The organism is Streptomyces sp. NPDC048255 (assembly GCF_040652415.1).
In the GTDB taxonomy this organism is placed as follows: domain Bacteria; phylum Actinomycetota; class Actinomycetes; order Streptomycetales; family Streptomycetaceae; genus Streptomyces.
The window spans coordinates 1-42689 of record NZ_JBEZMA010000060.1; the positions used below are offsets into that span (position 1 = coordinate 1).

The following is a 42689-nucleotide window of genomic DNA, read 5'->3' on the forward strand; positions in this document are numbered from 1 at the left end:
GCCGACGCTCCGCGTCGACTCCCTCCTCCGCCTTGCAATCCACGGCACCAGCCGACCCGGGCTCTCCGACCCTGATCCACCGGACACCCCCTAGTGCTGTGGCCGGTACATGGACACGCCCTAGCCCTGGGCGGCGCGTTCGTACAGGGTGCGGATCGGGTCGCCGAAGTGGACGCTGTACGAGGTCTCGTCGTCGCCTCCCCCGTCGCGGCCGCCGATCACCCCGATCAGGATGTGGCCGTCGGTCAGCACCGGGCCGCCGCTGGTGCCGTTGGGTACGTCCGCGCAGTCCAGGCGCAGCTGCGTCGGTCCGGCCGCGCGGGCGGTGGTCCGGCACTCCAGCGGCAGCTCGTCGGAGTTGGGGTAGCCCACGAGGCGGGCGGGCGCCGGGAGTTCGGTCCGGAAGCGGATCGTCAGGGAGCCGGTGACGTCCTCCAGCCGCTGACCGGGATGGCCGGGCCGGCGCAACCGGAGGAAGGCCACGTCGTGGTCGGGGTCCTGGTTTTCGGCCCAGCGGGGGTCCACGTCGATGCGGGTGGGCACCCAGACCCCGTACGGTGCGACTCCGTCGCGGTAGCCGGGGGCGAAGGCGAGGTTGGTGCGGAAGCCGCCCTGGTACACGCAGTGGGCGGCGGTGACGATGAGATCGCCGGCGGGGGAGTGGACCACGCCGGCCGAGCAGTGGTGGTCGCCGTCGCCGTCGGTGCCGGGGGAGAACAGGGCGCCGATCGAGGGCTCGGCGGTCGCGGTCCGGGCCTCCAGCGGTTCGGAGGGCTGCCATCCGGCGGTCCGCCAGTCCACCGGGGCGTCGCCGCCGAAGGCCTGGTCGTCGGTGGGCGGTTCCGGGTCCTCCCGGACCAGCCCGTCGAGCACGGCCGACGCCGTCCGGTCGGCGCGCTCCGGGTCCTGCTGGTAGGTGCCCTGCGCGGGATCCCCGTCGGCGAGGTGGGCGGTGATGCCGTGCAGCTCCCAGGCGAAGCGGATGCCCGCGAAGAGCAGCGCGCCGAGGACGCCGACGAGCAGGGTGACCCGTACGGTCCTCCCGCGAACCTTGCTGAACATGTGGTACTCCCACCCCGCTGACGCATCCGACTCCTCGTTCGATGGGCGAGCGGCGGCATGGGTTGCGCTGGGGGAACGTGTCTGTTCTCACAGCCGTCCGCCTGTCATCCGCCGGCCTTCCCCGCGTCACTCAACCCCCTTACTCTCCAGGCGACTTGAGCTGCGCTGGATCGACGGGAGCCGGACGAATGACACTGCGGAACCGGATGCGGAACCGGATGGCGGGCGCGGTGGCCGCGGGGCTGACCGCCCTCGCCCTCGCCCTCGCGCTGGGCACGGCACCGGCGGGCGCCGCCACGGGGGCTCCGGCCGGTCTCCCGTTCGCCGGATCGACCGGAGTCGGCGTGCACAACGCCTACGAGAAGGCCAAGTACCCGTACTTCGCGGACGCGCTCGACTCCGGCGCGGCCATGCTCGAACTCGACGTGTGGACCAATTTCTTCGGCAGCTCGTGGCGGGTCTCCCACAACAACCCCTTCGGCAACGACAACAACTGCGAGAACGCCGCCGGCGCCGCCCAACTGCGCACCAAGTCCCGCAACCAGAACCTCGCGGGCTGCCTCTCCGACATCCGCAGCTGGCACGACGCCCACCCCGGCCACCGGCCCGTCGTCCTCAAGCTGGAACTCAAGGACGGCTTCGCCGCCAACCTCGGGCGCGGGCCCGCCGAACTCGACGCGCTGCTGACCGCGAAGCTCGGTGACGCCGTCTACCGGCCCGGCCAGCTGGCCGCCGGCCACCCCGACCTCGACACCGCCGCGCGGGCCGGCGCCTGGCCCAGCCGGGCGGACATGGCCGGGAAGTTCCTCGTGGAGCTGATCCCCGGCACCCTGGAGGAGGGCAATTCCTCCGACACCCTGTGGACCGACCGCGAGTACGCCACCCACCTGCGCTCCCTCGCCGCCCAGGGCAGGCTCGGCCAGGCCGCCGCCTTCCCCGCCGTGCACCGGGCGGAAGCCGGCGACCCGCGCGGGCGGTACGCCGACGCCTCGCTCCGCCCCTGGTTCGTGGTCTTCGACGGGGATGCGAGCGCCTACGCCTCAGGCTCCGTCGACACGGGCTGGTACGACCGCAACCACTACCTGCTGATCGCCACCGACGCCCACAACGTCGCCCCCGCCATCGACTCCACCCGGCCGACCGAGGTCCAGGCCCGCGACCGCCTCGCGCTGCTCGCCGGACGCCACGCCTCCATCGTCTCGGCCGACTGGTACCCGCTCCCCCAGGTCCTCGCCACCGTGGTGCCGCGCGGCTAGTGCCGTCGACAGGCCGTCAGGACGCGCCGTACGACCCCGGTACCCTTATTGCGAAAAGGTCGCAATAAGGGTTGAGGGTGCTGTGGTGGGGTCTCCGGTGGTTCTCGGGATCGAGTCTTCCTGCGACGAGACCGGCGCGGGCATCGTCCGCGACGGAAAACTCCTCGCGCACGTCGTCGCGTCGAGCATGGACGAGCACGCCCGCTTCGGCGGAGTGGTCCCGGAGATCGCGGCCCGCGCCCACCTCCAGGCCTTCAACCCGGTCGTCCGCCAGGCCCTCGACCAGGCCGGGCTGCGCCCCTCCCAGCTCGACGCGGTCGCCGTCACCACCGGCCCCGGCCTCGCCGGCGCCCTCCAGGTCGGCCTGGCCGGAGCCAAGACCCTCGCCTACTCCCTCGGCCTGCCCCTGTACGGGGTCCACCACCTGGCCGGCCACGTCGCCGCCGACACCCTGGAGCACGGGCCGCTGCCCGAACCCTGCATGGTGCTGATCGTCTCCGGCGGCCACACCTCGCTGCTGCTCGTACGGGACCTCGTACGCGAGCCGATCCTGCACCTCGGGGACACCCTGGACGACGCGGCGGGGGAGTGCTTCGACAAGGTCGCCCGGGTGCTCGGCCTGCCGTACCCCGGAGGGCCCGCCATCGACCGGGCCGCCCGGGACGGCGACCCGAAGGCCGTCTCCTTCCCCCGCCCGCTGGCCGGCGGGCGGGGCGCCGACGACCCGCACGCCTACTCCTTCTCCTTCTCGGGGCTGAAGACGGCCGCCGCCCGCTGGGCCGAGGGGTACCGGCTGCGCGGGCAGGAGCCGCCGGTCGCCGACGGCGCGGCCGCGCTCCAGGAGGCGGTGGCCGACGTACTGACCCGCAAGGCGGTCGCGGCGTGCACCGCCCACGGCGTGCGGACGCTGGTGGTGGTCGGCGGCGTGGCGGCCAACTCCAGGGTGCGGACCCTGGCCGAGCGGCGGTGCGCCTCGGCCGGGATCGCACTGCGGGTGCCGCCGATGACCCTGTGCACCGACAACGGCGCCATGATCGCGGCCATCGGCGACCTGCTGGTCCACGCGGGCGCCGAGCCGGCGCCCCTGGACGTGACGATCGACCCGTCCGCACCGCTGGAGTACGCAGCGCTCACCCCCAGGGCGGCCGGCGTCGCACTGTCGGGCTGACGCGCAGATCAGGCTGCCGCGCCCATCGGGGTGTCGAGCGGATCAGGGTGCCGCGCCGGTCAGGGTGACGGGCTGACCTGGACCGTGGCCAGCGCGCCGCCCGAGGCCTCCTTCACCACCTGGATCCGGGTCCCGGTGTCCGGGACCTTCACCCCGAGCTGGGGCAGCTCCGCGTTCCAGTAGGAGTGCTTCCGGTCGTCGAAGACCGCAACGCCCGGCCGCGCCGGGACCACCACCGGGGCCCCCGCCTTGTGCAGGACGATCCGCTCGCTCGCCCTCAGGGAGAAGGGCGCGTCGAAGGTCTGGACGCGGGCGCCGAGCAGCGTCCCGTCCGCGTGTCGCAGCGGATCCGGACGGGCGTCGACGGGCAGCAGCAGGCCGCCGCCCGGGTGCGCCTTGGTGGTGTTGTCGCTGTACGCGGTGTCCCACAGCCAGATCAGCACGCCCTGCTGGTAGGGGAAGAACTCCACCTTGTCGCCCGTGAAACCGAAGTGGTACGGCCCCGTCCGCAGCAGGCTGCCGTAACCGGTGTGGCGCCGGTTCTCGACGAAGTAGGCCCGCGGGTGCTCCGCGGTGCCCGTACGGCCCTCCGTACGGGACCACTTGACGGCCGTCCAGCCGTTGGCGCCCTGTTCGGCCCCGTCGCGTAGCAACTGGCTGCCGTCGCCTGCCGTGATCCGCAGGTCGTCGAAGGCGGCGCCGCGGCCGTGGGTGTTGCTGTCCGAGGTGACGCGCAGCCGCAGCTGGACGCTCCGGCCCGCGAACCGGTCCAGCCCGACGGCCAGTTCGCTCCACCCGGCCGAGGCACCGGAGATCCCCTTGGCCGGGACGGGCGCGCCGTCCACGGTGCCGGGCAGCGCCTCCCAGGCGGTCCCGCCGTCGGTGGAGGCCTCCACCGTCAGGAAGTCGAAGTCCTGCTCGGTGTCGTACCAGACGCGGGCGTCCAGCCGGGCGCTCCCGGGCGGCAGCTCCACCGTCCGGGTCAGGGTGTTGTCCATGAAGTCGCCGGTGCCGCTCCACCACTGGCTGGCGCCCTCGTACGGGTCGGTCAGCTCGGTGCGCGTCACCGAGGGCGGCAGGTGCACCAGCAGGGCTTGCGGATCCTCGGTGTTGTAGCCGGACACGCCGAGCACCGCGCGCGTCCTGCGCCCCGCGTCGGCCTCCGTGTACTCCAGCCAGCCCAGCTGGAGCTTGCTCCAGGGGTCGAGGTCCCCGGGGAACTCGCCCGTGCTGTTCGCCCCCTTGCCGAGGTAGGAGGCCGAGGACATCAGGGACCAGAAGTTGACGCTGTTGTCCCCGTCCGAGCTGTACAGGTCCGGCAGTCCCAGGTCGTGGCCGAACTCGTGGGCGAACAGTCCCGCGCCGCTGTTCTCGCCGCCGGTCAGGTAGTCACCGGCCCAGATGCCGCTGTCGCCGACCGGGGTGCCGCCCGCCTTGTTCCCCTCGGGGCCCGCGCTGCCGGCCTGGTTCCAGTAGGCGAACCAGCGGTGGGCCCAGACGGCGTCCTTGCCCTGCGCGCCGCCGCCCCAGGTCTGGTCCTTGCCCGCGTGGACGACGACGAGGTGGTCGAGGTAGCCGTCCGGCTCGTCGAAGTTCCCGTCGTGGTCGGCGTCGTAGCGGTCCCACACGTCGTACTCGGCGAGCTGCGCCTTGATCTGCTCCGGGGTACGGCCCTTCGCGCGCTCGGCCCGGTACCAGGCGTCGGTGGCGTCCCGGATCATGTCCCAGTTGGTGCGGCACTGGCCGGGCTCGGAGCAGTTGTCGGTGCCGTAACGCGCCTCGTTCCAGGGCAGCTTGACCCAGTCGGAGACGGTGCCGTCCATGTCGTAGCGGCCCGAGGACTGGAGCCGGTAGTAGGCGCGCAGGGAGGCCGATTCGGGTGCGGTGGAGAAGAACTGCCGCTCGTAGTAGGCCCGGTCGAAGTCCTTGCGCCACAGGGTGTGGTTGTCGTCGCGGGCGGGCTTGCCGATCGTGTTGTGGCGGGGGCCGGGGGCGCCGCCGAAGCGCGGCTTGCCCTCGAACTCGGTGGTGGTGTCCACCTGGTCGCCGAACTCGGCGAGGATCACGAAGACCTTGTCCTTGCGCTCCTGGGCGAGTTCGACGTACCGCTTGCCGACCTTGGCCTGCCGGGGGAGGGTGCCGTCCGCCTCGGCCCGCAGGCCTTCCCGGCCGCCCGCCGCGACGCTTTCGAGCGCCTGTCGGCGCAGGGCCTGGCGCTGGAGCTCCAGAGGGGCGGGCGGCGGGGCGGCGGCGTGCTCGGCGTACTGACCGGCCGCGGGGGAGGACGGCGGCGGGGCAGGGGGCGGGGCGGTGGAGGCGAACGCGGGGGCGGTGAGGAGGGCGAGGGATATCGCCGCTCCCACCGCAGCGAGTCTGCGCAACGTGGGCGACCTTCCGGTGAGTTGGGTCGAAGCGCAGGTAATATTTCACATGTGACAGGTGATGGATAGAGGTCGCGTCTCCTGGAGCGCGACCGCCCCGCAATGACCGTCCGGAACCCGTACGTCCGTCAGGGTCCACCCCGGCAGCCGGGCCGGCGCCGGGCCCGAACCCACGTAATCCGCCGCCGGATCCTCCGAGAGCCCGACCCCGAGCCCCTTCAGGTACGCCTCCTTGCGCGTCCACACCCGGGTGAAGGCGACGGGCCGCTCACCGGCCGGCAGCAGCGCCAGCTCGGCCGCCTCACGCGGATGCAGCACATCGGCCGTCTCCGCGATGGTCTGCGGCAGCACGATCTCCTCCACGTCCACCCCGACCGGGGCCGTCGCGAACGCCAGCAGGCTGATCCCGGTGCAGTGCGACAGGGAGAAGTGCAGCGCGCCGCCCGGCAGGACGGGCCGCCCGTGCGGCTCCTCGCAGTGCGCGCAAGGAGCCCGCTCCACGATCACCTCGCGCGGTGACGTACCCAGGTACGCGCCCAGCAGCCGGCGCAGCGCCACGTGCGCGCAGACGTACGCGTCACGGTCGGCCGCCCGGACGAACTCGGCGGCCCGGGCCAGCTCTTGGGCGTCCAGGGTGCCCGGGGCGTGCCGCGCCGCGTGCGCCCGGTAGTCGGTGGTGTCCACGAGCCACAGCTGCGGGCTCGCGGCCACCAGTACGGCACCGGCCGGCCCCCGCTCCGACAGCCGTTCCGGGAGAAGGAGCGGTCGGGCGGCCGTGGCTGGTGTGGTGGTGAGCGTCATCGGGGCCTCCTCACACGCTTGCCGGTACGGGCAGCTCCGCCGGCGACGCCTGCTCCTGCGCCTTCGCGGGATGGCGCAGCGCCATGACGGCCGCCAGCGGGGAGACGAAGGCGATGGCGCCGCACAGCAGCCAGGTGGTCTGAATGCCGAGGGCCAGGGACAGCGAACTGAAGACGGCGATGGAGACCGGCGCGGTGCCGATGCCCGCGAGGGCGAGCGTGGACATGGCCGCGCCCATCCGGTCCTCGGGCGCCGACTGCTGGTACAGGGTGACGATGGCCGGCCCGTTGAGCCCGGACAGCAGGCCGACCCCGGCGGCGACGGCGGTGAGGGAGACCACGGAGGGCATCAGGGCCATCACCAGGATGCCGGCGGCCAGGCCCGCCCCGGTCACCACGAGCCGTACGAACATGGGGATCCGGTGGGCCATCGCCGCGCCCACCGCGCTGGAGCCGAGCGCGCCCACGCTGAACGCGGCCAGCACCACGCCCACCGCGCTGACCCCCCAGCCGCGTTCGGAGACCAGCAGCGGCAGCGCGACCTCGGCGGGCCAGCTGAAGGCCATGTCCAGGCACAGGGCGGCCACGAACATCCAGCGCAGCCGGGGGTGCCCGGCCAGCAGGCGGAAGCCGTCACCGGACCGCTTGACCAGCGAGACCCCCGGCTCGGGCTTCGGCCGGACGAAGCCGTGCGTGACGTGGAGCAGGCAGCCGAGCCAGATCGCACCGGTGACCGCCCCGACCAGCATGGCCAGCCACAGCTCCCCGACGGTGATCAGGAAGGCTCCGGCGGGGGCGCCGAGGATGGGCGCGACGCGGAGCACCATCGCGTACAGGGAGTTGGCGCGGGCCAGCTGGTCGCCGCGGGCGAACATCGGGAGCAGGACCCCGGAGGCCGGGCCGGCCAGACCGAGCAGGATCCCCTCGACCAGCGCGATCACCACCAGCGGCCAGAGCTGCTGGGTGGTGGCCGTGACCACGGCCCCGCCGGCGAGCAGGACGACCCGGGCGGCGGTGGTGCGCAACAGGACGAAGCGCGGCCCGAGGGTGTCGGCCACCGCCCCGCCGAAGATCAGCATCAGGGCGCGGGGCACCGTGGCGGCGAGCATCAGGAGGGTCACCGCGCCGGTGCCGCCGAGCTGGACGGCGGTCCAGTTCATGGCGATGAGCAGCGCGAAGCTGCCGAGCTGGACGGCGGCCTGGCCTCCGACGAGGGAACTGACGCGGCCCCACTGGACCTGTTCCGGTGCCGGTGCGAGGGGTTCGGTGGCGGCGGATGGCTGGGGGGTGTCCATGAGGCACCTGGTCTCTGTGAGTCGGGGAGGGGAGGGAAGCGCGGCAAGGGGAGTCAGCGAAGAGGAGGGAGCGAAGGGGAAGGAAGGGAGCGCAGAGGAGGAAGCGAAGGGAGGGCAGGGAGCGCAGGGGAGGGAGCGAAGGGGGGCGGGTCAGGAGGAGGGGGCGGGCGGGGTGCCCGTGCCTCAGCCCCCGTACGCGTCGCCCGGGCGGGGCCGGGCCGCCAGCGCGGCGGCCACCGCCCGCCGGGCGGCGCGTACGAGGTCCCGGCTCCGGGGCGCCGGGCCGTACGCGTCCAGGCGGAGGTGCCCGCCGAGGTGGCCGAGCCCGGCCTGTACGAGGGTCCGGTGCGCGGCGGCCGAGGCGGGGCCGGTACCGCGCGCCGGGGTCACGGTGACGCCCGGGGCCTCGGCGAGCCGGAACCGCGCCCGCACCGGGCGGGAACCGGGGCCCGGGCGGCGGCCGGGGCCACGGTCCCGCCCGCCCTGCCCGGGCGGCGGTCCCGGTCGCGGCGCGGGCCTGAGCCGCAGCCCCGGCCCCGGCCCATGCCCCGGCCCCGGCCCACGCCCCGGCCCATGCCCCGGCCCTTGCCCCGGCCTCGGTCCTTGCCTCGGCCCCGGCCCCGGCCCCGGCCCCGGCCCCGGCCCCGGCCCCGGCCCTGGCCCCGGCCCTGGCCCTGGCCCTGGCCCCGGCCCCGGCCCTGGCCCCGGCCCTGGCCTTTGCCCATGCCCCGGCCTTTGCCCCGGCTCCGGGCCTGGCCCCGGGCCTTGCCCCGGGCCTTGCCCCGGCCTCGGTCCTTGCCTCGGCCCCGGTCCTGGTCCTTGCCCTAGCCCCGGCCCCGGCCCATGCCCCGGCCCATGCCCCGGCCCCGGCCCTGGCCCTGGCCTTTGCCCATGCTCCGGCCTTTGCCCCGGCTCCGGGCCTGGCCCCGGGCCTTGCCCCGGCTTCGGCCCCGGCCTCGGTCCTTGCCTCGGCCCCGGTCCGGGCCGCACCCTCCGGCCCGGCTCCGGGGAACCGGGCAGGCCGGGCCCGTCGGGGCGGGGCTCGCGGGGTGTCACGAGTGCCCGCCGACCGGGAGGGCGGGTGAGCCCGCCGGAGTGTCCGGGGACCACACGTCCTCGGGATCCAGGTCCGCCGTGCGGTACTTGCCCAGCGCGCTGACCAGCAGCCTGGTCTCCAGCGCCAGGGCCTCCACCAGCCGGACCAGCCCGGCCCGCGGATCCTCGTCCACGGCGAGCAGCGCGGCCCGCCCCAGGCCCACCGCCGTGGCGCCGAGGGCCAGGGCCCGTACGGCCCGCCCGCCCTCCCAGATCCGGCCCGCGGCGAGGAGGTCCCCGCCCGGGCGGCCGATCCGGCGCAGGCACTCCCCGAGCGGGAGTCCCACCTGGTCCAGGAAGACCCGCGGGGCCCAGCCGGTGCCGCCCTCCGCGCCGTCCACGGTGACGGCGTCGGCGCCCGCCGCCCAGGCCGTCGCGGCGGCGTGCGCGATGTCCCGCCCGGGGTGGAACTTCACCCAGGTCCGGGCCAGCGGGAAGTTGTTCCGCATGAACCGCAGCTGCTGCCGCACGATCTCCTCGGTGAAGGTGCCGGGCGTCGCGCACCGCAGCCGCCGGCCGGGGTCGCCCAGTAGGTCCCGTACGGTGAACTGCCCGGCGAGCCGCTCGGCTTCGGCCGCGCCCACCACCGTCATCCCGCCGAGTCCGGGCTTGGCGCCCTGTCCCACCTTCAGCTCGAAGCCGAGCCGCCCGGAGTCCCGCAGGGGGCGGGTGCCGGGGTCGCTGTAGAGCAGGTTCCACACCTCCGAGTCGGCGTCCTCGGTGGACTGCTGCACCACGACGCCGCCGACCCCGTCCGCGACGGTCTCCGCGTACGCCGCCACCCGCGCCAGGAGCGCCGAACGGGTGCCGTCGTGGTCGCCGTCGCCGCGCCGGTAGCCGTGCACCGGCACCATGTTCTCGCCGATCACCATCGGGATGCCGAGCCGCGCCGCCTGCCGCCCGGCGGCCACGCCGAGGTCGCCGCTGCCCGCCCGGGTGGATCCGAACGCCGAGAGGTAGAGCGGGAGTTCGGCCGGGAATCCGCCCACCGTGGTGCGCAGGTCCACGTCCTCGTACGAGGGCTCGCGGCCCAGCTCGATCAGCTTCTCCAGGCGGCGCGGCATGAACACGGGCGGGGCGACCCGCAGCCCGTCCAGCCCGTCCGGCCCGTCCGGCCCGTTCAGCCCGTCCAGCCCGTCCAGCCTGCCGAGGCCGGCCGGGCCGTCAGGCCCCTCCCGCCCCGCCCCGGGCGCCCCCGCGCCGTACAGCTCGGTCCCGTAGGTGTCGGCCGCCGGGAACACCTCGGCCGTCCCCGCCCGCGCCCGGGCCCGTACGGCCCGTTCCGGGAATCCCGCCGCCCGCAGCCCGCTCACGGCGCGATCACCCCCGGCAGCTTCGGGTACGCGCTGACCTGCCACAGCGCGTCCAGCCCGGTCAGGAACCGGACGAGGCGCTGCAGGCCCATGCCGAAGCCGGCGCTGGGCTCGATGCCCTCGCGGGCGAGGTCCAGGTACCAGGCGTACTTGGCGGGGTTCTCCCCGCTCTCCCGCATCCGGGTGACGATCGTCGCGTAGTCGGACTCGCGCTCGCTGCCGCTGACCAGTTCCCCGTAGCCGCCGTGCGCGATCAGGTCGAAGTTGCGCAGCACGCCCGGGCGTTCGGGATCCTCGCGGTCGTAGAACCCGCGCGAGCCCTTGGGGTAGTCGTTGATGAAGAACGGCCGGCCGGACTCCAGGGAGAGCGCCTCCTCGCCCGCCCAGTCGATCTCGGCGTCCGGGCTCTGCGGGTGGCCCCGCCCCAGCAGGCGGGCCACCGCCTCCTCGTGGGTGCAGGCGTCGAACTTCCCGGACCGCAGCTCCGCGAAGTCCAGCTCGTCCCGGCCCAGTTCGCGCAGGACCTCCGGCACCGCCGTCCACACGTGTTCCACCACGTGCGTCAGCAGTCCGGCGGCGATCTCCTGGACGTCCTGCCGGGTCCCGCCCGCCAGCTCCACGTCGATCTGGTGGAACTCCACCAGGTGCCGGCCCGTGGCAGCCGTCTCCGGCGGTTCGACGCGGACGTTCGGCGCGATGTAGAAGAGCCGCGGAAAGCCCTTCAGCGAGGCCTGCTTGTAGAGGATGGCGCTCGTCATCAGCTTGTACGGCTGCCCGTAGTAGTCGACGTCCAGCGCCTTCGCGCCGCGCCCACCCGGGTCCGTGACCGGCCCGACCAGCGGCGGCAGCAGTTCCACGAAGCCCTTGCCGCGCAGGAACTCCCGTGCGCCGTACAGGACTTCCTGCTGCACCAGCATCGCGGACCGCAGCTGCGGCGAGCGCAGGTGGGTGCCCAGTGGGGGAGGGGTCTGTATCTCCATGTCGGCTCCTGTCGGTGTCGTCGTGTGGTCAAAGCTCTGTGCAGGGCCGGGGCCGGGGCCGTACCCGCTCACGCGTCGGCCCCCGGGCCGTCGTAGCGCCGGGCCACCCCGTGCACGGCCGCGAGCAGCCCGTCGGAGGTCATCGGCCGCCGCACGCCCGCGGCGAGGTGCGCGGTCACCGGCATCGCGCCGACCTCCGACCAGCGCAGCCGTCCGCCCGGGTCCACGAAGCTGCGGGAGCGGCCGGCGTTGTCCGGGTGCAGGCAGTACGGGACGTCCAGCACCCCCCGCGCGAAGGCGGTGCGCAGGGCCCGCCCGAGGTCGTCCCCGAGGTCCAGTACGGCCTCCACGAAGGCCCGGGCCTCCCGGTACACCTCGCTGTCGGCCGGGTCCGGCGGTTCGGGGAGCCGCTCGGCCAGCGCGGCGGTGGCCGCGGCCGTCTCCAGGGCCCGTACGTTCTCCAGTACGGTCGGGATCCGGTGCGCCTCCGCGGCCGTCTTCACGATCAGCCGCTGCGCCCCGGCGCCCACCGCCAGCCGCGCCGAGGCCTCCAGCAGCCGGGTCGCCCCGCGCGCGGTGTACGGGAAGACCCCCATGTACGTGTAGAGGACGACGTGCCGGTCCACCGCGGCCGGCAGGAACTCCCCGGCCAGCCGCCGCAGCGCCCGTACCGCCTCGGTGTCCTGCGCCGGGTCGGTCTGCTGGGCGTAGCTGAGGGAGACGCTGCGGATGCCGTGCTGCGCGAAGAACATCCCCTCCAGCAGACTGAGCGCGACCAGCAGCCCGGGCGGGCAGAGCTGGCCGAGCATGCAGCCCCCGAAGCTCTCCAGGTGCGGCACCCGGGGCGGCGGGGCCAGCGCTGCCAGCAGCTCGCAGCAGCGGGCCCAGTTGTCGACGGACTCGGCGAGCGGGGTGCGGCCGTAGGGCAGGCAGTACGAGACCGGTCCCCCTTCGGTGGCGTCCAGCCCGGCGGTGGTGAGCGCCCGGACGATCGCCTCCGGCCGGGAGGAGCCGTGCCGGACCTGTACGGGGAAACCGGCGTCCAGGACCCCGTCGAGCAGGCGCCGGGTGCGGGCGGCGGGGTGGGTGGCGATCGGGTAGCCGTTGAGCGGGGTGCCCTCGTCGAGGGCGGCGCGGGCGGCGGCGAGGGCGCCGACCCGCGTGTAGCTGTCGATGGTGAGGGTGCCGACGGTGGTGGCGACGGCGGACTTGGTGCGCTCCAGCCCCGCCCGCATCCGGCGCGGGTCGCTGAAGCCCATGCGGGGCTGGACGACGAGCTGCCCGGCCGCCGCCGCCCGGGCGACGAAACCGCCGAACGAGGGGGCGGTGGGGACGGCGCCGTCCCGCGCCGCGTCGGCGGCCCGCGCGCGGAGCGCGGTGGTGGTCATGCGACGGCCCGCGCGTCGGCCGCGGGGAGCGAACCCAGGTAGGTGCGGAAGGAGTTCACGTCCCCGTCGTCGAAGACGGCGTCGCAGCCGGCGTCGAGGAGGCGGCCGCGCTGCTCCGGGTCGGCCGCGCCCGCGACGCCCAGCTTGCCGCCGATGACGACGGGGCCGGTGAAGCCCGCCCGGCGCAGGGCGCGGACCGCGTTCAGCCCGTCCCGGTAGCCGTGCCCGTTGACACTGCTGATGAGCACGAGACCGGGCTCGTCCGCCGCACAGGCGGCGGTCAGCAGCTCGTCCGTCACACAGGGGCCCAGGTTGTGGACCCGGTGCCCGAGCTCCTCCAGCAGGAGCTGGAGGTAGACGAGATTCCAGGTGTGGGAATCCGATTCCGTGCCGGTGAGCAGGATGTTCACATTCCGTCGTCGCATACGGTGAATATAGAAAACGCCGAAGCCGCCGAGGGGAAGTTCGGGCGGCAGTATGGAGGAATTCGGCGGGCCCGGACCGCGAAATGGAGAAGCCGTGCCCCGCGGTTGCGGGGCACGGCTCCAAGGTGGTGCAGCGGGAATTCAGGCGTACTGGGCGATGAGGCTCTTGGGGCGGATGTCCGTCCAGTTCTGCTCCACGTAGGCCAGCGCGTCCGCCCGGCTGCCGGCCCCCCACACCACGTCCCAGCCTGCGGGAACAGCGGCGAACACGGGCCACAGGGCGTGCTGTCCCTCCTCGTTCACCACGACGTGGAAGGTGCCCTCGGTGTCGTCGAAAGGATTGGTCATGACAGACTCCTCAATTTCTCGGAAAGGATGCGGCCGATCAGTGCGAGGGGTTCCGGCTCACCCATTCTGGTGTGCGGGACCCCGATGACATGGTTCTCCACGCGGCCCTCGACATAGGGAATCCAGTGCTGCGCGAGTGTGTTCTCCGTCTCCCCGTCCTCGATGGCCGCCAGGAACACCATGTCGGTGGCGACGGGGCGCGGGGCGTACAGGTTCATGATTTCGGCGTGGTTGATGGAGGCGCCGATGACGGACCGGATCTCCTCGTCCGAGAAGGCCCCGAGGACGGGGTCCTTCAGCCGGACCAGCCCGATGAGCGCGTCCACGTCGAAGGGCGCGTCCTCCGGTGCCTCGGAGGCGTCCCCGACCAGCATGTCCCGCTTCTGCGCGGGGGTCATCCGGCGCCGCTCAGGCTCCGTCGGCAGCAGGTGGACGTCCATCATCGCCAGCAGGTCGGTGCGTTCGCCGAGTTCGGCCAGCCGGACGGCCAGGGCGTGCGCGACCGTGCCGCCGAAGGACCAGCCGAGGAAGCGGTACGGGCCGTGCGGCTGGACCTCGCGGATCAGCGGCAGGTAGTCCGCCACCATCTCCTCGACCGTCTCCGGGGAGTGGCCGAGCTCGCTCAGGGCCCGCGCCTGGATCGCGTACAGCGGCTGGTCCGGCCCGAGGTGCTGGGCGAGCCCGGCGTACGGCCAGCCCACGCCGGTGCCGGGGTGGATGCAGAACAACGGCTGCCGCGCGCCCCGGGTGTTGAGGGGGAGCAGCACCCCCATCGGGTCGAAGCCGCTGGGCTCGTCGCCCAGCAGCCCCGCCACCGTCGGGGTGCGGAACAGGTCCCGTACGCCGCGCTCCAGCCCCAGGACGGTCCGCATCCGGCTCACCAGGCGCACCCCGAGCAGCGAATGCCCGCCCAGCGCGAAGAAGTTGTCGTCGATGCCGACCCCCTCCACCCCCAGGACCTCGGCGAACAGGCCGCACAGGACCTCCTCGCGCGGGGTGCGCGCCGGGCGCCCCGCCGCCCGTACGGCCGGGGCGGGCGCGGGCAGCGCCGCCCGGTCGGGTTTGCCGTTGACGGTCAGGGGGATGCCGTCGAGCAGGACGAGGGCCGAGGGCACCATGTGCTCGGGGAGTTCGTCCGCCGCCCACCGCAGCAGCGCGGCCTCGTCGAGGGTGTGGCCGGCGCGCGGGACGGCGTACGCCACGAGCCGCTTGCCGCCCGGGCGGTCCTCGAAGACCACCACGGCGGCCTGGCCCACGCCCGGATGGCGGGCGAGGGTCTCCTCGATCTCGCCGGGCTCGATGCGGAAGCCGCGGAGCTTGATCTGCCCGTCGGCCCGCCCCAGGAACCGCAGGTCACCCGCCGGGGTCCAGTGCACCAGGTCGCCGGTGCGGTACATCCGGCCGCCGTCCGCGCCGAACGGGTCGGCGACGAACCGCTCCGCCGTCAGCCCGGGCCGGCCGAGGTAGCCGCGGGCCACCTGCGTACCGGCGATGTACATCTCGCCGGCGACCCCGGCCGGGACCGGGCGCAGCCGCTCGTCCAGGACGTGGACGCGCGTGTTGTCGAGGGCCGCGCCCAGGTAGACGCCCTGGACGACCCGCCGGTCGAGCGGGAAGCGCTGCTGGTGCGAGGCGAAGGTGGTCTCGGTGGGGCCGTACGAGTGCACGAGCACCGTGTCGGGGCAGTGGTCCAGGACCCGCTGGAGGGCGCTCGGCGAGGCCACGTCGCCGCCGGTCCACACCTCGTCGAGGAGTTTGAGGGTGTCCAGGCCCTCGTCAGCCATGATGTGGAACAGGCCCATGGTGAAGTAGGCGGCGGTGACGTCGTAGGTGCGGATGGTGTGGTCGAGTTCGGCGACGTCCGTGCCGTCGCCCGGGGCGATGACCAGCTGTCCGCCGTTCAGCAGCGGCACCCACAGCTCGTAGGTGGAGGCGTCGAAGCCGATCGCCGAATGGACCAGCATCCGGCGGTGGTTGGTCAGGTCCCAGCAGCGGTCGGTGACGAGCTCCACCACGTTGCGGTGGGTGACCCCGACGCCCTTGGGACGGCCGGTCGAGCCGGAGGTGAACATGACGTACATCAGCTCGTCCTCGCCGACGGCCACGCCGGGATCGGTCCCCGGGTAGCCCGCCACGGGCGTGTCCACGGACAGCACCCGGGCGCCTGCGTCGAGCTGGCGGCGCACGGGCGCCGAGCCGGCGTGCGCCTCCTGCGTGAGCAGGACCCGGGCGCCCACGTCCGCCATGACCACGGCCACCCGGGCGTCCGGCAGCCGCGGGTCCAGCGGTACGTACGCGGCCCCGCACTTGAGCACCGCCAGCGCGGCCACCAGCAGGTGCGGGCTGCGGTCCAGCAGCAGCCCCACCGCACCGCCCCGGCCCACCCCGGCCTCGATCAGCCGGTGCGCGAGGGCGTTGGCCCGGGCGTCCAGCGCGGCGTAGCTGAGGGTCTCCTCCCCGTACGACAGCGCGGTCCGGTGCGGGGTGCGGCGGGCCTGCGCCGTGAACCGCTCGTGCACCAGCCCGCAGGCGGCCTGCGGCACCGCCGTGTCGTTGTACCGCGTGACCAGCCGGTCCTCGTCCTCGGGCGAGAGCAGCGGCAGGTCACCGATCCGCCGGTGCGGGTCCTCGGCCACCGCCCGCAGGATGCGCGCCAGATGCCCGGCGAGCACCGCCGCCGTCGCCCCGTCGTACAGGTCCGTCGCGTATTCGAGTACGCCGGCCAGCCCGCCCGGGGTCCCGTCCGCACCGCGCGCCTCGCGCAGGGACACGGTCAGGTCGAACTTGGTGAACCCGGAGGCCGCACCGAGCGGGGTGCCGGCCAGGGCCCCGTCCGCCGGGGCCGGCGGCTCGGCCGGCTCGACCTGGACGACCGCCTGGACCAGGGGATGGTGGGCGGTGGAGCGCACCGGGTTCAGCTGTTCGACGACCAGGTCGAAGGGGAGGTCCTGGTGGGCGTAGGCGGCGAGGTCGGTGTCCCGGACCCGGCCGAGCAGCTCGGTGAAGAGCGGGTCGCCGGAGGTGTCGCAGCGCAGCACGAGGGTGTTGACGAAGAAGCCGACCAGGTCGTCGAGGGCCTCGTCGTCGCGGCCCGCGACCACCGTGCCGAGCGGCAGGTCGGTGCCCGCGCCGTGCCGGGTGAGGGCGGCGGCGAACGCGGCCTGGACCACCATGAACAGGGTGGCCCCGTGCTCCAGCGCCAGCGCCTCCAGGCGGGCGTGCGTGGCGGCGTCCAGCTCCAGCGGGGTCGTGTCGCCGCGGTGCGAGGCCTCGGCGGGCCGGGTACGGGCGCCGGTCAGCTCCAGCGCGGGCGGCGCGTCCGCCAGGGAGTCCTTCCAGTAGGCGATGTGCGCGGCGGCCGCCTCCCCCTCCAGGACCTCGCGCTCCCACAGGGTGTAGTCGGTGTACTGCACCGGCAGCGGTTGCCGGGCGGGCGCCGATCCCGCCAGCCGGGCCTCGTAGGCGGCCGCCAGATCGCGGATCAGCGGTCCGGTGGACCAGCCGTCGGCGGCGATGTGGTGCACGAGCAGCACCAATACCTGTACCTCGCCGCCGCCCCCGTCGGTGGTGTCGATCAGCGAGGCCCGCAGCGGCAGTTCGTCCGCGAGGTCGAAGACGTGCCCGGCGGCCGCGTCGATCGCCGCCTCCAGCCCGTCCGGGGCCGCGGTGACCCGCTCCAGTACCGGCCGCGCCGCCTCCACGACGCGCTGGTACGGCTGCCCGTCCACCGCCGGGTACACCGTCCGCAGCACCTCGTGCCGGCCGGCCACGTCCGCCAGGGCCTCGGCCAGCACGGCCGGGTCCAGCGGCCGCTTCAGCCGCAGCGCGAAGGGGATGGTGTAGGAACGGCTCGGCCCCTCCAGCTGGTCCACGAACCACAGCCTGCGCTGCGCGTACGACAGCGGGATCCGCTCCGGCCGCGCCTCCTGCGGTACGCGGACCAGCGCGGGCCGCCCGGCCGGGGCGCTGTCCCGGACCAGCCGCAGCGCCAGTTCGGCGGGGGTCGGGGCCAGGAACAGGTCCCGGATCCGCGCCTCGACGCCGAGCACGGCCCGGATCCGGTTGACGAGCCGCACCCCCGTCATCGAGTGCCCGCCGACCGAGAAGAAGTTCTCGTGCGGCTCCACCCGGTCGAGCCCGATCACCTCCGCGAACAGCCGGCACAGCTCCTCCTGGGCCGGGGAGTGCCCGGCGGGCGCGGCAGCCGCGGCGGCCTGCCGGGCCTGGCGCTGCTCTTCCCGGGCCGTCGCGAGCCCGGCCCGCAGCCGCGCCACCTCGTGGCCCTCCTCCTCGGTGAGCAGCGGCAGTTCACCGCAGGGCGCGTACGGATCGGCCGCCGCGCGGTCCAGCGCCCGGACGAACAGGTCCAGCAGCAGCCGCGCGGTGTCCGCGTCGAACAGGTCCACCGCGTACTGCCACCACACCTCCAGCCCGCCGCCGGGGAGCTCCACGCAGGAGACGCTGAGGTCGAACTTGGCGGCCTCCAGGCCCGGTTCCGTGAACCGGCCGGTCAGTGCGCCGCCGCCCAGCGAGAAGGAGGACTCTCCCTGCTCCTGCGCGGTCAGCATCACCTGGAAGAACGGGTTGACGGCGAGGGCGCGTTCGGGGGCCAGGTGCTCCACCAGCAGGTCGAAGGGGAGTTCCTGGTGGGCGTAGGCGGCGAGGTCCGTGTCGCGGGCCCGGTCCACCAGCTCCGCGTAGGGCGCGTCGCCGGAGACATCGGTGCGCAGGACCAGGGTGTTGACGAAGATGCCGACCAGGGCGTCCAGGGCCTCGTCCCCGCGCCCCGCGACCGGGGTGCCGATCGCCACGTCTGAGCCGGTGCCGACGGCGGCCAGCGCCAGGGCCAGCGCGGGCTGGAGCACCATCAGCAGGCTCGCGCCGCGCTCCGCGCCGAGGGCGCCGAGCCTGCGGTGGACGTCCTCGCCGAGTCGGGCGACGAGCGTCGCGCCCTCGCCGGTCGGCTCCGCGGGCCGCGGCCGGTCGGCCGGCAGGTCGAGCACGGCCGGCATCCCGTCGAGGGCTGTCCGCCAGTGGGCGAGCAGACCCGACGGATCGGCGAGGAGCTCCTGCTGCCACAGCGTGTAGTCGGCGTACTGCACCGGCAGCGGCTCCCACCCGGGTGCGCCGCCAGCCAGCCGGGCCGCGTACGCCTCCCCGAGGTCGCGGAGCAGGGGGGTGACGGACCAGCCGTCGGTGGCGATGTGGTGGGTCAGCAGGGCGAGGGTGGCGGAGCCGTCCCCGGGCAGGAAGAGCCGGGCGCGGACGGGCAGTTGGGTGGCGAGGTCGAAGGCGGCTCCGGTGAAGGCGGCCACCAGGGCCGCCACCTCCCGCGACGCGCACTCCTGTACCTCCAGCGGTACGGGCGGCGCTTCGAGGACGTGCTGGTACGGCTCGGAGTCCACGGCCGGGTACACGGTCCGCAGCACCTCGTGCCGCTCCACCACGTCGGCGAGCGCGGCCTCCAGGGCGGCCGTGTCGGGCACCTCGTCCAGCCGCACCACCACCGGCAGGTTGTAGGTGGCCGACGGCCCCTCCAGCCCGGCCAGGAACCACAGCCGCCGCTGAGCGAAGGACAGCGGAACCCGGTCCTCGGCGGGCAGCACCGGCCCGGCGAAGACGGCGTAGGCGGCGTGGGCGTCCTGCGCGCTCTGACCGGAGGCGTCCCGCAGGGACTTCCGGTCGATCTTCCCCGAGGAGGTCCGGGGCAGCGGGCCCGCCATCAGCGTCAGCGTGCCGGGTACGGCCGCCGCGGGCAGCTCCGCCCGCAGCAGCTCCCGGAGTTCCCCGGTGGACACCCCCTCGTCGGCGAACACGAAGGCGACCAGCCGCTTGCCGCCGTCCGGGCTCTCCCTGGGCACGACGGCCGCCTCGCGCACCCAGGGGTGCGAGGTCAGCACCGACTCCACGGAGGCGGGGTCCACCCGGTGCCCGTTGATCTTCACCTCGTCGTCGGCCCGCCCCTGGAAGCCGAGCTGCCCGTCCGGCCGTACGGTCACCAGGTCGCCGGTGCGGTACGCGCGCTCCCCGCCCAGGGCGGCGAAGCGGCGCCCGGTCAGCTCGGGCCGGCCCAGGTAGCCGTGCGCCAACGCCCCGCCCAGCAGCCACAGTTCCCCGTCGACCACAGCGGCCCGGACGCCCGGCAGGGGCTCCCCGATGGGCACCGGCCCGCCCTCGTACCCGGAGAGGTCGGCCACCGTGGCCACGACGGTCGCCTCGGTGGGACCGTACGTGTTGAGCAGGCGCACCCGCTCGCCGTCCACGGCCCGGCACCACTGCGCCACCCGCTCGGGCAGCGCGGCCTCCCCGCCGATGACCACCGTGCGGAGGGTGGGCGGGAGGGTGGCGATCCCGGCGGCGAGGGCGTGCGCCAGCTCGTGCCAGTAGGCGGTGGGCAGGTCCAGCACGGTGATGCCGTGCTCCTCGCACCCGGCCAGCAGCCCCGGCACGTCCAGCATCTCCTCGTCGCGCAGCACGAGCCGGGCGCCGGAGCCGAGGCTCAGGAAGATCTCCTCGACGCTGGCGTCGAAGTGCAGCGGCGCGAACTGGAGCACCCGGTCCTCGGCGGTGATCCCGTACCGCTCGCCCGCACCGGTGACGAACTGGGCCAGGGCCCCGTGTCCGACGACGACCCCGTTCGGCGTGCCGGTGGAACCGGAGGTGTAGATGACGTAGGCGGCGTCCTCGGGAACCCCGCCCCCGGGGAGCACGGACTCCCCCTCGGCGGGGGCGACTTCCGACCCGGTGCAGTCGGCGAGGATCGAGGCGTTCCGGGCGGGCGGCGCCGCGGGGTCCAGCGGCAGGTAGGCGGCGCCGGTCCGCAGGGCGGCGAGCAGGCCCACGACGGCGTCGGTCCCGCGCGGCCTGCTGACCGCGACCAGCCGCCCGGGCCCGGCCCCCTCCCGCGCCAGCTCGTCGGCGCGCAGGGCCACCGCGAGGGCCAGCTGCCCGTAGGTCATCCGGCGCTCTCCGTGCACCAGCGCGATCCGCTCGGCGCCCGCGGCGACCTGGGCGTCGAACCGGTCGAGCACGCGCGGCGCCGGGCTGATCGCCGGGCCGCCGTCCAGGACGGCGGCGGCGGTGGGGGCGGTCGAGGGCATCGCGGGGCCTCCAGGCGAGGGGACGGGGGTGCGGAGCGGACTCCGTGGCCCCCACGCTAAGTACGCTCCGCGCCCCCGGCGGGCAGTCGCCCCGGCAGCTCCCGGCCGCCGTCCTGCCGCCGCCGACTGCCGCCCCGTCGCGTCTCCTACGGGCGTACGCGCGTGCCCGCGTGGGTGCGGCGCCGGAGGGCGGGGGCGGGGGCCGGGGCCGGGGCGGTGGGGGCGGACATGAGCAGGGCCGCCAGTTTGGCCGGGGTCGGGTGACGGAAGACCTCGCGGAGGGTGAGCTCGCGGCCCAGTTCCGCCCGGACCCGGTTGACCAGGCGCACCGCCAGCAGTGAATGGCCCCCGGACTTGAAGAAGTTGTCGTCCGGGCCGAGCCCGCCGCTGTCCAGGACCTCCGCGAACAGCCGCAGCACGGTTGCCGCCAGACCGTCCTCCCGGTTCTCCCGGTCCTCCCCGGCCGTCGTGGCCGCGGGGGCCGCCGGGGCCGCCTGGGGGAGGCGTACCGCCGAGGGGACGGCGTACTCCGGCAGGCGTTCGGCGGCCCAGGCCTGCAGCTCCGCCTCCGTGACCGAGCCCTCCGCGTGCGCGGTCAGCCGGCCCTCGGAGACCTGCGCCCGCGCCCGGACCACCGCCGGATGCGAGGCCAGCACCGCCGAGACGTGCGCCAGGTCGATCCGGTAGCCGCCGACCAGCGGCCGCCCGGGCCTGGTGTCGGCCGGCGCGGGCAGCTCCGAGAGGCGGCGCGCCGGGTCGGCCGAGAACAGCTCCAGGGCCGCCACCAGCAGCGCGGCCAGCCGCTCGGCGCCCGCGGGCCCGTACAGGTCCGTGGCGTACTCCAGCACCCCGGTCAGTCCGCCGCCCGGCACCTCGCTCAGGGCGAAGGTCAGGTCCGACTTGGCGGTCCGCGACCCGTACGGGAGCTCCGTACCGGCCAGCGGCCAGTCCCGGTCGGCGGCCGGCGGCTCCGGGTTGACCTGGAGCATCACCTGGACCAGCGGGTGGTGGGCGGAGGAGCGGTGCGGGTTGAGGTGTTCCACGAGCCGGTCGAAGGGGAGGTCCTGGTGCGCGTACGCGGCCAGGTCCGCCTCCCGTACCCGGTCGAGCAACTCCCCGAAGGCCGGGTCGCCGGCCGTGTCCGTACGCAGCACCAGGGTGTTGACGAAGAAGCCGACCAGTGGGGACAGTGCGTCGTCGGAGCGGCCCGCGACCGTGGTGCCCAGCGCCAGGTCGGTGCCCGCGCCCAGCCGGGTCAGGGCGGCGGCCAGGGCCGCCTGGACCACCATGAAGAGGGTGGCCCCGTGCGCGTGCGCGACACGGGTCAGCCGACGGCGGGTGGCGGCGTCCACCGCGAAGCCGGTGACCGCGCCCCGCCCCGAGGGCTCCGCGGGCCGGTGCAGGTCCGTCGGAAGGTCGGTCAGCGGCGCCAGTCCCGCCAACGCCTGCTGCCAGTGGTCGAGTTCGGCGTCCGAGTCGGCGAGCAGCTCCCGTTGCCACAGGGTGTGGTCGGCGTACTGCACGGACAGCGGCGACCACCCCGGCTCCCGCCCCGCGAGCCGCGCCCCGTACGCCGCCGCCAGGTCCGCGAGCAGCGGGCCCGTGGACCAGCCGTCCGCCGCGATGTGGTGGACGAGGACCACCAAGGTCTGCGGGCCCTCGCCGTCCGGCAGGAACAGCCAGGCCCGGAAGGGCAGGTCCCGGGCCAGGTCGAAGACGTGCCCCGCGGCCTCGTCCACGGCCGCAGCCACGTCCGCGGGCCGGGCGAGTTCCAGCTGCGGCCGGGCCCCGGAGAGCACCCGCTGGTACGGCTCCCCGCCCTCGGCCCCGTACACCGTCCGCAGCACCTCGTGCCGCTCGGCCACGTCCGCGAGCGCCGCGGCCAGCGCGGCCGGGTCCAGCGGCCGCTCCAGCCGCCGCACCAGCGCGATGTTGTACGCGGGGGACGGCCCCTCCAACTGGTCCACGAACCACAGCGCCCGCTGCGCGGCGGACAGCGGGATCCGCTCCGGCCGCGCCCGCGGCGGTACGGCCACCAGTGCGGGCCGGGCCGTGGCCGCGCCGCCGAGTTCGGTCAGACGCCGGTGCAGGGCGGCCGGGGTGGGTGCCAGGAACAGGTCGCGGATGCCCGCCTCGACGCCCAGTACGGCCCGGATCCGGTTGACGAGCTTGCTGGCGAGCAGCGAATGGCCGCCGCTGCGGAAGAAGTTGGCGTCGGCGGGCACGCTCTCGCGGCCCAGCAGCTCGGCGAACAGCCCGCAGAGGATCTCCTCCCGCGGGGAGAGGGACACCGGGGCCGCGGTCCCCGCCGCCCGGCCCCCGCCGGCGGCGCGTTCCCGCTCCGCCGCCCGCTCCCGCTCCTGCTCCGCCGCCTCGTCGAGAGCGGCCCGCTTGAGCGCCAGGAGGCCCTCCTCCTCGGCGCGGACCAGTGCCAGCCCGCCGAGCCGGGCGTCCGGGGAGGCCGCGAACGCCTCCAGCGCCCGCACGTACACCTCCAGCAGCAGCCGGGCCGTGTCCGCGTCGAACAGGTCCGCCGCGTACTGCACGTGCACGTCCAGCCCGGCCGGGGCGCCGTCCTCGGCCCGGCGTTCCACGCAGTGGAAAGCGAGGTCGAACTTGGCGGCGCCCAGGTCCGTGCTCCCGGCCCGGCCCGCGATGCCGCCGAGGCGGAACCGTTCCTGGCCGGCCTCCTGCCAGGTCTCCTGTGCGGCTTCCTGCACGGTCAGCATCACCTGGAAGAAGGGGTGCTCGCCCAGGGCCCGCCCGGGCTCCGCGAGCCGCTCCACCAGCAGGCCGAAGGGGAGGTCCTGGTGGTCGAAGGCGGCCAGGTCCGCGTCCCGGACCCGGTCGACCAGCTCCCCGACGGCCGGATCGCCCGACAGATCGGTGCGCAGCACCAGGGAGTTGACGAAGCAGCCGACGAGCTCGTGCAGGTCCTGGTCCGGGCGGCCCGCCACGGGCGTCCCGATCGCCAGGTCCGTCCCCGCGCCGGTCGCCGACAGGGCCGCCGCCAGCGCGGACCGGGCCACCATGAAGAAACTGGCCCGCCGGGTGCGGGCCAGCGCCACCAGCGCCCGGTGCGCCCCCGCGCCGAGCCGCGCGCGGTGCGCGCCGGCCCGGCCCGAGGGCTCGGCGGGACGCGGCCGGTCGAAGGGCAGCGCCGTCCTGGCCGGCATCCCCTCCAGCGCCGACTTCCAGTGGTCGAGCAGCCCGGCCGGGTCGGCCAGCAGCTCGCGCTGCCACAGGGCGTAGTCGGCGTACTGCACCGGCAGCGCCCGCCGGCGCGGAGCCCGGCCCGCGCACCGGGCCGCGTACGCCTCGCCGAGGTCGCGCAGCAGCGGCGCCAGCGACCAGCCGTCCGTGGCGATGTGGTGGATCAGCAGGACCAGCACCGAGGTGCCGTCGCCCGGCAGCAGCAGCCGGGCCCGGAACGGTGGCTGCGCGGCCAGGTCGAAGGTCTCCCGCCCCAGGCCCGCGATCCGGGCCTCCAGCGCGGCCGGGGCGCACCCGGCCACCTCCAGCAGTTCCCCGGGCACCGGTACGACCCGCTGGTACGGCTCCCCGCCCTCGGCCCCGTACACCGTCCGCAGCACCTCGTGCCGCTCCAGGAGGTCGGCCAGCGCCGCCGCCAGCGCCGCCCGGTCGGGGACCTCGTCCAGGCGCAGCACCAGCGGCGCGTTGTACGCGGCCGACGGCCCGTCGATGCGGCCCACCAGCCACAGCGCCCGCTGCGCGGCGGACAGCGGGATCCGCTCCGGCCGGGCGGCGGGAGGTACGGCCACCAGTGCGGGCCGGGCCGTGGCCGCGCCGCCGAGTTCGCTCAGGCGCCGGTGCAGGGCGGCCGGGGTGGGCGCCAGGAACAGGTCCCGGATGCCCAGCTCCAGGCCGAGGGACCCCCGGATCCGGTTGACGAGTTTGCTGGCGAGCAGCGAATGGCCGCCGCTGCGGAAGAAGTTGGCGTCGGCGCCCACGGCCTCGCGGCCCAGCACCTCCGCGAACAGCCCGCACAGGATCTCCTCCCGCGGCGACAGGACGTCCCGCCGCACGGGCCCGGCAGCCGCCGGTTGCCGCGCGGTGGCGGCTTCGAGCCGCTGCCGACGCCCGGCCAGCGCCTTCTCCTCCTCGGCGGTCAGCAGGGCCAGTTCCCCGATCCGCCGCGCGGGGTCCTGCGCGAAGGCCGCGAGAGCGCGTACGTACACCTCCAGCAGCAGTCGGGCCGTCTCCTCGTCGAAGAGGTCCACCGCGTACTGGAGCGCGATCTCCATGCCGTCCGGCCGCCCGTCCGCCGCGTGCCGCTGCGCGCAGTACCAGGTCAGGTCGAACTTCGCGGAGTCCAGGTCGACTTCGCCGAGCCGCCCGCCGACGCCGCCGCCCAGCGACACCGGTCCGGTCGCATCGCTCCCCGCGTCCACGGTCAGCATCACCTGGAAGAACGGGTGGTGGCCGAGCGCCCGTTCCGGGCTGAGGTGCTCCACGAGCAGGTCGAAGGGGAGCTCCGCGTGCTCGTAGGCCGCCAGGTCCGCCTCCCGGACCCGCCGCAGCAGCTCCCCGACGGCCGGATCTCCCGACAGGTCGGTACGCAGGGCAAGGGAGTTGACGAAGAAGCCGACGAGCTCGTACAGGTCCTCGTCGGGGCGTCCGGCGACCGGCGCGCCGAGCACCACGTCCTCGCCCGCCCCGACGGCGGACAGGGCCGCCGCCAGCGCCGCTCGGGCCACCATCGTCAGGCTCGCCCGGTGGGTGCGGGCCAGCGCGAGCAGGCCGCCGTGCGCCGCCGCGTCCAGCCGGGCGCTCACCGTGGCCCCGCGCCCCGAGGGCTCCGCCGGGCGCGGCCGGTCGGCCGGCAGCGGGATCACCGCCGGAGCCCCGGCCAGGGCGGCCCGCCAGTGCTCCAGCTGCTCCCGGGCCAGGCTGTCGGGATCGGCGGGATCGCCGAGCAGCTCGTGCTGCCACAGGCTGTAGTCCGTGTACTGCACGGGCAGCGGGGCCCACCCCGGTGCCCCGCCCGCCAGCCGGGCCTCGTAGGCCCGTGCCAGGTCGCGCAGCAGGGGACCGACGGACCAGCCGTCGGTGGCCACGTGGTGGATCAGCAGGACCAGGACGGAGGTCCCGTCGCCGGGCCGCAGCAGCCGGGCGCGCAGCGGCGGTTCGACGGTGATGTCGATCGCCCGGCGGACGAACGCGCCGATGGCCGCGTCGACTTCGCCCGGCGTGCACGGGGCGGTGCCGAGCCGCGGAGCGGCGGACACGTCCAGGACGTGCTGGTACGGCTCCCCGTCGGCGCCGGCCTTCAGCACGGTGCGCAGCACCTCGTGCCGCTCCACCACGTCCGCCAGCGCCGCACCGAGCGCGGCGGCGTCGGGCTCCGCGTCGAGGTGCAGGACGACGGGGGCGTTGTAGGCGGCGGACGGGCCCTGCAGACGGCTCAGGAACCACAGCCGGCGCTGGGCGAACGACAACGGGATCACGGTGATGTCCTTAGCGGTCGTGGCTCGCGGCGGCGGCGACGAGCGTGTCGAGGTGGGCGGCGAGGTCGCGCAGGCGGGGGTTGGCGTAGACGGCCTTCACCGGGAGGGCGACGCCCAGTTCGGCGCGGACCCGGGACACGAGCTTGATCGCGAGGAGCGAATGGCCGCCCAGCTTGAAGAAGTTGTCGTCCGGGCCGACCCGCGCGGCCCCGAGGACGGCGGCCCAGACGCCCGCGATCAGCTGCTGGTAGGGGGTCATGACGTCGGAGGCGGTGCCGGTGCCGGTGCCGGTGCCGGAGTCGGAGTCGGAGTCGGTGCGGGCCCTCGCGAGGGCCGGCTCCACCGGCTCGGCGGCGGCCGGGGCCGGCAGGGCCGAGCGGTCCAGCTTGCCGTTGGTCGTGGTCGGGAAGCGGTCCAGGGCGACGAAGGCCGCCGGGACCATGTACGCGGGCAGCACGGCGGCGAGCCCGTCCCGCAGGGCGGCCGCGGAGACTGCGGGGTCTTCCGTGGCGCACGGCTGCGCCGTGCGGTAGTAGGCCACCAGCCCCGGCGCCCCGTGCACCTCGTCGCGCAGCACCACGGCCGCCTCCGCGATACCCGGGAGGCGGGTCAACGCCGCCTCGATCTCGGGGAGTTCTATGCGGAACCCGCGCAGCTTGACCTGCCCGTCGGCCCGGCCCAGGTACTCCAGCCGGCCGCCCGGCAGCAGCCGCACCAGGTCGCCCGTACGGTACATCCGGCCACCGCGCGGCCGCGCATCCTCGCCGACGTCCGCGACGAAACGTTCCGCCGTCAGGCCCGGCCGGCGCCGGTAGCCGCGGCCCACCCGCGGGCCCGCCAGGTACAGCTCGCCGCTCCCGCCGGCCTCCACCGGGTTCAGCTTCTCGTCCAGCACCCGCATCCGCAGCCCGGGCAGCACGGCCCCGATGTGCGGGTCCTCGCCCGGGACGACCCAGCCGGCCGTGGAGTCCACGGTGCACTCGGTCGGCCCGTACAGGTTCACCGTACGCAGGACGCCCTGCGCACCGCGCTCCCCGAGCCGCCGCCACAGCGCGGGGCCGATGGCCTCGCCGCCGATCAGCAGGGTCAGCGGGCGCGGGCCGCCGTCCGCCGTGAGCAGGTCCAGCAGCGGCTCGGCGTGCGAGGGGGTGATGTCCAGATCCGTCAGGGCCTGCTCGTCGACCAGCCGGGCCAGCAGTGCCGGGTCCGCGCGGGTCTCGTCGTCGATCATCACCAGGGTGTCGCCGCGGCAGAGCCGCACCCACTGCTGCACCGAGGCGTCGAAGGACGGCGAGGCGTTCCAGCCGACCCGGCCGCCCTCGGTGAGCGCGATGCCCGCGCCCTCCAGCTCGGCCAGCAGCGCGGAGGCGGCCGCGCGGCCGATCTCGACGCCCTTGGGGCGGCCGGTGGAGCCGGAGGTGTAGATGACGTACGCCAGGGTGTCGCCCGCCACGGGCACCGGGACGTACGCACGCTCCGCGGAGCCGGAGCCGGAGCCGGAGCCGGAGCCGGAGCCGGAGCCGGAGCCGGAGCCGGAGCCGGAGGCGGAGCCTGTTCCGGTTCCGGTTCCGGCGCCCGACTCGGGCTCCGGCGCCGTCAGTTCGGCCACCGCCAGGTGCTCCACCCCCGGAGCGAGCGGTCCGCCCGACGCGTCGGCGGTGACCACCAGATCGGCCCCCGCGTCCTCGACGAGGTAGCGGCGCCGCTCCGCGGGCAGCTTCGGGTCCACGGGCAGGTAGGCGGCCCCGGCGGTCAGGGTCCCGATCAGCGCGGCCACGAGGTCCGCACCGCGCGGCAGGCACAGCGCGACCACGCTCTCGGGCCCGATGCCGCGCGCGGCGAGCCGGTCCGCGATCCGCATGGCCTCGGCGCGCAGCGCGCCGAAGCTCAGCTCGCGGTCCCCCGCGACGACGGCGGTGCGGGTGGCGGGGGCGAGGGCGAGCCTCGCGAGCAGGTCGGTGGCGGCGCCCGGCGCCGCGTCGGTGCGGGGGCGCTCGGGAAGGACTGCGGTCACGGTGCTCACTCCCCGGCGAAGACGGTGGTGGACGGCTGGGTCTCGGGCGCGCAGTCGGCCAGCGCGACCGGCTCGCCCATGGCGACGAGGATCTTCCGGTCGCCCTTGTAGGCCTCGCGGCCGTGCGCGCACAGGATGTTGTCGACGATCATCAGATCGCCCTGCTGCCAGGTCTCCCGTACGGTGACCCGGTCGTACACCGCGTTGATCGCGTCGACCTCGGCGTCGGTGAGCCGGGTGCCGTCGCCCAGGTAGGTGTTGAAGGGCAGCCCGTCCTCCCCGTACGTCTCCACGAGCACCTCGCGGACGTCCGGGTCCAGGGTGCGGCTGTTCCAGAAGGCGAAGTGGTTGAACCAGGTCTTCTCCCCGGTCACCGGGTGCGTGACGATCGCCGACCGGCGCTGCCGGGTGATCATCGAGTCGTCCTCCTCGACCCACTCGTAGCCGACGGTGTTCTCCTCGCAGTACGCCTCCGCCACCGTCTTGTCCTCGGTCGCGAAGGTCTTGTACCAGGGCAAGCCGGCCAGTTCCGAGTAGTTCCGGACGAGCAGCCAGCCGGCCCGCGCGAACCGTTCGACCAGCTCCGGCGGCAGCAGCCGCAGTGCTTCGCGCATGTCACCGACGGTGGTGGCGCCGCCCTCGGCGGGGGCGGTCACGCAGCCGAAGAGCAGCACGCCGGGGAAGTCCAGGGTGTAGCTGTTCTCGTTGTGCAGCCGGATCGGCTGGACGGCCGGCAGGTCGGTCGAGGAGAACACGCCCTCGCCGAAGTCGGTACGCGGGGTGGCCTTCTCCTTGTACCCGGCGCGCTGCCGGATCAGGGCGTCGCGGGCGGCGGCGAAGGAGGCGGCGTCCTCGACGGGCAGCCCGCGCAGCAGGACGGCGCCGCTGCGGAGCAACTCGGCCTGGATGTCGGCGCGGTGGGCGGTCAGCCAGGCGACGGCCGTCTCCAGGTCGGCCCCGACCGGGGTGTGGACGACGACGGGCTTGCCGGGCTCGCGGACCGGGCTGATCCCGGTCGCGGCGGGGACGTCTGCGTACGTGGTCATGGACAGTCCTCAAGGAAGGGGAGGGAAGGGGAGAAGGGCGGGAAGGAGCAGGGAACGGCAAAGGCTGGAGGCGCGGGGCGCGTTCAGACGGTCGCGGCGGTGTGCCCGCCGACCACGGAAGCCACCACGGCGAAGAACTCCGGCAGTTGCCGCTGGAAGTAGAAGTGCCCGCCCGGCAGGACGTACGAGGAGAACCGCGCGTCGGTGATCTGCGCCCAGCGGTCCAGCGAGGCGGCCGGGGCGACCGGGTCGGCGTCCCCGCCGATCACCGTCACCGGGCACGACACCCGGGCCGCGGACTCCTCGCAGCGGTACACGTCGTCGATGGCGAAGTCCGCGCGGATGGACGGGAGGATGATCTCCCGCAGCTCCGGCTCGTCAAGGATGCCGTCGTCGGTGCCGCCCCGCTCCTTGATGGCGGCGACCAGTTCGTCGTCGCTCAGCCGCTCCGGGTGCACGGCGCACGGGTTGGCCAGGAACGGCGCGCGGCAGGCCGAGGCGACGAGGGCCCGCGGTGCCCGGCCGGCCGCCTCCAGGGCCCGTACCACCTCGAAGGCGACGAGCGAGCCCATGCTGTGGCCGAGCACCACCAGGTTCTCGGTGCTCCCGGCGGGCAGCGCGGCCACCACAGGTCCGGCCAGGTCGGCGATGTCCCGGGGCAGGTCCTCGGCGAAGCGCGCGCCGCGGCCCGGGTACTGGCCGATGAGGAGGCGTACGTCGGCCGGGAGGTGGGCGCGCCACTCGGAGTACGCGTGGGCATTGCCGCCGGCGTGCGGCAGGACCAGCAGCGAGGTGCGCTGCGGGCCCTCGCCCGGCAGGTCCCAGACGACGTCGTCGGGGGCGGGGGTGAAGGCCGGGTACTGGTCGTGGCTCATGAGGAACTCCGTTCCTGGTCGGTGCGGCGGCGCAGGGCGGGCCTGGCCCGCCGGGGCGCGGGCCGGCCGGACCGCAGCTGGGTCTCGATGTGCTGGGCGAGGGTGGCGGGGGTGGGGTGCTGGAAGACGTCGCGGAGGGTGAGGGTGACGTCGAGGCTGGTGGTGATGCGGTGGGTGAGGCGGGCGGCGAGGAGGGAGTGGCCGCCGTGGTCGAAGAAGCTGTCGTCGATGGACAGCGGCACGGGAGCGTTCAGCGCCTCGGTGAAGAAGGTGCACACGGAAGCTTCGAGCGGGGTGCGCGGCGTCCGGCCGCCGACCGTGGTCACCGCCTGGGGGGCGGGCAGGGCCCGCTTGTCGATCTTCCCGTTCGGGGTCAGCGGCAGTCGGTCCAGCATCACCACGAAGGCCGGGACCATGTGGTCCGGGAGGAGCGTGCGCAGCCAGAGGCGGACGTCCTGGGGGGTGAGCTCGGGGGCCGTCGACACCACGTAGGCCGTCAGCTGCGGGGTGTGGTGGTGGTCGGGATGGGTCGTGAGGGTGGCTTGGGTGAGGTGGGGGTGGGTGGTGAGGGTGGTTTCGATTTCGGTGGGTTCGATGCGGAAGCCGCGGATTTTGATCTGGGTGTCGGTGCGGCCGGTGTAGTGGAGGTTTCCGTGGGTGTCCCAGTGGGCTTGGTCGCCGGTGCGGTAGAGGCGGGTGCCGGGGGGGCCGTAGGGGTTGGGGATGAAGTGGGTTGCGGTGGTGGTGGGTTGGGTGTGGTAGCCGTGGGCGAGTCCGTCGCCGGTGAGGTAGAGCTCGCCGGTGGTGCCGGGTGGGGTGGGGTTGAGGTGGTTGTCGAGGACGTACGCGTGCTTGTTGGTGAGGGGGCGGCCGATGGAGACGGTGGTGGTGGGTTGGTCGTCGGGATCGGTGGTGTGGGTGGTGGTGAAGCCCATGGATTCGGCGGGGCCGTAGCCGTTGGTGATGGTCAGGTGGGGGTGGAGTCGGTGGAGTTGGTGGATGTGGGTGGGGGAGGCGGGTTCGCCTCCGGTGTAGACGGTGTGGGTGGTGGTGAAGGTGTCGGGGTGTTCGTCGGTGAGGTAGTTGAAGAGGCTGGAGGAGAGCTGGAGCATCGTGACGTGGTGCTGTTGCGCGAGGTGTGCGATGAGGGCGGGTTCGGGGCGTTGTCCGGGTTGCAGGACGGTGGTTCCGCCGTGGAGGAGTGCTCCCCAGAATTCGAGGCTGAAGGCGTCCCAGGAGACGGGTGAGCACTGGAGGAAGACTTCGCCGGGGCCGAAGGCGGCGTAGGTCTGGGCGGTGAGGGTGGAGACGAGGTTGCGGTGGGAGGAGAGGATTCCCTTGGGGCGGCCGGTTGAGCCGGAGGTGAACATCACGCACGCCACGTCCGAAGGCGACAGCGGGACACCGAGGTCGAGGTCCTCCTGGCCCGCGATCAGCTCCCGGTCCCCGTCGGTCAGCGTCGTGCTCCAGGGCCCGCTCACCCGCCCGTGATGTCCGGTGTCGGTGACGAGGGTGTGGATGCCGGCGTCGTGTGCCGTGCCGGTGAGGCGTTCGTCGGGGAACTCCGGGTCCAGCAGGGCGTATCCGGCTCCGGTCTTGACCACGGCGAGGACTGCGACGACGAAGTCGATGCCGCGGTCCAGCAGGATCCCGGCGAGGTCGCCGCGGCCCAGGCCGTGTGCGGTGAGGTGGCGGGCCAGCCGGTTGGCGCGGGCGTTCAGCTCCCCGTAGGAGAGCTCGTCCTCGGCGAAGACCAGGGCCCGGGCGTCGGGCCGTAGGCGGGCCTGTTCCTCGAACAGGCCGGTCAGTGTCCGCTCGCCGATGTCGGTCCTGGCGCCCGACCACTCCTCCAGCACTTGCCGCCGCTCGGCCTCCCCCAGCAGCTCCACCTCCGACAACGGCAGCTCCGGCCGGGCCACGACCTGCTCCAGGGTGCGCCGCAGCATGGCGGCCATCCGCTCGACGGTGGCCAGTTCGTACAGGTCGGAGCGGTAGAGCACCGCACCCGTCAGCCCCGTGCCCTCCTCGGCGCGCAGCAGGAACTCCAGGTCGAACTTGACGGCACCCGTCGCCAGCGGTTCCGCGGCCCCCGCCCGCACACCCGGCAGGTCCGGGGCCGCCGCCGGACCCGATTCGAGCGCCAGGCACACCTGGAACAGCGGATGCCGGGCCAGGGAGCGGACGGGGTTCACGGCCTCCAGCACCAGGTCGAACGGGGCCTCCTGATGGGCGAAGGCATCCAGATCGGCGGCGCGGACCCGGCCCAGCAACTCGCGGAACGTCGGGTTCCCGGAGGTGTCCGTACGCAGCACCAGGGTGTTGACGAAGAAGCCCACCAGATCGGCCAGCGCCTCCTCCGAACGGCCGGCGACCGGCGAGCCGAGGGGGATGTCCGTCCCCGCACCCAGCCGGGTCAGCGTCCCGGCGAGCGCGGCGTGGAGCACCATGAAGGGGGTGCACCGCTCGGCGCGCGCCAGCTCCAGCACCCGCTTGTGCAGTTCGGGGCCGAAGTCCACCGTGACCGCCCCGCCGTGCTGCCCGGCGACGGGCGGGCGCGGACGGTCGTGGACCAGCCCGAGCTCCTCCGGCAGGCCCGCCAACGCCGTCTTCCAGTAGTCGAGTTGCTCCTCCAGCGGGGGTCCCGTCAGCGCCGCACGCTGCCAGAGCGCGTAATCGGCGTAGTCGACGGGCAGGGGCGCCAGGCCGGGGTCCTCCCCGGCGAGGCGGGCGGCGTAGGCGGCGGACAGGTCCGCGAAGAGCGGGCGCAGCGACAGCCCGTCGGTGGCGATGTGGTGCAGGAGGACGAGGAGGACGGAGGAGCGTGCGCCGGTCCGCAAGAGCGTGACCCGCAGCGGGTCCTCGGCGCCGAGGTCGAAGGAGTGCCGGGCCGCCGCGAGCAGGCCGGCGTCGAGCGCCTCGGGGGTGACCTCCCGGACCTCGAAGAAGGGCGGCGCGGGCGGGCCGACCACCTGGTACGGGTCCCCGTCCGCCGTGCTGAAGCGCGTACGCAGCGGCTCGTGGCGGGCGACGAGGTCCCCGAAGGCGGCGCGCAGCGCGTCGACGTCCAGGTCACCGTCGAGCCGGACCGCCATCGGGACGTTGTACGAGGTCCCCTCGCCGCCGAGTCCGGCCACCAGCCACAGGCGCTGCTGGGCGAAGGACAGCGGCAGCCGCTCGGGCCGCCGCTCGGCCCGGGTGAGCGGCGGCAGGACGGCCCGCCCGGAGGATTCGCCTATCAGGCGGGCGAGGGTGGCGGGGGTGGGGTGCTGGAAGACGTCGCGGAGGGTGAGGGTGACGCCGAGGGTGGTGGTGATGCGGTGGGTGAGGCGGGCGGCGAGGAGGGAGTGGCCGCCGTGGTCGAAGAAGCTGTCGTCGACGGACAGCGGCACGGGGGAGCCCAGGACCTCGGTGACCAGGGTCCGGACGATCTCCTCCAGCTCGGTGCGCGGCTCGCGCCCGCCGCTGGTCAACGGGGGTTCGACCGCCGGCAGGGCCCGCTTGTCGATCTTGCCGTTGGCGGTCAGGGGCAGCCGGTCGAGGACGGCGAACTGCTCCGGAACCATGTGCTCGGGCAGCCGCTCGCGCAGCCAGGCCTTCAGGGAGGCGTTGGTCGGAGCGGTCCCCGGCGCGGCGGTGACGTAGGCGATCAGGCGGTCGGTGTGGACGAGGGTGGCTTGGGTGAGGTGGGGGTGGGTGGTGAGGGTGGTTTCGATTTCGGTGGGTTCGATGCGGAAGCCGCGGATTTTGATCTGGGTGTCGGTGCGGCCGGTGTAGTGGAGGTTTCCGTGGGTGTCCCAGTGGGCTTGGTCGCCGGTGCGGTAGAGGCGGGTGCCGGGGGGTCCGTAGGGGTTGGGGATGAAGTGGGTTGCTGTGGTGGTGGGTTGGGTGTGGTAGCCGTGGGCGAGTCCGTCGCCGGTGAGGTAGAGCTCGCCGGTGGTGCCGGGTGGGGTGGGGTCGAGGTGGGTGTCGAGGACGTACGCGTGCTTGTTGGTGAGGGGCCGGCCGATGGGGAGGGGACCTCGGGACGGGTGGTCGGGATCGGTGGTGTGGGTGGTGGTGAAGCCCATGGATTCGGCGGGGCCGTAGCCGTTGGTGACCGTGATGTGCGGGTGGAGCCGGTGCATCCGTTCCACATGGGTGGGGGAGGCCGGTTCGCCGCCCGTGTAGACGATGCGGGCCGTGCTGAACGTCTCGGGGAGCTCGTCGGTCAGGTAGTTGAACAGGCTGGAGGACAGCTGGAGCATCGTCACCCGGTGCTGCTGGGAGAGAGCCGAGACGAGGGCGGGTTCGGGGCGTTGTCCGGGTTGCAGGACGGTGGTTCCGCCGTGGAGGAGTGCTCCCCAGAATTCGAGGCTGAAGGCGTCCCAGGAGACGGGTGAGCACTGGAGGAAGGTTTCGCCGGGGCCGAAGGTGGCGTATGTCTGGGCGGTGAGGGTGGAGACGAGGTTGCGGTGGGAGGAGAGGATTCCCTTGGGGCGGCCGGTGGAGCCGGAGGTGAACATCACGCACGCCACGTCCGAAGGGGTCAGGACCACGCCGAGGCCGGCCTCCTCCCGCCCGTCGATCGACTCCCAGCCGTCGATCAGCTCCCGGTCCCGGTCGGTCAGCGTCGTGTTCCAGGGGCCGCTCACCCGCCCGTGATGTCCGTTGTCGGTGACGAGGGTGTGGATGCCGGCGTCGTGGGCGGTGCCGGTGAGGCGTTCGTCGGGGAACTCGGGGTCGAGGAGGGCGTATCCGGCTCCGGTCTTGACGACGGCGAGGACGGCTACGGCGAAGTCGGTGCCGCGGTCCAGCAGGATCCCGGCGAGGTCGCCGCGGCCCAGGCCTTGCGCGGCGAGGTGCCGGGCCAGCCGGTCGGCGCGGGCGTCGAGTTCCCCGTAGGTGAGTTCCTGGTCGGCGAAGACCACGGCGCGGGCGTCGGGGCGCAGGCGGGCCTGTTCCTCGAACAGGTCGGTCAGGGTGCGCTCGCCGATGTCGGTACGGCTGCCGGTCCACTCCTCCAGCACCTGCCGCCGCTCGGCCTCCCCCAGCAGCTCCACCTCCGACAACGGCAGCCCCAGGTCCTCCAGCGCCGCCTCCACGAACCGCACGAACCGGTCCTGGTGCCCGGCCACCGCGGCGAGGTCGCACACCTCGCCCGCCGCGTCGAAGTCGATCCGCAGCCCGCCCTCCGGCCCCAGGTCGTACACGCCGACCGCGAGATCCTCCACCGGCCCGTTGCTCAGGTTGTGCTGCGTGGTCGGGAACCCGCAGAACCGCATCCCCGGGGTGAACGCCATGATGTTGACCAGCGGCGCCGCGATCCGCCGCTCACCCTCACCGAGCCCCAGGTCACGGCAGATGTCCTCGTACCGCGTCCGCTGGTGCCGCAACCCCTGCCGGGTCTCGGTGACCACCGAGGCCAGCAGACCGGCCAGCGACCCGTCCGCCTCCACCGGAACCCGCAGCGGTACGACGTTCGACAGCATGCCGGGCGTGCAGCGCGCCGCCTCCGTCCGCCGCCCGGTCACCGGCAGCCCCAGCACCAGCTCGGGCTCCCCGCTGACCCGGTGCACGTACGCCGCGACCAGCGCGATCATCAGCATCGTCCACGGTGCCCGGTGGGCGCGGGCCGCCTCCCGCAACCGCTCCGCCCGGCCCGGAGCCAGCACCACCGTCCGCCGTACGAAGGGCAGTTCGCCCCGCACCGGGGCTCCGCCCGTCCGGCCCTCGCCCAGCCGCGGGGTCTGCGGGAGCCCCGCGAGGTGCGCAGACCAGTGCGCGCGGTCCACCGCCGCCTCCGCGGAGGACCGGTACGCCGCGTCCTCGGCCAGCACCTCCGCCAGCGAGCCGAAGGGACTCGGCCCCCAGGGCTCGCCGGCCGAGGCCCGCTCGTACAGCTCGACGAGCCGGCGGTCGAGCAGGGCGACGCCCATGCCGTCGATGGCCAGGTGGTGGAAGGCGTGGAAGTAGAACCACCGCTCCTCGCCCTCCTCGCTCGTACCCGCCCTGATGAGCAGGTGCCGGGTCAGCCAGTCGCCCGCCAGGTCGAAGGGCCGGGCCAGCTCCGCCGACATCCTGGTACGGGCTGCCCCGCCGGGATCCTCCGCGTCGCTGAGGTCGCACAACTCCAGCTCCCTGCCCGCCGGTTCGGCGTGCAACAGCTGCCACAGACCGCCGTCCTCGTCCGCTCCGGTGCCGCGCAGCCGCAGCGCGTCCGCCTCACGGGCCAGCTGGTACCAGCACCGGGCGAACAGCCCCGGGTCGAGCGCGCCCAGGATCTCCCGGTACTCCCCGATGTTGTAGCGGCAGCCCGAGGCGTCCAGGCCGTGGGCCATCCAGATGTCGCGCTGCGCGGCGGACAGGGGCAGCCGCACAGCGGCCGGCCCGTGCGCGGTGTCCTGGTCGGACGCGTTGGGGGACATGCAGTGGCTCCTCGGAAGGGTTTCTGTGGCGAAGGCGGCGGAAGGCTTCGGAAGGGGTCGGCGGGTGTTGGGAGGCTTCGGAAGCGTCGGGAGGACCCCGGAAGCGGCAGGGAATGCAGGGGCGGGGGAGCGGCGGGGCGCCAACGGAGAGCGGTGCTGCGTCGGCCTGCTGGGCGGTCCGGCCGTACGTCATCCAACCCGCGGGCCGCAGGCCCCAGCGGCAGTTGCTCCGGCACTCGGGAAGCAGTTCACGCCCCTGCGGCAGCCGCCAGGCCCGCCCCGCAGGCCGCCCGGACCAGGCCCAGCACCCGGAACCGGGAGCTGCCGTCCTCGTGCGCGGCCCGGACGGTCCCGCTGATCAGCAGCTCGCGCAGCATCCGGCCGCACTCGGCGAGGCCGAGCCCGGTCAGTGCGGTGAGGTCGGCCAGCGCGAACTCCTCCCACGAGCGGTCGCAGAGCGCGGCCAGCAGCTCCCGCGCACCGTGCGGCAGCCGCTCCATCCGCTCGCGCAGCGCCGCCCGGAAGCGCTCCGCCCCGGCTCCCGCGCCCAAGTGGTCCAGCAGGGCGACCGGGTCGGCGTCCAGGCTGTGGCACAGGGCGGCCAGATCGCACACCACCAGCCAGGACGCCGCGGCGGCCAGCGCCCCCGGATGCCCGTCCAGGCGGCGGCAGATCCACGCCGCCCGTTCCAGATCGGCCCGGGCCGGGACGAACTCGGGCCGCACCCGCCGGACCTGGCCGAGGAAGACCCGTAGGGCCGCGGCGGCCGGGTCCACCGAGCCCTCGCCCGGCACCTCCAGCGGGGACAGCAGGAAGATCCGCTCGCCCGGCACGTCCCACGGCTGGTCGGAGGTGACCAGCAGCCGCAGCCCCGGGCAGGCGCGCAGCAGCCCGGTCAGCCGGTCGGACCGGGGCGCGCCCGCCGGGGCTCCGTCCAGTACGAGCAACGCGGGCTGATCGCCGAGGAGTTCGGCCAGCCGGCCGGCGGCGGCTCCCGGAACCTCGTCGGGCCGCCCCGGCGCGACGGCCCACAGCTCGGCCACGGCCGCCGCGACCCGGGCCGCCGGCTCGCCCCCGGCGCAGCCGAGGTGGTCGGCCGCCACCCCGGGGAAGGCGTGCCACAGCACCGGCAGGCCCGTCGCGTGGAGCCGCGCGGCGACCTCCAGCGCCAGCCGCGTCTTGCCCACCCCGGTCAGCCCCACCACGTTCACCAGGCGTTCCGTGCCCGAGGTCAACTCCCCGGCCAGGACGGTCGCTTCGGGGTCCCGGCCCACCAGCGGATGCAGCGCGGCCGGCGGCGCGGGCAGCTCGGCCGGCCCGTGCCCGGTGGCCCGGCCCTGATGGGCGGCCGCCTCCAGTACGGACCGGGCGCGCGGGCCGAGGCGCAGCGCGTCGGCCATCAGCCGTACGGTGTCGGGGCGGGGCCGTCTGGCCTTGCCCTGCTCCAGGTCGCGGATGGCTCTCACGCTGATCGTCGACAGATCGGCCAGTTCCCGCTGGGTGAGCCCGATCCGCAGCCGGTGGGCGCGTATGAGGGATCCCAGAGGTGCGGCGGCGGAGTCGGTCGAGAGGTGCTGCACGTTCGTGTGCGCGGTCATGTGCCCGTTCATGTGTGCGCTCCCGGCGAAGGTGGTGGGGAACGGCGGGGCCTGGGGTGATGTGGCCCGGTTCCTGCTTCCCATCGTCGGCAGGCCGCTATCGCCCCGGCATCCCCGGACGAACGGGCCCCGGCCGGTGTTCCTATCGCCGCCTTTCCCCGGCCGGGCGGGGGGCCGGGGCGTGATAGCGCGGGGATAGGAGCGGGGCCGGTGCCGGGATTCCAGCTGTTCCTAAGTTGATGTCCAGAAGGAAGGAAGCGCCCCGGAAAGCCGGAGCGCACCGACGAAGGGACACGAAATGAACCTCGCCCCCGCCCTCCGCGCCGCCCTCGTCACCGTCGCCCTCGCCGGGGCCGCCGTACTCGGCACCCAGGTCGCCCAGGCCGACGGCCCGGCCACCCCCGCCACCCCGGCGGGCAGCACCGCCCCGGCCGCCACCCCGACGCCGAGCACCACCGCCGACACCAACCCCTGGGACTGACACCGCACGGCGGAACTCAGACCCCGGCGGCGGAACCCGTCGCCGGCACGCGCACCACGGACTTGAGCGCAGGCAAGGCCTCCCCGGCGCCGAGCGGATCCACGGACCTCAGCGGCTCCTCAGCCCGGGCCGGCTCCGCGGCCCCGCCCCGATCCCCCGCCCGCCCTCCGCCCCGCTCCCCGGCCGCGACCCCGGCCGCACCCGGCACCTCGCGCGTCCCCGGCCTGCCGGCCGAACCGCCCAGCAGCCGTTCGGCCTCCGCCAGCTCCGGCTCCATCCGCCGGTCGCGGAAGGCCCGTACCGCCGTCTCCAGCAGCTCCCGCGACCGGGAACGCTCGGCGGCGCCACCGCTCGACGCCAGCAGCCGCGCCAGGTCCATCCGGACGAGCGCGGCCCCGCCCTGGTCCATGATCTGCTCCCGCACCGAGAGCGCCTGGGTGTAGAACCCCTGCGCCGCCTCGCCCCGCCCCATCTCGGCGTAGGCGTGGCCCAGGTCCCGCAGCAGGTGCCCCTCGCCGATCACGTCCCCGCCGTCCCGGCACAGCTCCAGCACCTCGCTGAACGTCCGGACCGCCCGCTCGTGCTCGCCCTGACCCTGGAGCAGCTGCCCCGCCCGGCGCAGCGTCCGCGCCTGGCCGCCCGTGTAGCCCACCGAGCGGTAGATGGAGAGGGCCTCGTCCAGTCGGCTCCGCGCGGTCGCGGTCTGCCCGCGCCGCATCCAGATGTGCGCGCTCTGGGTCAGGACGATGGCCCTGCCCACCACATCACCGACCAGGTCGAAATCCCGCAGCGCCCGGTCGTACAGGGTCAGCGCGCGGTCCTCGTTGCCCCGCATCCGCTCCAGCAGTGCGAGATCGCGGTGGCACAGGGCCAGTCCTTGCCGGTCACCGAGCTCCTGGAACACCCCGAGCGCCGAGGTCAGCGCGGCCCGCGACTCCTCCGGCTGGCTGCGGCCGAGGTAGAGCGCGCCGAGCGAGCTGAGCAGCGCCGCGCTGCCCCGCCGGTTGCCGGCCGCCCGGACGGCCTCCAGGGCGAGCTGGTGCGTGCGCTCCCAGTCGTCGAAGTACCCGCGCGCCTCGAACAGCGTCGCCAGGGTCGTCGCCAGGTCCCAGCACAGCTCGTCCATCCGCTCCCGCGCCGCGTGCTCCACCGCCTGGACCAGGTTCGCGTGCTCGCTGTCCAGCCACTCCAGCGGCTCCACGAGCAGCTCGTCCACGCAGCTCGACGGCGGCTCCCAGCGCGGGGCGGTGCCGTGCAGCACCGTGAAGTCCCCGCCGTAGATCCTCCGGTGGGCCTGCTCGGCCAGGGACATCCAGCCGCCCATCATCCGGCCGAGGGCCGCCGACTGCGCGGCCGGCTCGTCGTGCACGGCGAGCTGCTCCCGGGCGAAGACCCGGATGATCTCGTGGAAGCGGTAGCGGAACCCGCCCGTGGACTCCACCCCGACGACGTCCAGCATCTGTACGTCGACCAGCGGCTCCAGCAGGTCGGAGGGGAACGGCCGGTGATCGTCCAGCAGGGCCCCGGCCAGCCAGCCCGGCAGCGTCGGCCCCTGGGCGAGGCTCAGCAGGCGCAGCAGCCGGCGGTCCTCCGCCGCCAGCCCGTCGTGGGTGAGGGAGAGGCTGGCCCGCATCGTCATCTCGCCGTGCGTGAGCTCGTCGAGGCGGTGCCGTTCGTTGGCCAGGCGGTGCACCATCGAGGCCAGCGTCCAGTGCGGGCGCGCCGCCAGCCGGGCCGCCACGATGCGCAGGGCGAGCGGCAGCCCGCCCACGGTCCGGATCAGGGCCTCGGCCGCCACCCCCTCGCGCTCCACCCGGTCGCCCCCGACGACGCGGACCAGCAGCTCCAGCGCCCGCGCGGTGTCCATGACGTCCAGCTCCACGCGGTACGCCCCCGGCAGTCCCGTCAGCCGGACCCGGCTGGTGACGAGCACCGCACAGCGGTTGCTGCCCGGCAGCAGGGGCCGGATCTGGCTCTCGGAAGCGGCGTCGTCGAGCACCACCAGCACCCTGCGCGAGGCCAGCAGGGTCCGGTACATCTCGGCCCGCTCGTCCTGCGACTCGGGGATGACCGGACCGGGGATCCCCAGCGCCCGCAGGAACCGGCCGAGCACCTCCGCGGCGGTGGCCGGAGCCCCCGTGCCGCGCAGATCGCAGTACAACTGCCCGTCGGGGAAGCCGGTTTCGCTGAGCCGGTGTGCGATGTGCGTGGCCAGGGTGGACTTTCCGGTGCCGGGCTTCCCGACGATCGCGGCGAGCCCGACGGCCCGCCGCCCGCCCTCGCCGAGCAGGGCGTGCTCGATCCGGCCGATCTGCTCCTCGTCGCCGACGAAGTCCGAGGTGTCGGCGGGCAGCTGGCGGGGCGTCTCCTCGCGGTACGCCGCCGGTACGTCGAACGGGTCCGCGGGACCGCCCCGCGGCCGGCCCCCGGATACCGGCCGCCCGGGCCCCGCCGGGCCGGTCAGGGGCGGGCCGGCCGAGGCCGGACCGGGTCCGCCGGAGCCCCCGTCCTGCAGCGCGCTCCCGGGGGCACGGGCCGGCGTACCGCCACCGGTACCGCCACCCGTACCGCCCTCGGTGTCCCTGCCGGGTCTCTCCCCGCCGGGTCTCTCCCCGCCGGGTCTCTCGCCGCCGGGCACCGCCGGGCCGCCGCCGGACCGGCCGACGGCGCCGGAGCGCGGATCCGCGTACGGTGCCCCGGGCGCGCCCTCCTGGCGCGCAGCGCTCGGCGGCCCGCCGTAGCCGTCCGAGGCGGCCCGGGACGGGGGCGCCACCTCGCCGGAGAGGATCGCGGACTCCAGCCGGCGCAGCTCGCCGCCCGGCTCCAGACCGAGCTCCTCCACCAGCAGTTCGCGCCCCACCCGGTAGCTCTCCAGGGCCTCCGCCTGGCGGCCCGAGCGGTACAGGGCGAGCATCAGCTGCCCGCGCAGCCGCTCCCGCAGCGGGTGGACCCGTACCAGCAGCTGTATCTCGCCGACCAGTTGGTGGTGGCGGCCCAGGTCCAGCTCCAGCTCGATCCTGGTCTCGGCCGCGATCAGCCGCTCCTCGTCGAGCTGCAGGGCCTTGCTGCGCAGCGTCTCGCTCGACACCCCGCTCAGGCAGTCGCCCTGCCACAACTCCCCTGCCGCACGCAGAAGTTCCACGGCATCGGCGATCCCGCCCTGCTTGCCCAGGGTGCGGGCGTCCGCGACCTTGTGGGAGAACAGGGCGGCGTCGACGAGATCGCCCTCGGTCTTCAGGACGTACCCCGGCGGCCGGGTGGTGATGGCGGCGGCGATCCCCGCCTTGGTGAACAGCTTGCGCAGCCGCGAGACGCAGATCTGCACCTGGGTGCGCGCCGTGTCCGGTGGTTCGTCGTCCCAGATGAGATCGACCAGGTAGTCGGTGCTGACGACCCGGTTGGCCTCCAGGAGCAGGGCGGCGAGGATGACCTCCTGGCGCCCCGGCGGAATCCTGACCGGCCCGCCCCGGCCGGTCACCTGTAACGGTCCGAGGATCCGGAAAACCACCGCATCCGGGGTGTTCGGCACCCCGCCGGGCGAAGCAGTCATGAGTCTCCCAGCTGGGGGCACGCCTGAGAACGGGTGGAGCGCGGGGTCAGTCTCCCCGAACAACTCTCCGATTGTCCATGGTGTGGAGATTCCGTGATGAGTCCCGTGGCGGGCGGTGATAGGGAGGCGATAGCCCCGAGTTGCGGGCCCGGCGCACGGTGTACCTGCCGCACCTGGCCGGGGTGCGGCCGTACGGAAGGACTTCCCCCCATGAACAGCCGCAGCGCCAGGAGGCTCCCGCCCAGCCCCGTCGTCACCGACTCCGGAGTCGACCACGTGCGCCTCGCGTACCACTACCTCGACGCCGGTGACCTCGACGGCTACGGATCCCTCCTGCACGCCGACGCGCTGGGCGTCGCCGAGCTGGAACGCCCCGCCCCCGGCGCACGCCACCACATCACCCGGATCGTCGCCGAAGGGGACTGCGTGGTGGCGATGGGCCGCCTCTCGCCACAACAGCGGGAATTCGTCGACGTGTTCACCCTCTCCGCCGAGGGCATGCTGCGCGCCTGCCGCCGCTACTACGCCGCCACGCCCGCCCACCGGCCACAGCACTAGGCGGTGTCTGATGGCTCTTGCCCGGGTGGTGGATCTGCTGCCGTTCCGGGCATGAGTCGGTCATGGTGCGTCGGCATGAACTGA

Annotated in this window: 22 protein-coding genes; 4 read left to right on the plus strand and 18 right to left on the minus strand. The window is 74.6% G+C overall.

All coding sequences use genetic code 11. The features are described from left to right. Positions 1–120: 120 nt before the first annotated feature. Entirely contained in the window at positions 121–1062 is a 942-nt protein-coding gene (locus tag AB0D94_RS31360; protein WP_362058830.1) for a serine protease, read from the minus strand. Between the two features lie 188 nt (positions 1063–1250). Here AB0D94_RS31360 and AB0D94_RS31365 point away from each other — a divergent pair, with 188 nt between their 5' ends. Together AB0D94_RS31365 and tsaD are read left to right on the plus strand one after the other, a co-directional pair. Beyond that, entirely contained in the window at positions 1251–2318 is a 1068-nt protein-coding gene (locus AB0D94_RS31365) for a phosphatidylinositol-specific phospholipase C domain-containing protein (protein WP_362058833.1), read from the plus strand. A gap of 85 nt (positions 2319–2403) precedes the next feature. Then, positions 2404–3486, plus strand: a complete 1083-nt coding sequence (gene tsaD, locus AB0D94_RS31370; RefSeq protein WP_362058836.1) for a tRNA (adenosine(37)-N6)-threonylcarbamoyltransferase complex transferase subunit TsaD — start codon at positions 2404–2406, stop codon at positions 3484–3486. Positions 3487–3545: 59 nt separating this feature from the next. Here tsaD and AB0D94_RS31375 read toward each other — a convergent pair whose 3' ends face one another. From AB0D94_RS31375 to AB0D94_RS31450, 16 genes are all read right to left on the minus strand, one after another. Further along, a complete protein-coding gene (locus tag AB0D94_RS31375; protein WP_362058840.1) occupies positions 3546–5849 on the minus strand; it encodes an immune inhibitor A domain-containing protein in 2304 nt (767 codons plus the stop codon). 63 nt (positions 5850–5912) lie between these two features. After that, complete coding sequence (locus AB0D94_RS31380; protein ID WP_362058843.1) at positions 5913–6668, minus strand: 4'-phosphopantetheinyl transferase superfamily protein; 756 nt, start codon at positions 6666–6668, stop codon at positions 5913–5915. Positions 6669–6678: 10 nt separating this feature from the next. Next, the gene (locus AB0D94_RS31385; RefSeq protein ID WP_362058847.1) at positions 6679–7962 is read right to left on the minus strand and encodes an MFS transporter; all 1284 of its coding nucleotides are present in this window, start codon (positions 7960–7962) and stop codon (positions 6679–6681) included. 183 nt (positions 7963–8145) lie between these two features. Next, positions 8146–8394 carry a hypothetical protein gene (locus AB0D94_RS31390; protein WP_362058850.1) on the minus strand — a complete coding sequence of 83 codons (249 nt, stop codon included), beginning with the start codon at positions 8392–8394 and terminating at the stop codon, positions 8146–8148. Between the two features lie 620 nt (positions 8395–9014). Further along, complete coding sequence (locus tag AB0D94_RS31395) at positions 9015–10370, minus strand: glutamate synthase-related protein (protein WP_362058853.1); 1356 nt, start codon at positions 10368–10370, stop codon at positions 9015–9017. Next, entirely contained in the window at positions 10367–11350 is a 984-nt protein-coding gene (locus AB0D94_RS31400; protein ID WP_362058856.1) for an asparagine synthetase A, read from the minus strand. Before AB0D94_RS31400 ends, AB0D94_RS31395 begins: the two co-directional genes overlap by 4 nt. A 68-nt stretch (positions 11351–11418) precedes the next feature. Further along, positions 11419–12738, minus strand: coding sequence for a methylaspartate mutase (locus tag AB0D94_RS31405; RefSeq protein ID WP_362058859.1), 1320 nt, complete (start codon positions 12736–12738; stop codon positions 11419–11421). Next, the gene (locus tag AB0D94_RS31410; protein WP_362058862.1) at positions 12735–13163 is read right to left on the minus strand and encodes a cobalamin-dependent protein; all 429 of its coding nucleotides are present in this window, start codon (positions 13161–13163) and stop codon (positions 12735–12737) included. Before AB0D94_RS31410 ends, AB0D94_RS31405 begins: the two co-directional genes overlap by 4 nt. Before the next feature lie 141 nt (positions 13164–13304). Next, positions 13305–13511, minus strand: a complete 207-nt coding sequence (locus AB0D94_RS31415) for an MbtH family protein (protein ID WP_362058866.1) — start codon at positions 13509–13511, stop codon at positions 13305–13307. Continuing rightward, positions 13508–20611 carry an amino acid adenylation domain-containing protein gene (locus AB0D94_RS31420; RefSeq protein ID WP_362058869.1) on the minus strand — a complete coding sequence of 2368 codons (7104 nt, stop codon included), beginning with the start codon at positions 20609–20611 and terminating at the stop codon, positions 13508–13510. Before AB0D94_RS31420 ends, AB0D94_RS31415 begins: the two co-directional genes overlap by 4 nt. A 146-nt stretch (positions 20612–20757) precedes the next feature. Then, positions 20758–26079: a condensation domain-containing protein gene (locus AB0D94_RS31425; protein WP_362058872.1), complete on the minus strand. Its 5322-nt coding sequence runs from the start codon at positions 26077–26079 to the stop codon at positions 20758–20760. A gap of 10 nt (positions 26080–26089) precedes the next feature. Further along, a complete protein-coding gene (locus tag AB0D94_RS31430) occupies positions 26090–28093 on the minus strand; it encodes a non-ribosomal peptide synthetase (protein ID WP_362058875.1) in 2004 nt (667 codons plus the stop codon). A gap of 5 nt (positions 28094–28098) precedes the next feature. After that, positions 28099–29139, minus strand: a complete 1041-nt coding sequence (locus AB0D94_RS31435) for a TauD/TfdA family dioxygenase (RefSeq protein ID WP_362058878.1) — start codon at positions 29137–29139, stop codon at positions 28099–28101. Between the two features lie 83 nt (positions 29140–29222). Further along, positions 29223–30014, minus strand: coding sequence for an alpha/beta fold hydrolase (locus AB0D94_RS31440; RefSeq protein WP_362058881.1), 792 nt, complete (start codon positions 30012–30014; stop codon positions 29223–29225). Then, positions 30011–36418, minus strand: coding sequence for an amino acid adenylation domain-containing protein (locus AB0D94_RS31445; protein ID WP_362058884.1), 6408 nt, complete (start codon positions 36416–36418; stop codon positions 30011–30013). Before AB0D94_RS31445 ends, AB0D94_RS31440 begins: the two co-directional genes overlap by 4 nt. A 248-nt stretch (positions 36419–36666) precedes the next feature. Next, complete coding sequence (locus AB0D94_RS31450) at positions 36667–38028, minus strand: helix-turn-helix domain-containing protein (protein WP_362058887.1); 1362 nt, start codon at positions 38026–38028, stop codon at positions 36667–36669. Positions 38029–38314: 286 nt separating this feature from the next. Here AB0D94_RS31450 and AB0D94_RS31455 point away from each other — a divergent pair, with 286 nt between their 5' ends. After that, positions 38315–38497, plus strand: coding sequence for a hypothetical protein (locus tag AB0D94_RS31455; RefSeq protein WP_362058891.1), 183 nt, complete (start codon positions 38315–38317; stop codon positions 38495–38497). Between the two features lie 16 nt (positions 38498–38513). Here AB0D94_RS31455 and AB0D94_RS31460 read toward each other — a convergent pair whose 3' ends face one another. After that, complete coding sequence (locus AB0D94_RS31460) at positions 38514–42047, minus strand: BTAD domain-containing putative transcriptional regulator (RefSeq protein ID WP_362058894.1); 3534 nt, start codon at positions 42045–42047, stop codon at positions 38514–38516. A gap of 210 nt (positions 42048–42257) precedes the next feature. On the opposite strand from AB0D94_RS31460, the gene AB0D94_RS31465 reads away from it, so the two are divergent. Next, entirely contained in the window at positions 42258–42605 is a 348-nt protein-coding gene (locus AB0D94_RS31465) for a nuclear transport factor 2 family protein (RefSeq protein ID WP_362058897.1), read from the plus strand. Positions 42606–42689: the final 84 nt, after the last annotated feature.

Excerpts from the sequence above, each read along its gene's own strand:
- AB0D94_RS31465 (WP_362058897.1), top strand. The coding sequence starts at position 42,258 with ATGAACAGCCGCAGCGCCAGGAGGCTCCCGCCCAGCCCCGTCGTCACC.
- AB0D94_RS31450 (WP_362058887.1), bottom strand. The coding sequence starts at position 38,028 with ATGAACGGGCACATGACCGCGCACACGAACGTGCAGCACCTCTCGACC.
- AB0D94_RS31360 (WP_362058830.1), bottom strand. The coding sequence starts at position 1,062 with ATGTTCAGCAAGGTTCGCGGGAGGACCGTACGGGTCACCCTGCTCGTC.
- AB0D94_RS31405 (WP_362058859.1), bottom strand. The coding sequence starts at position 12,738 with ATGACCACCACCGCGCTCCGCGCGCGGGCCGCCGACGCGGCGCGGGAC.
- AB0D94_RS31380 (WP_362058843.1), bottom strand. The coding sequence starts at position 6,668 with ATGACGCTCACCACCACACCAGCCACGGCCGCCCGACCGCTCCTTCTC.
- AB0D94_RS31445 (WP_362058884.1), bottom strand. The coding sequence starts at position 36,418 with ATGTCCCCCAACGCGTCCGACCAGGACACCGCGCACGGGCCGGCCGCT.
- AB0D94_RS31440 (WP_362058881.1), bottom strand. The coding sequence starts at position 30,014 with ATGAGCCACGACCAGTACCCGGCCTTCACCCCCGCCCCCGACGACGTC.
- AB0D94_RS31460 (WP_362058894.1), bottom strand. The coding sequence starts at position 42,047 with ATGACTGCTTCGCCCGGCGGGGTGCCGAACACCCCGGATGCGGTGGTT.
- AB0D94_RS31385 (WP_362058847.1), bottom strand. The coding sequence starts at position 7,962 with ATGGACACCCCCCAGCCATCCGCCGCCACCGAACCCCTCGCACCGGCA.
- AB0D94_RS31420 (WP_362058869.1), bottom strand. The coding sequence starts at position 20,611 with ATGCCCTCGACCGCCCCCACCGCCGCCGCCGTCCTGGACGGCGGCCCG.
- AB0D94_RS31400 (WP_362058856.1), bottom strand. The coding sequence starts at position 11,350 with ATGGAGATACAGACCCCTCCCCCACTGGGCACCCACCTGCGCTCGCCG.
- AB0D94_RS31365 (WP_362058833.1), top strand. The coding sequence starts at position 1,251 with ATGACACTGCGGAACCGGATGCGGAACCGGATGGCGGGCGCGGTGGCC.
- AB0D94_RS31415 (WP_362058866.1), bottom strand. The coding sequence starts at position 13,511 with ATGACCAATCCTTTCGACGACACCGAGGGCACCTTCCACGTCGTGGTG.
- AB0D94_RS31455 (WP_362058891.1), top strand. The coding sequence starts at position 38,315 with ATGAACCTCGCCCCCGCCCTCCGCGCCGCCCTCGTCACCGTCGCCCTC.
- AB0D94_RS31435 (WP_362058878.1), bottom strand. The coding sequence starts at position 29,139 with ATGACCACGTACGCAGACGTCCCCGCCGCGACCGGGATCAGCCCGGTC.
- AB0D94_RS31410 (WP_362058862.1), bottom strand. The coding sequence starts at position 13,163 with ATGCGACGACGGAATGTGAACATCCTGCTCACCGGCACGGAATCGGAT.